Origin of the sequence: Isoptericola sp. F-RaC21 (genome assembly GCF_038593535.1) — a bacterium.
In the GTDB taxonomy this organism is placed as follows: Bacteria; Actinomycetota; Actinomycetes; order Actinomycetales; family Cellulomonadaceae; genus Isoptericola.
On record NZ_JBCFYX010000001.1, the window covers coordinates 904,703 to 961,403 of the forward strand.

The window sequence follows — 56,701 nt, forward strand, 5'->3', positions numbered from 1 at the left end:
GATCGCCTCCGCCGCGAGGTCGACGCCGTCCGGTCGGCCTCCAGCCGGCGCGCCGGTGAAGCCCTCGTTGAAGATGAGGTACAGCACGCGCAGCACCGCCCGCGCGTCGCCGGGCTGCCCGAACCGCTCCCCCGCCACCGTCTTCTTGGCGCGGGAGATGCGCTGCGCCATCGTCGGCTCCGGCACGAGGAACGCCCGGGCGATCTGCGCCGTGGTCAGCCCGCCGACCGCGCGCAGTGTGAGGGCGACCGACGAGCCGGGCGTGAGCGACGGGTGGCAGCACCGGCTCAGCAGCAGGAGCGTGTCGTCGGACTGCTCCGTGGGTCCGGGCGGGGGCTCGAGCGTCACGCGGATCTCCCGCTGCGCCCGGGAGGAGGCCGACCGGCGCATGTCGACGAACTTGCGCCACGCGACGGTGACCAGCCACCCCTTGGGGTCGGACGGCGGCCCGGCGCCCGGGGCGTCCCAGCGGCGCACGGCCTCCAGGAGCGCCTCCTGGACGGCGTCCTCGGCCGTCGCGAAGTCGGCACCCCGGCGGACGAGGACGCCGAGGACCTGGGGGCCCAGGTCCCTCAGCGCCTCGTCCCGCGACCGGTCCGGACGCGGGGGCTCGCTCACCCCGTGACCTCGGAGGAGTCGCTGAGGAACGGGCGCACCTCGATCCACTCGTGCAGCGGGCGCCCGCCCGGGCCCGGGGCCGACGACAGGTACGCCGCCGCCTCGTGCGCCCGCTCCCGGGAGTCGACGTCGATCACGATCCACCCGGCGACGAGGTCCTTGGTCTCGGCGAACGGCCCGTCGGTCACGGGCGGCCGCCCCTCGCCGTCGTACCGGACGAAGTCCCCGCGCGGCGAGAGGGCCTGCGCGTCGACGAACTCGCCGCGCTGCTCGAGGTCGTCGATGACCCGGCCCATGAAGGCCATGTGCGCGGTGACCTCGTCGGGCGTCCACCGGTCCATCGGCACGTCCGTGCCGGGCACCGGCTCCGGGTTCCCGCGGTAGTGCTTCAGCAGCAGGTACTTGGCCATGGTTCCATCCTGTCGTCGCGGGCGGTGCCTGTCACCGCCGACGCTCCTGGGACGGAGCCGGCCGCAGGTTCTCGACATCCGCCGCCGCGGCGTGCGGACCGACCTCAGGCGCCGTCGGGGCCCGACCCGTCCTCGGCGTCCCGCGCCGACAGCGGCGTCGCGACGTCCTCGAGCGACCTGCGCTCGGCGCCGACGCCGAGGAACATCGCCACCACTCCCCCGCCGACCATCAGCGCGGCCCCGATGTAGTAGCCGACGGCGATCCCGGTGATGTCGTGGGACGCGCTCGCCGACTCGATCAGCCGGCCGAACAGCAGCGGCCCGGTGATACCGCCGACGGCCGTCCCGATCGCGTAGAAGAACGCGATGCACAGCGCGCGCGTCTCCATCGGGAAGACCTCGCTCGCGGTGAGGTAGGCGGAGCTGGCCCCCGCGGACGCGATGAAGAAGATCGCCATCCCGAAGAACGTGAGCGTCCACGCCGTCAGCCCGCCGAGGACGAGCCCCGCGACCGCGAGCAGCACGCCCGAGACGATGTAGGTGCCAGAGATCATCCGCACCCGCCCCACCTTGTCGAACAGCGGCCCGAGCGCGAGCGCGCCCAGGAAGTTGCTCACCGCGAAGAGGGCGATGTAGGCCCCGGTCTGGCCCACCCCGAGGAACGTCTGCAGGGTGTCGCCGAACGTGAAGAAGAAGGCGTTGTAGAGGAAGGCCTGCCCGACGAAGAGCGCGAGGCACAGCACCGTGCGCCGCGGGTAGTCGGCGAACACCGTGCGGGCGATCCGGGCGAGGCTCACGGTGCGCCGCTGCTTCACGGTCAGGGTGCCCTCGGGCTCGGGCAGCTCGACGCCGTCCTCCTGCGCCACCCGCCGCTCGATGCCGGCGACGATCCGCTCGCTGTCCTTCTCGCGGCCGTGGATGAACAGCCACCGGGGGCTCTCCGGCACGTTGCGCCGCACGAACAGCACGCACAGGCCGAGCACGGCGCCGAGGGCGAAGCAGAGCCGCCAGCCCAGCCATGCGGGGATCAGCTCCGGGTTGAGCAGCGGGATCGTCAGCAGCGCGCCGCCCGCCGCGCCGACCCAGTACGAGCCGTTGATCGCGATGTCGATCCGGCCGCGGTACCTCGCCGGGATGAGCTCGTCGATGGCGGAGTTCACGGCCGCGTACTCGCCGCCGATCCCGAGGCCCGTGACGAACCGCATCGCGAAGTAGTACAGCGGGTTCATCGAGAACGCCGTCAGCACCGTGCCCGTGAGGTACACCAGCAGCGTGATGATGAAGAGCCGCTTGCGGCCGAACCGGTCCGTGAGCTGCCCGAAGACCAGCGCGCCCAGGCAGGAACCGGTCACGTAGACCGCGCCCGCGAGGCCGATGTCCGCGCTCGTCAGGCCGAGCCCGGTCTCGCCCTTCAGCGCGTCGGACAGGTTGCCGACGATCGTCACCTCGAGGCCGTCGAGGATCCAGACCGTGCCCAGCCCGACGACGATCAGCCAGTGCCAGCGGGCCCAGGGCAGCCGGTCCAGACGGGCGGGGATGTCGGTGGTGATCGTGCGCAGCGACGTCGCCGCGCTCCCGGTGGAGGACATGATCCGGTTCTACCCGGGGTCCCCGATGCGCGCAGCGCGGTGGCAGCACGGTGGCAGCACGGCGTCCTGCGGGCCCCGGCGACGGCTTGTACGTTCGTTCACATGGTTGCTCACGGGAACAGACGACCGACCGCCCACCCGCGAACCCCGCGCGCGGCGCACCTGCTCGGCGTCGCCGCGCTCGCCGCTCCCCTCGCCCTGGCGGCGACCGCGGCGAACGGGGCGGAGACCCGCACCGCCTCGGGCCTCGCGCCCCCGACGCAGCTCGCCGGTGCGTCCGACGACGGCCGGCCCGACGTCGCCGACGGCACCGGCGGCACCGGCGGCATCGACGGCGCGGCGATGCGGGAGCGTCTGCGGCACGAGACCTCGGACAAAGAGGTACCGGGGCTCCGTGCTTCCGAGGACGCCCCCCGCGTGCAGGAGAAGAACGCCGGCGACGCCGGCGACGACGGGGGCGACGGCGCCCAGCGCCTGCCCGCGCCCCGGTCGGTCACCGGCTGGGAGCTGCGGGTGGACGGCGACCTGGACACGGAGCCGGTCGCCACGGAGCCCGTCGACCCGAACGACGAGGACGACGGCGCCATCCCGCTCGCGCGCGACCTCGGCCTCGACGCCGACCGCCGCGGGGTCTCGACCACCGGCGTGGTCGGCGACGGGCCCCACGGCTCGGAGGGGTCCGGCACCGGCGACTACGACTTCTACCGCGTCGACGCCGCGCGGGGCGAGACCCTCACGGTCGACGTCGCTCCCGACGGCGACCTCGCGGCGAACGCGCTCCTGTACGACGCCGACGGCACCCTCGTGGTCGGCGCCCAGGACATGACGGGGGCGGGCGTCGCGCACCTCTCCCAGCGGATCGAGCAGCGCGGCACCTACTACGTCGCGGTGGGCAACCACTACCCGGGCGACCCGTTCGACGCGGCCTCGGGCCCGGGCGTCATCGCCGAGGGACCCTACGACCTGGACGTCACGCTCCACGCGGCCGGCGAGGCCGACACCGACGTGTACGCCGTCCCGCTGCGCCGGGGCGACGTGCTGGGCACCACCGTCTCCGGCTCGGCCCGGCAGGTCGCGGTGCACGAGCTGGACGGCGACCTCGTGCAGTCCTCCGCGGCCGACACGGGGCTCATCTACCCCGACGGCTCGCCCCTGGCCCGCGGCGGCAACGCCACCGCCCACCACGTCGTCGAGCGCACCGGGCTCTACCTCGTGTCGGTCGGCGACGGGGCGGGCGACTACTCCCTCACCGTCGGCGCGCACCGCGCCCCCTCGACGCAGGGCGAGCGCGCGCAGACCGTCCTGCTCGACTTCAGCGGGCCGTCGTTCGACAACCGCGTCTTCGGTGCGTCGGCCCTCGACCCTGGGGTCCGCGACGTCAGCCCGATGCGCGACTTCCTGCCCCGGTGGGGGCTCGAGGCCTCCGACGAGCGCGCCGTCGTCGAGGCCACGACGCGGCACGTCCGGGAGATGCTCCGCGACGAGATCCCCGGCTCGCAGGTGCGGGTCACGAACGACCTGGCGGACCCCGACCTGTTCGGCGAGCCCGGGGTCAGCCGGGTCATCGTCGGCGGCACCGTGGCGGAGGCCGGCCTCATGCCCGCGCTGGGCCTGTCCGAGTCGGTGGACCCGGGGAACTTCGCCCGCGAGGAGACGGCGATCGTCATGCCCGAGCTCATGGCCGGTGACCACCCGATCTCGCTCCTGCCGTTCCTCACCGAGGACAGCGACCGCGTCCGGGCGGTCGGGCAGTCGCTCGGCAACGTGGCGGCCCACGAGGCCGGCCACTTCCTCGGGAGCTTCCACACCGACGACCACGACGACGGCACCAGCGTCATGAACACGGGCAACCTGCTGCACTTCTACGCCACCGGCCCGGACGGCGTCGCCGGGACCGCCGACGACGACCACATCGGGATGCGCACGGCCCGGTACGACCGCCTGCAGGGGCTCTCGGGGGTGGAGGACACGCCGTTCCGGACGTCCGTCGCGTTGGGCTGAGCTGGGCTGAGGACCCGACGTGGCGCCTCCGCACCCGGGGTTCGTCGGCGCCCCCGCGCCCCCGAGCGCGAGGTCCACCCGTACGGTGAGCCCCGGCGCGGGGCCTGGCGGCCCGTGCGCGACGCACGCCCGACGCGGTGTCACGACATCGACACGATCCGGACCGGCGCGTTGACGCTGCGCACCAGCGCCGCATAGCGTGCTGGGGCAGGCTTCTTGAATCGTTTTTAGGCATCGCTCGCGACAACGACGTCGGAGGGAGTGGCCCATGGCGAGCCCACCCGCGGGGCCCGTGCTCGAGCTACGGGGAGTGCGCAAGGCGTTCGGCCCGGTCGCCGCGCTGCGGTCCGGGACGCTGAGCGTCGACGGCGGGTCGATCCACGCCCTCGTGGGCGAGAACGGCGCGGGCAAGTCGACGCTGGTGAAGATCCTGTCCGGTCTGTACCGGCGCGACGCGGGCACGTTCCGCCTGCACGGGCGCGACGTCGACTTCACCACCACCGCCGAGGCGAGGGCCGCGGGCGTCGCGGTGATCTACCAGGAGCCCACCCTGTTCCCGGACCTGAGCGTCATGGAGAACATCTTCATGGGCCGCCACCCGCTGCGGACCGGCCGGCGCGTCGACCGCCGGGCCATGCGCGACCGGACCACCGCCCTGTTCGCCCGGCTCGGCGTCACGCTCGACCCCCTGCGGCCCGCCGAGGGGTTGTCGATCGCGGACCAGCAGATCATCGAGATCGCCAAGGCCATCTCGCTCGACGCGAGCGTGCTCGTGATGGACGAGCCCACCGCGGCGCTGTCCGCGCTCGAGGTGCGCCGGCTGTTCCAGGTCGCCCGGAGCCTGCGCGACGAGGGCCGGGCCCTCGTGTTCATCTCCCACCGGCTCGACGAGGTGTTCGACCTGTGCGACGCCGTCACCGTCCTGCGCGACGGGGAGTACGTCGCCACGGCGGCGGTCGCCGACACCTCCGTCGGCGAGGTCGTCACGCACATGGTGGGGCGCACCGTCGACGACCTGTTCCCCAAGGTCCCCGCCCCGGTCGGCGACGTCCGGCTGGAGGTGCGGGGGCTGCGCCGCGCCGGGGTGTTCCACGACGTGTCGTTCGACGTCCGCGCCGGGGAGATCGTCGCCCTCGCCGGGCTCGTCGGCGCGGGCCGCAGCGAGATCGCGCGGGCCGTCTTCGGCGTCGACCCCTACGACGCGGGCAGCGTGCGTCTCGACGGGCGCCCCGTGCCGCCGCGCAGCCCGCGCGCAGCCGTCCGGGCCGGGATAGCCCTGGTCCCCGAGGACCGTCGCCAGCAGGGCCTCGTCACGGACTCCACGGTCGCGCGGAACGTCACCGCCGTCGTCCGGGCGCGGATCGCCCGGCTCGGGATGCTCACCTCGCGGCGCGAGAGCGACGCCGCCGCGCCCTGGGCGTCGCGGCTCGAGGTGAAGACGAACGCGCTGGACATGCACGGCAGCACGATGAGCGGCGGGAACCAGCAGAAGGTCGTCATCGCCAAGTGGCTGGCGACCACCCCGACCCTGCTCATCATCGACGAGCCCACCCGCGGGATCGACGTCGGCACCAAGGCCGAGGTGCACCGCCTGCTGTCCGAGCTCGCGGGGCAGGGCATGGCGATCCTCATGATCTCCTCCGAGCTGCCGGAGGTGCTCGGCATGGCCGACCGCGTCCTCGTGGTCGCCGAGGGTCGCATCACCGCCGACCTGCCGCGCGCGGACGCCACGCCCGAGTCCGTGATGCACGCCGCCACCGCGACCCTGGAGTACCAGCCGTGACCGGGCAGGTGACCGAGCAGCTCGTCGAGCCCAGCCGCCTCTCCCCCGCCCGCCGCGCCTGGCGCACGGTGCGCCGCTCCCGCGAGCTCGCCATCGGGGTGGTGCTGCTCGCCGTCATCGCCGCTGCGACCGCCGCGAACGACAGCTTCCTGCTCAGCCCGAACAGCTGGCGCGACCTGCTCCTGACGCCGTCGGTGCTGGTGGTGCTCGCGGTCGGCCAGGCGGTCGTGATCATCACCCGCAACGTCGACCTGTCGGTGGGCTCGATCCTGGCGCTCACCGCCTACCTCAGCGGGCGGCTGTTCATCGCGAACCCGGACCTGCCCGTCCCGGTGGTGTTCCTCGTCGCGATGCTGGCGGGCGCGGCCCTCGGGCTCGTCAACGGCCTCCTCGTGGGCCTGGGCCGCGTGCCGGCCCTCGTGATCACCCTCGGCACGCTCTACGTCTACCGGGGCGTCGTGCTCACCTGGGCCGGCAGCGACCGGGTCAACGCGTCCGACCTGCCCGGCACCTTCCTCGCCCTCGGGACGCGCACCGTGCTGACGGTGCCCGTCCTGGCGGTGGTCGCCCTGGTCGTGCTCGCCGCCGTGGGCTACCACCTGCACACGGCCCGCGGCGGTCGCGAGCTGTACGCGATCGGGTCCGAGCCCGACGCGGCCGTCCTGTACGGGCTGCCCGTGCGCCGCCGGGTGATCGGCGCGTTCGTGCTCTCGGGCGGGCTGGCCGGGCTCGCCGGGATCATGTTCGCCGCCCGCTACGGCACGATCAGCTCCGGCGCCGGCCTCGGCACCGAGCTGCAGGCCGTCGCCGCCGCCGTCATCGGCGGGGTCGCCATCTTCGGCGGCAGCGGCACCGTCTGGGGCGCCGCGCTGGGCGCCGTCCTGCTCGTGACGATCAACCGTGCCCTGCCGATCCTCGGCATCCCCGACTTCTGGCAGCAGGCCGTGGTCGGCGTCCTCATCATCGGGGCGATCGTGCTCGACCGGCTGCTCGCGAACCGCACGGCCCGCCGCCTCGTCCGAGCGAGGGATGCCCGATGACGACCACGGAACGCCCGGAGCGGACCGAGCGCGCGTACGCCGCCCACGCGCGCCCCTGGTGGCAGCGTTCCCTGCTCACCCGCGAGACGGGGATCATCGCGCTGCTCCTGGTCGTCGTCGTGCTCTCGCTGCAGTACGTGGACAACTTCCGCAGCCCGCTGACGCTCCCCTACCTCGTGCTCGACACCGCACCGATCCTGCTCATCGCCCTGCCGATGACCCTCGTGATCATCACCGGGGAGATCGACCTGTCGGTCGCGTCGGTCGTGGGGCTCTCCAGCGTGACCGTCGGCCTCCTGGTCGAGGCGGGCTGGGCGGTGCCCGCGGCCGCCGGCGCCGCGCTCCTCGTGGGCGTGGTGTGCGGCGCCCTCAACGGCTTCCTCGTCGCGTACGTCGGGCTGCCGTCCCTCGCCGTGACGATCGGCACCCTCGCCCTGTACCGCGGCGTCGCGGTGGGGCTGCTGGGCACCAAGGCCGTCACGGACTTCCCCGAGCGCTGGACGGACCTCGCGACCGCCCGGCTCGGGGACACCCAGCTCCCGACCGTCCTCCTGCCGATCGTCGTGCTGGCCGCCGTGTTCGTCGTGCTGCTGCACTTCACGCCGTTCGGCCGCGGCGTCTACGACATCGGCCTCAGCGCCGACACCGCACGCTTCAGCGGCGTGGGCGTGGCCCGGACCAAGCTCGTGCTCTTCGTGCTCACCGGCACGGTGGCCGCCTTCGCCGGGGTGTTCTTCACGCTCCGCTACGGCAGCGCCCGCGGCGACAACGCGACGGGCATGGAGCTGCAGGTGATCGCCGCCGTCCTGCTCGGCGGCGTGTCGATCTTCGGCGGCCGCGGCGCGCTGCACGGGGTGCTCGCCGGCGTGCTGCTCATCGGCGTCATCTCGAGCGCCCTGCGGCTGGAGAGCGTCACCGTCAACGTCATCAACATCATCATCGGCGCGCTCCTCGTGCTGTCGGTGATCTCCCCGAGCGTCGTCGGCTGGTTCGCCCGGCGTCGACGCCCGGCCATCGCGCGGCCCGTCGGAAAGGAAGAACGATGAAGTTCACGACCCAGCGGTCGGCCGCCCTCGCGGCCCTCGCGATGACCGCAGCACTGGCCCTCGCGGGTTGCTCGTCCGGCGGCGACGACGGCGGTGGGGGTGAGAGCGGCGGTGGCGGCGGCGACGTCTCGGTCGTCATGCTGCCGAAGAACCTCGGCAACCCCTACTTCGACACCAGCACGAAGGGCGCGAAGGCCGCCACCGAGGAGTTCGGCGGCACGTTCTCCGAGGTCGGGCCGGACACCGCGACGCCCGACGCGCAGGTGCCCTTCATCAACACGGCCGCGCAGCAGGGCACCAAGGCGCTCATCGTGTCGGCCAACGACCCGAAGGCGATCTGCGACGCGCTGGACGAGGCCCGGCAGGCCGGCACGAAGGTCGTGACCTTCGACTCCGACACCGACCCGTCGTGCCGCGACCTGTTCGTCAACCAGGCCTCCGCCGAGGGCATCGCCAAGGTGCAGGTCGACATGATCGCCGAGCAGATCGGCGACTCCGGCGAGATCGCCATCCTGTCGGCGAGCGCCAACGCCACGAACCAGAACGCGTGGATCGAGCTCATGAAGAAGGACCTGGCCGACAACCACCCCGACATCACCCTGGTGGACACCGTCTACGGCAACGACGACGACCAGACCTCGTTCGACAAGACGGCGGCGCTGCTGCAGTCGCACCCGGACCTCAAGGGCATCGTCTCGCCCACCACCGTGGGCATCGCGGCGGCGGCCCGGTACCTCTCGACGTCGGACGCCAAGGGCAAGGTCGCCGTCACGGGCCTCGGCACGCCGAACCAGATGCGCGAGTACGTCAAGGACGGGACCGTCACCGAGTTCGCGCTGTGGAACCCGGAGGACCTCGGCTACCTCGCCGCGTTCGCGGCGGACGCCATGGTCGAGGGCACCATCACCGGGGCGGAGGGCGACTCGTTCACCGCGGGCAAGCTCGGCGACTTCACCATCGGGGCGGACGCGACCGTGCTGCTCGGCGACCCCTACCGCTTCAACAAGGACAACATCGACGACTTCGACTTCTGACCGCCGCCCGAGGGCACTCTGCCCACGCCCGGTAGGTTGGCGGCGTGGGCGAACCGGACGGGGCAGACGACGCGGCGCCGCGGCGCGGCTACGCGAAGGGCGCGGCGCGCCGCGCGCAGATCCTGGACCAGGTGCTCCGGATGGTCGCGGAGCACGGGGTCGACGCGTCCTCGCTCCGGTCCGTCGCCGACGCCGTCGGCGTCTCGCACGCCACGCTGCGGCACTACTTCCCCTCGCGCGACGACCTGCTCGTGGCCGTCTACCACGAGCACGAGGTCCAGCGGGGCGACGCCGGGGGCCCGCCGTCGTCGGCGGTCGGCGGGATGCGCGAGAGCGCGGTCCTCAACCGCGAGGTGCCCGGCCTCGTCCAGCTCTACACGACCCTCGCCGGTGACGCCGCGGGCGAGGGCCACCCGGTGACGCGTGAGTTCTTCCGCGAGCGGTTCGCCCGCCTGCGGACCGACCTGTCCGCACAGGTGCGTGCCGACCAGGAGGCGGGCCGCATCGACCCGGCCGTCGACGCCGGCGACCTCGCCGCGCTGGCGATCGCCGCGTCGGACGGCATCCAGGTGCAGTGGCTGCTCGACCCCGACGCCGTGGACGGCGCGCGGGTGCTCGAGCTGCTCGAGCGGCTGGTGCCTGCGCCCCCGGCTCCCTCGTCTGAGGACCCCGCCGGAGCCTGACCCGCGCCCAGGCCCTCCAGCAGGCGATCCCCCGCGCCATCCGGTCCGACGGCGCGAGGGATCACTTGCTGGAAGGCCGGTCGCGGCGTCAGAAGGTCGACGCCGCCGGGTCGAAGTCCTCCGCCAGCGGCGGCGGCGCGTCGACGGTGGACGCGACGTCGACCGCCGCCCCCGACTCCGCGGCGTCACGGATCGCGAGGAGCACGTCGAGCACGTGCAGGGCCACGGCGCCGGACGCCCGCTCGGGCCGGCCCTCGCGGATCGCGCGAGCCAGCTCGACGACGCCGGCACCACGGCCCCAGGTGGAGCCGGTCGCGGGGATCGTCTCGGGCTCGTCCTGCCCGTAGCGCCACAGGGTGGAGTCGCCGTCGAACACGTTCGGGTCGGGCAGCACGATCGTGCCCGTCGTGCCGTTGATCTCGACGAACCCGGCGCGCGGCAGGGCGTGCTGGAACGAGAACGTCGACTGCGCCGACTGGCCGCCACGGAACTGGATCAGCGCCGCGTGGTGCGTCGGCACCTCGACCGGGAACGTCGCGCCGGCCCGCGGCCCGGACGCGATCGTCCGCTTCTCGAGCGACTTCGACGACACCGCCTGCACGCGGGACGCCGCGCCCAGGGCGTGCACGAGGGTCGTGACGTAGTACGGCCCCATGTCGAACAGCGGCCCGGCCCCCGTCGCGTACAGGAAGTCGGGGTCCGGGTGCCAGGCCTCCGGGCCGGGCACGTGGAACATCGTCGTCGCCGTCAGCGGCTCGCCGATGTCCCCGCGGGCGATGGCGCGCAGCGCGGACTGGATGCCCGCGCCGAGCACGGTGTCCGGGGCGCACGCGACGCGCAGCCCCTTCGCCTCGGCGGCGGCGAGCAGCGCGGCGGCCGACGCGTGGTCGGTCGCGATCGGCTTCTCGCTCCACACGTGCTTGCCGGCCGCCACGATCTGCTGGCCGACCTCGGCGTGCACGGCCGGGATCGTGAGGTTGACGACGATCTCGATGTCGTCGCGCGCCAGCAGCTCCTCGACGGTGCCGGACGACGCGACCCCGTACTTCTCGGCCTGGGCCTGCGCGCGGTCGAGCAGCACGTCGGCGACCATGCGGACCTCGACGTCGGCGAACTGCGTGAGGTTCTCGAGGTACTGCGTGGAGATGTTCCCGGCACCGATGATGCCGACGCCCACGCGGCTCACTTGTCGTTCTCCTGCAGCCAGGCGAGGGACGCCGCGACGCCCTCGAAGACGTCGCCCGCGTAGGAGTCGAACTCCACGACGCGGATGGCCTGCGGCGCGGCGGCGAGGATGGCCGGCACGTCGACGTCCCCCTGGCCGGCGGGCACCTGGTTCTCGTAGGCGGCCTTGAGCGCGGGCGGCACGTCGAGCGCGCTCTCGGACGACGGCAGCACGGTCGCGATGTCGCCGGAGACCGCGCCGTCCTTGACGTGGATGGCGACGACGCGGTCGCCGAGCGTCTTCAGCACCGCGGGCGCGTCGGCGCCGCCGACGGTGGCCCAGAAGGTGTCGACCTCGAGCACCGCCTCGGGGGCGAGGTGCTCGGCGAAGATCTCGAAGACCGGGCGGCCGTCGACCTTGTTCGTGAACTCCCACTGGTGGTTGTGGTACCCGAACCGGAGGCCGTGGCCCGCGGCCTTGACCGTCAGCTCGTTGACGCGGTCGGCGAGCTTCTTCGCGTCGTCCGCGGTCTGCCAGCGCTCGGTCGGGACGAACGGGTCGATGACGATCCCGATGCCGAGGCGGGCGGCGGCGTCGAAGACAACGTCGGGCTCGGCGACGTCGATGACGGCGGCGTGGCCGGACGGCGCGGCAAGGCCGGTGGCGGCGAACGCACGCTCGAAGTCGGCGACGCGCTCGACGAACGCGTAGGGCTCGACGTGCTCGTAGCCGATCTCGCGGACGCGCGCGACGGCGGCGTCCAGGTCGGCGGCGATGGCATCCCGCAGCGAGTACAGCTGCACGGACGTGGTGGGCATCTGGGGCTCCTTCGGCATGTTCTGCGGTCCGACTTCCGTCGATGCCCGCACAGAAGTACGCCGCACTGCGCCGGAAGCCGGGGACGAGCCTACCCCCAAAACCTCACAGTGGAAGGTTTCTGCGTCGATGAGTTCCCGTACCGCCCCGGGTCTCAACGGTGAGCCGGCCGACCGACCCGGGGCTGGACGACCCTCAGGAGGAACCATGGGACTCATCCACCTCGAGCTCTTCGCCACCCTCGACCTGGTCGCCCAGGCGCCGGGCGGCCCCGACGAGGACCCGGAGGGCTTCCCGTTCGGCGGCTGGCAGGCGCCGCTCATCGACGAGGTCGCCGGCGAGCAGATCGACGCCGCCTACGCCGAGGGCACGGACGCTCTCCTGCTGGGCCGGCGGACCTACGACATCTTCGCCGGCTTCTGGCCGCACCAGAGCGGCGAGGGCCCGGACGGCGCCATCGCGAAGCTCTTCAACAGCATCCCGAAGTACGTCGCCTCCCGCGGCACCCCCGACCTCTCGTGGGCGGGATCCACGCAGCTCGGCCCGGACCTGCCCGCCGCCGTGCGGGAGCTCCGCGACCGGCACGAGCACCTCCGCGTCGTCGGCAGCCTGAACCTCGTGCAGACGCTCCTGCACGAGAAGCTCTTCGACCGCATCGACCTCTGGGTGCACCCCATCGTCCTGGGTGTCGGGAAGAAGGTTTTCGACGGCGGGGAGGTCCCCACCAACCTCCGGTTGCTCGAGCCGCCCGCCGCCGGCCCCAGCGGCACGGTGTACCTCCACTACGGCCTCGCCGACGGCGTGCCCGCCACCGGCGACATGGCGGCGCCGGAACGCGGCGCCTGACACGCGCCGAGGTTCAGTCCTGCGGCGGGCGCCGCATCCGCTTGACGCCCGCCCGTCGCTTCTTCGCCTCGATGCGCCGCTGCACCGAACCGCGGGTCCGGCGAGTCGGCCGGCGCCGCGGCCCGGGCGGCGCGAGCGCGTCGGCCACGAGCGCCGCCAGCCGGGCCCGCGCGACCTCCCGGTTGCGCAGCTGGGCGCGATGCTCGGACGCCGCCACGGTCACCGCGCCGTGGGGTGCGCGCCCTCCGAGCCGCTCGAGGATCCGGGCCCGCTGCGTCTCGGTGAGGACCCGCGAAGCCTCGACGTCCCACGACAGCTCGACGCGCGAGTCAGTGGTGTTCACGCCCTGGCCCCCCGGCCCCGAGGAGCGAGAGAACCGCCAGGACAGCTCCGACTCCGGGAGGACGAGACCTGACGTCACGCGCAGGCCGCCGCGGGCGTCGTCGAGCATCCGACCATCATGCCTGATGCCCGTAGCCCATTCCCCGCGAGGCGGCCGCCACCGGGCCGCCGCCTCGCGAGAGCTCTCCGGTCACCGGGCGGCCGCGGTCAGTCCTCCTCCTCGTCCGGGTAGGGGTAGAAGGACGTCCCCAGCTTCGGGGTGTAGCCCACGGTCAGGAAGGTGTCCCTCTGGCCCGGGGCATCGTGCAGTGGGAAGCCGGCGCTGAGCAGGGGCGTGTAGCCCACGGTGAGGAACTGGTCGCTCATGCGATCACGCCCAGGCCTGCTCGGCGACCAGCGGGTCGTTCGAGAGCTCGGGGGCGACCGGCTCGTCCGCCGCCTTGCGCCGCGCGCGCGGCGCGGCGAACGTCGGGTCCGGCGGTGCCGCCTCGTGGTACTCGGGGTAGGCCGCCTGGAAGTCGAGCGCGGCCTGGATCAGCCCCGGCTCGCTGAACCGCCGGCCCCAGAACGCCGCGTTGACGGGCAGGCGCACCGAGGAGCCGTAGCCGATCGGGAAGGTCACCATCGGCCACGTCAACGCGTTCGGGAGCTGGTAGAAGCTGCGGTAGTTCGGCAGCTGCGAGCCGCCGAACCGCGGGCCGACGTGCGCGCCGATGGGCAGCACGAGCATGAAGTCGATGCCCGCGGCGTCCAGCGCGGCCGCGAAGTTCGCCTGCAGGGTCCGACGCCGTCGTTCGCCCTCCGCGCGGACCGCCGCGGTGACGCTCCCCGCGGCTGCGGTCTGGGCGTCGAAGTCGCCGAACTGGCGGCGCAGGGTGGCCTCCTGCTCGGGGTGGTCCGCGGCGAACCGCTTGACGGCCTCCCAGTACCCGATCTCGTATCGGTTCGGCGAGAGCACCGCGGACGCCGGCGAGACCACGGTGCCGTCCGGCAGCGGGAGGCGCTCCGCGGTGCGGAAGTAGGGGTCGTTCTCGGCGACGGTCACGTCCAGGCCGTCGAAGTCGACCACCTGCGCGCCGAGCGCGCGCAGCTGGTTCTTGAACCGCTCGAACGCGGCGCCGTAGTCGGCGTCGTACGTGTCGGCGGGCGCCACGCCCGTCCCGCCCCCGGACATCCAGTCCGTCTGCGGCACCCCGATGCGAAGCCCCGCCAGGGGCCGCCGGCCCCGCCGCGGCGCCACGGGGATCGCGTCGAACGGGACCGGTGCCGCGAGCGTGAGCGGGTCGTTCGCCGGGTCCGGGCCGTGCATGACCGACAGGATGATCGCGGCGTCGCGCACGCTGCGCGCGATCGGCCCGACGACGTCGTACCCCGGGGACAGCGGCATGACGCCCGCGGTGGACGACAGGCCCAGCGACGGCTTGATCCCGGAGGCGCCGTTAGCCGACGACGGCATGATGATCGACCCGCCGGTCTCCTCCCCGATCGCGGCCGCCGCGAGCCGGGCGACGGGCGCGACGCCGGAGCCCTGGCTCGAGCCGCCCGGGACACGCTCGGGGTCCCACGCGTTCCCGGCGAACGTCCCCGCGATGCTGCCGGAGAAGGCGGAGGCGATCGTCTGCCCGAGGATGACCGCGCCCGCCGCGCGCAGCTTCGCGACGATCGTGGAGTCCCTCAGGGCGACGTTCCCGTCGTAGGCGTGGGTGCCGTTCCTCGCCTCCAGCCCCTGCACGCCGATCGAGTCCTTGATGCCGAACGGGATCCCGAGCAAGATCGGCAGCGCGTCCCGGTCGTGCTTGGACCGCGCACGACGGAACCGGTCGTCGGCCTCGGACGCGGCGGCCAGCGCCCCCTCCCGGTCGATGCGGACGAAGGCGTTGTACCCGCCGTTGTCGTCGTACACCTCGAAGGGGCCGTTGAGGGCGTCGATCCGCTCGAGGTACGCCCGCGTGATCTCGGTCGAGGTGAGCCGCCCCGCGCGCAGGAGCACGATCATCTCGGCGAGCTCGTAGTCGACCACCCGGCGACGCCGCGGGATCTTGTTGGCCCGCGGCAGGTCGGCGAGCACGTCCGCTCCGCCCCCGCGGCCGGCGTCGGCGGCCACCTCGGCGGACACGTCGGCGGCGGCGGGTTCGGCCGTGGCCACCGCGGCCGCTCCGGCAAGCGCGACGGCCGTGGCGCCGCCGCCGAGGAAGGAGCGCCGCGAGAACCCGGCCGCCGTCGACGTGCTGGTTGTGGTGTCCGACGCAGTCGTCGGCGGGATGGGTGTCATGACCTGGACGCTAAGCCCCGGCCACAGCCCGACGGCCGCTGGAAATCGAAACGTTACGACCAAGCGCCGATGATTCATCCCGGCGAAACAGACCGACCACGAGATGTCCCCGCACGATGCCCGCGCAACGCTCCATTCGACACCACGGCCCAGCCACCGAAAGGGCGATTCGTCTCATCTTCCGGTCGACGCCGGGCGGCTCGGCGCGGACAGGGAAGACACCCGGTAGCGCTCGTACGCGCCGACGTGGATCGCATGCAGGCCCCCGACGACGACCGCAGGAATCAGATACTGCGTCAGGTCACCGTCGATGACGAAGAAGTCGTCGATCTCGTCCAGGTCGTACGGCCGACGCCCCCGGCTGGTGGTCGACAGGTAGACCTTCCAGGTCTCACCGGCACGGGTCGTCGTCGTCTTCACCTGGACCCGGCGCACTCCGGCGCCTGTCGTCACCAGCAAGTCGTATCTGGCAGGTTCCAGGGGCCAGGCGACGTCGTCACCACAGAGGGTGAACCACGCGGCAGCGAGGAGCGAGCCTGCGCGATCGAGGCGGCTGACATCCGGCCGCCGTGCGTCAGTCGCCGGGTCCCGCCCCGCGGTCGACATCGTCAGATGCGAGGTATCCAGGCCCAGTCGCGCCGCATGACCCTTCACCGTCGCGATACCGGAACCGCCGCGAAGCCCCAGCCGCTCGGCGGCGACCGCCCACGTATCCGCACCGGCCACCGCCGACCGAAGGTCGCTCTCGGTCCAGCCGCGTTGGCCCGTGAAGTGTCCGTAGCCGATACCGAGCAGGTCGGCACGTGCGCGGACCGACCGCATCGCTCCCGCCGACGTTCCCGCCAGTCCGAGGCGACTGAGGGTCCCGCGCCACGAGCGCGCGCTCGCGATCGCGTTCGCGAGCTGCTCATCGGTGTAGCGGCGCTCTCGAGGCATGCGGCGCACCGTAGAACACGCCTCCGACAGGCCTACCGATCGACCATCCGGCCCGACCTCGGGCAAACGAAAGGCCCGGACCTACTTTCGTAGATCCGGGCCCTTCCGATGTCCTGAGACATCACGTGGTCGGGCTGACAGGATTTGAACCTGCGACCCCCTGACCCCCAGTCAGGTGCGCTACCAAGCTGCGCCACAGCCCGTCGACCCCGCACGTGGCACCGTGGTGCCACCCCGCAGGGCCGACCGAAATACTACCCCAGGTCGGACACTGCTCCTGCATCGGCGCGGGCACCGCCGACAGTCGTCGCCCGGACGGCACCGAGCACGCGCGCGGTGGCCAGCGCGGCGGCGGCGGCCTCGTAGCCCTTGTCCTCGTGCGAGCCGTCCAGCCCGGCGCGGTCGAGGGCCTGCTGCTCGTCGTCGCACGTCAGAAGGCCGAAGCCCACGGGGACGGTGTGGTCGAGGGCCACGCGGTTCAGGCCGTCGGTCGCGGCGGCGCACACGTAGTCGAAGTGCGGCGTGCCGCCGCGGATCACGACGCCCAGCGCCACGACGGCGTCATACCCCGCGGCCGCGAGCGCCTGGGCCGCGACGGGCAGCTCGAACGAGCCGGGCACCCGCACGACCCTCGGGTCGGCGACGGCGTGGTCCGCGCAGGCCCGCAGCGCGCCGTCGAGCAGCCCGTCCATGACGATCTTGTGCCAGCTCGCGGCGACGACGGCGACGCGCAGGTCGGAGCAGTCGACGGGCTCGGCGGCAGGCGCGCCGGCGCCGCTCATCGGACGGCTCCTGCGGTCGTGGTCAGCGGGTGGTGCGTCATCGTTCCTCCGTCGTCGTGCGGGTCGGTGGGCTCGTGGCTGTCGGCGACACCGGGATCGGTGCCGGTGAGGTGCGGCAGGTCGTGGCCCATGCGGTCGCGCTTGGTGCGCAGGTAGCCGAGGGTGCGCGGGTGGGCGGGCAGAGCGAGGGGCAGCCGCTCGACGACGTCCGCTCCCCCGGCGGCGAGGCCCTCGACCTTGGCCGGGTTGTTCGTGAGGAGCCGGACGCCCGGAACGCCGAGGTCGCGCAGCACGTGCGCGGCGGCCGTGTAGTCGCGGGCGTCCGCGGGCAGCCCCTGGTCGAGGTTCGCGTCGACCGTGTCGCGCCCGTCGTCCTGCAGCGCGTAGGCGGCGAGCTTGGCGGCCAGGCCGATCCCCCTCCCCTCGTGCCCGCGCAGGTAGACGACCACGCCGCGGCCTGCCTCGGTGACCCGTCGCAGCGACTCGTCGAGCTGCGGCCCGCAGTCGCAGCGCAGGCTGCCGAACGCGTCGCCGGTGAGGCACTCGGAGTGCACGCGCGCGAGCACCGGCCCGCGCTCCGGGTCCGCGAGCGCCTCCAGGTCCCCGGCCACCAGGGCCACGTGCTCGTCGCCGGAACGCGTGTCGCGGTAGGCGACGGCGGTCAGGTCGCCGTGGCGCGTCGGCAGCGTCGTGACGGCGACACGCTCGACCAGGATCTCCGTGGCACGCCGGTAGGCGACGAGGTCGGCCACGCTGATGAGGGTGAGCTCGTGCTCCGCGGCGAACTCGGTCAGCGCGGGCAGCCGCATCATCGTGCCGTCGTCGTGCACCAGCTCCGCGAGCACGCCGGCCTCGCCCCGCCCCGCAAGGCGTGCCAGGTCGACGGCGGCCTCGGTGTGTCCACGCCGCTCCAGGACGCCGCCGGGGCGCGCCCGCAACGGCAGCACGTGCCCGGGCCGGGTGAGGTCCGCCGGCCCGGTCGCAGGGTCGGCGAGCAGGCGCGCGGTGCGGGCCCGGTCGGCGCCGGAGATGCCGGTGGACACCCCCGTGGCGGCGTCGACCGTCACCGTGTAGGCCGTGCGGTAGGCGTCCTGGTTCGCGTCGACCATGAGGGGCAGCCCCAGCCGGTCGAGCTGCTCTCCCGCCACGCCCACGCACACGAGGCCGCTGGTGTGCCGTACCAGGAAGCCCATGAGCTCGGGGGTCGCGGCGTCGGCGGCCAGGATGAGGTCGCCCTCGTTCTCCCGGTCGGCGTCGTCCGCGACGACGACCGGGCGGCCGGCCGCGACGTCCGCGATCACCCGCTCGACCCGTCCCACGGCGCTCACCGCGTCGCCCCTGCCGCCACCTGGCCGTGCACGGTGCCGGACGCCAGGTGCCGCTCCACGTACTTGCTCAGCACGTCGACCTCGAGGTTGACCCGCTCCCCCACGGCACGGGACCCGAGCGTCGTGCGGGTGCGCGTCTCGGGGATGAGGCTCACGGTGAACGACTCCTCACCGGCGCTCACCACGGTGAGGCTCACGCCGTCGACCGCGATCGAGCCCTGCGCCACGACGTACCGTGCCAGCTCAGGCGGCAGCGCGACGTCGACGACCTCCCACTGCGTGCCCGGCGTGCGGGCGAGCACCGTCCCGACACCGTCGACGTGCCCCTGCACGACGTGCCCGCCGAACCGCCCGTCGGCCGCGAGCGCCCGCTCGAGGTTGACCGGGTCGCCGGGGCGCCGCCCGCCGAGGCTGGTGCGTGCCAGCGTCTCCGCCATGAGGTCGGCGGTCCACGTGGGCCTGCCCTCGTACTCGCCCGTCCCCGCGACGGTCAGGCAGCAGCCGTCGACGGCGATCGAGTCGCCGAGCCGGACGCCGTCGAGCACCTGCTCGGCCGCGACGGTGACGCGGGCGCCGTCGGCGTGCTCGCGCACGTCGAGGACGGTGCCGAGCTCCTCCACGATTCCGGTGAACATGGCTCAGTGCTCCTTCCGCGGCCGCAAGGTCAGCCGCACGGTGGGGGTGTCGGTGGTGTCGTCGGGGTCCCGGGGCAGGACGGCGACGTCGAGGAGGTCGAGGCGCGCGGCGTCCGCGATGGTGCCGATCCCGAGGTCGGCGACAGCGGAGGCGCCGACGCCGAGCAGCACCGGGGCGACGTAGGCGACGACGTCGTCGACGAGCCCGGCGCGCCAGAAGGCGGCGGCGAGGGCGGGCCCGCCCTCGAGCAGCACGTGCCGGTGCTCGCGGTACCAGAGCAGGTCCAGCACCTCGTGCGGGTCGTGGGTGCGCAGGTGCAGCACGGCCTCGCCGGCGGCCGCGGCCCGCGCGAGCCGGGACGACGCGGGCAGGTCGCGCAGGCCGACGACGACCCGGTCGGGCTGCGGGCCGGTCAGCGGCGCGTGCCGCACGGTGAGGTCGGGGTCGTCCGCGAGCGCCGTGCCGGTGCCGACCACGACGGCGTCCACCCCGGCGCGCAGGCGGTGCACGTCGTGGCGAGCGGCCCGCCCGCTGATCCACCGCGACGTGCCGTCCGCCGCCGCCGAGCGCCCGTCGAGCGTGCTCGCGAGCTTCCAGGTGACGACGGGACGGCCGAGCTCCAGCGCGCGGGTCCAGGTGGCGTTGAGGGCGCGCGCGTCGTCGGCCAGGACGCCGCCGACCACCTCGACGCCCGCGGCGCGCAGGCGCGCGGCGCCGCCCGACGCGGCGGGGTTGGGGTCGTGCTGGGCGTGCACGACGCGCGCGACGCCGGCGGCCAGCAGGGCGTCGACGCAGGGCCCGGTGCGGCCGTGGTGGTTGCAGGGCTCGAGCGTGACGACGGCGGTGGCCCCGCGCGAGGCACCCGGTCCGCGTGCCTCGACGGCGCGTCGTAGCGCCTCGACCTCGGCGTGGGGCGTGCCGGCGCCGCGATGGAAGCCCTCGGCGACCGTCGTGCCGTCGGCGTCGAGGAGCACGCACCCGACGCGCGGGTTCGGTCCTCTCGCCGGGACCTGCGCGGCCAGCTCGAGCGCGCGCCGCATCGCGGCGCGCTCCGCCGTCGTGGCACTCATCCGTCCTGCCCCTGTCCGTCCGGTCGCGGACCCCGGGGCAGGAAGGCGGGGTCGGACGTGCTCGCGCCGGCCGGCCGTCGACCACCACGGCGGGTGGGCCCGGCCCACGAGGGTCGGGAACGAACCGGACGGGGAGCCGTCGCGTGCGCTTCCCATCCGGACTTTGACCGTCGGTCCAGGAGTTCCACCTGGTCAACCGGTCACAGGCTGTGACCGGGTCGCGGACTTTCACCGCCGGCTCGGAATTTCACCGACCCCAGAGCACGCGAGCTTCTCGCTCGTCACCGCCGACCGTGACACGCGACGCCCGATCCTGGCAAGCCCGAGTGGCGCACGTCTCACCGCACACCTCACCGCATGCCGCGCGACGGCAGGTCAGTCCCAGACGAGGGACAGCACCCGGTGCCCCTCGGGCACCTCGGGGACCTCGCTGAACCAGTCCTCCGGGTAGACGTAGCCCGCGACCACGCCGTCGGCCTGCAGCTCGTCCGCGCCGACGAGGTCCTCGACCTCCTCCGGCACCAGCGTCGTGCAGACGGCGACCGCCTCCGCCGCGATCCAGTCGACTCCGTCCTCGACGGACTCCTCGTGCAGCTCGACCCGCACCCAGGCGACCCCGTCGTGCGCAGCGAGGTGCTCCAGCCGCCTCCGGACGTCCGCGAGCGGCGGCCGGCCCTCGCCCCACTGGTTCGGGGCGAGGGACTCCTCGTCGTCGTTGCCGTCGAAGAACTCGGCCAGGGTGAGGAGCGGGAGGTTCCGGTCGTCGCCACCGCCGGCGGCGCCCGAGCGCCGGTCCAGCTCGTCGCGCGTGATCACGCCACCGACCCTAGGCCCGCCCACGCGCCGTCGCGACGGCGGTCATCGTGCGAGCGAGCGGGCGGTGCGGCGCTCGTCGTCACGGCCGAGCGCCACCCCCAGCGCGGCCAGCACGAGCAGGTCCACGACCAGTCCGGCGACCGCCACCCACTGCACGGCCCGGAACGCGAGCAGCTGCGTCACCAGCAGGCTGACGAGGACGCCGCGGCGCACCCACACGGCCCCGGCGCGGTGATCGCCGCGCCCGACCACGACGCCCGTCACCACGCAGGCCACCGTGACCGCGACGGCCACGACGATGCCCGCCCCGACCCACGTCGGCACGTCCACGCCACCGGTCAGCACACGCACGCCGACGACCAGCGAGCCGGCCGCGGTCCCGAGCACGGCGACCGTCACGACGGCGGCCGCCCAGCGGTGCTCCATCGCGCCGGCGAACCACGCCGAGGCCCGGCGCACGAGGGCGCGCACGGGGTCCGGCACGCTCACGTCGTCCCGCGGGACCGCCTCGACCAGCGCGGCCACCTCACCGGCGGCGGGCTCGCCGCGTCCGCGCTGCGCCAGCGTCCGCGCCTCCTCGCGCTCCGCGTCGGTGAAGCCGCCCGCCACCCCGGCCACCGCGCGGTCCGTCGCGACCGCGAGGTACTCCGCGGGATGGTGCGCCCGTCGGCCGTGCAGGGCCTCGACGAGCAGCACGAGCACCACCACGACGGCGTAGATGAGCGCCGCCGTCGGCGCGTAGAAGTAGTCGTTGTCGGACGTGACGAACTTGCCGATCTCGTCGACGAAGAGCCCGAAGCCCACCCCGCCGAGCACCGCGCCCAGCGACCGCGGGGCGGGGCCGACGAACGACAGCAGCACCACCACCGCGAGCGCCATGCCGAGCCCGCCCCACAGGACGTGCGCCACGTGCAGCCCGCCCCCGCCCACCTGCGGGTACCCGGAGGCGGCGAGGAGGAACCGCGTCACCAGCACCGTCGCCACGGTCACGACGAGGAACGTCACCAGGTGGCGCACGGCGGACGTGTCGCGGGCCGCGCCGAGGCGCAGCAGGCGGCCACGGCGCGCGAGCGGGGCGGTGCTCATCGGCGGCTCCTCATCCGGTCACGGGCCGCTCAGCGCCGCCGCTTCTCCCGCACGCGGACGCTGATCTCGATGGGCGACCCCTCGAAGCCGAACGTCTCGCGCAGGCGGCGCTCGATGAACCGGCGGTACCCGGCCTCGAGGAAGCCGGTCGCGAAGATCACGAACCGGGGCGGCCGGGTCGAGGCCTGCGTGCCGAACAGGATGCGCGGCTGCTTGCCGCCGCGCAGCGGGTGCGGGTGCGCGGCCACCAGCTCGCCGAGGAACGCGTTGAGGCGGCCGGTCGGGATGCGGGTATCCCACGACTCCAGCGACGTCTCGAGCGCGCGCGTCAGCTTGTCGGTGTGCCAGCCGGTGCGGGCCGAGACGTTGACGCGCGGCGCCCACTGCACCTGCACCAGGTCCTTCTCGATCTCGCGCTCGAGGTACGGGCGACGGTCGTCGTCCATGAGGTCCCACTTGTTGTACGCGATGACGAGCGCACGCCCGGCGTCGACGGCCTGCGAGATGACGCGCGTGTCCTGCTCGGTCATCGGCTGCGAGGCGTCGACGAGCACGACGGCGACCTCGGCCTTCTCGATCGCCGCCTGCGTGCGCAGCGAGGCGTAGAAGTCCGCGCCACGCGTCTGGTGCACGCGGCGGCGGATGCCGGCCGTGTCGACGAACCAGTAGGGCACGCCCTTGATCTCGACGAGCTCGTCGACCGGGTCGCGGGTGGTGCCCGCGGTCTCGTCGACGACGACGCGCTGGGCACCCGCGATCTTGTTCAGCAGCGACGACTTGCCGACGTTCGGACGCCCCACGAGGGCCACCCGCCGCGGGCCGGCCGGCCGCAGCTCCCCGTGCTCGGAGACCTCGGGGAGCACCTTCATCGCGGCGTCGAGCAGGTCGCCCGTGCCGCGGCCGTGCAGCGCGGACACGGGGTGCGGCTCGCCCAGGCCGAGCGACCAGAGGTACGCGGCGTCGGCCTCGCCGGACGGGCCGTCCACCTTGTTGGCGCACAGCACGACCGGCTTGCCGGAGCGGCGCAGCAGCTCCACGACGCGCTCGTCGGTCGACGTCGCGCCCACCGTGGAGTCGACGACGAAGATCACGGCGTCGGCGAGCTCGACCGCGACCTCCGCCTGCTCGGCGACCTTCGACTCGATGCCGGCGACGTCGACCTCCCAGCCGCCGGTGTCCACCAGCGTGAACTCCCGTCCGGCCCACTCGCCGGGGTAGCTCACGCGGTCGCGGGTGACGCCCGGCGTGTCCTCGACGACGGCCTCGCGGCGCCCGAGGATACGGTTCACGAGGGTCGACTTGCCGACGTTGGGGCGGCCGACGACGGCGAGCACCGGCAGCGGCGCCTCGCCCGGGCCGAACCCCTCCTCGTCCCACTCGGCGTCCAGCAGGGCCCGGTCGGCCTCGTCGAGCTCGAAGTCCTCCAGCCCGGCCCGCAGCGCGCGCTCGCGCGCCTCGTCGTCGCCGTCGGACCCGAGGACCTCCGCCACGGCGTCCCGCGCGGTCTCGCCCGCACGCTCCTCGGCGGGCTCGGCGCCGGGGGCTGCGGTGGGGTCGTCGGTGGGCTCGGCAGCGGGCACGGAGCCGTCGGCGGGAGAGGTCATGGTGACCATTCTCCCAGCACCGGACGCGTGTCACGAACGAGACCGCCGTCACCCCGCGGTGACGACGGTCTCGTGCGACGGACGCGCCCCGGAGGGCGCCGCCTCCGGGCGTCAGGCCGTGACCTGGGCGACCACCGCGAGGACGGCGTCGACCGTCTGGTCGAAGTCGAGCTCGGAGGAGTCGACGGTGGCGACGCCGTCGGCGGCCACCTGGAACTGGCTCACGGTCGCGTCGTCGCGGTCGCGGCGCAGCACCTGGTCGCGCGTCGCCTCGACGGCCGACTCGTCCGCGGCGCCGTGCACCTCGAGGGAGCGGCGACGCAGGCGAGCCTCCTCGCTCGCGGTGAGCAGCACGCGGGCGTCGGCGTCGGGGGCGACGACGGTCGTGATGTCGCGGCCCTCCGCGACGATGCCCTTGCCGCCTGAGAAGCCGCCGGGGGCGCTCTCGGTCTCGATCACGGCGCGCTGCCGGCGCCGCAGCTCGGCGCGGACCTCGAGGTTGGTCGCCACCTGCGAGACCGCCGTGGAGACCTCGGTGGTGCGGATCGCGGCGGCGACGTCCCGGCCGCCCAGGTGCACGGTCGGGGCGGCGGGGTCGACCCCCATCTCCAGTGGCATGGCGCGCACGGAGTCGGCCACCGCCGCCTGGTCGGCGAGGTCCGTGCCGCCGTCGACGCACCACAGCGTCGCGGCCCGGTACATCGCGCCCGTGTCGAGGTAGGCGAGCCCCAGCCGGGCCGCCACCGCCTTCGAGACGCTGGACTTGCCGGACCCGGAGGGACCGTCGACGGCGATGACGACCACGTGTGAGCTCACCTTCTGTTGTCGCGCGGGGCTGCCGCGCGGGGACTTCGGAACTGCGGACGGAGGGACGGGAGGCGCCGCCGACGTCACATGTCGACGTCGCGCATGAGGGTGCCGAGCTCGGTGCGCCCGAGCACCCGCGAGCGCCCGACGCGCAGGTCGCCCAGGGCGATCGGGCCGATCCGGGTGCGCACCAGGCGCGTCACGGGGAAGCCGACGGCCTCCAGCATGCGGCGCACGATGCGGTTGCGGCCCTCGTGCAGCACCACCTCGAGCATCGTGGCGCCCGGGACGGCGTCGACCACGCGCACCTTGTCCGCGCGGGCGGGGCCGTCCTCGAGCTCGACGCCGTCCGTGAGCTGCTTGCCGTGCCGGGGGTAGAACTCCCCGCCGGCGACCGTGACCAGGTAGGTCTTGCGGATCTCGTACCGCGGGTGCGCGAGCCGGTTGGCCAGCTCGCCGTCGTTGGTGAGCAGCAGCAGCCCCTCGCTGTCGGCGTCCAGCCGGCCGACGTGGAAGAGCCGCTCGGGCCGGTCCTTGACCAGGTCGGCGAGCGTGGGCCGCCCCTCGGGGTCGCTCATCGTGGACACGACGCCGAGCGGCTTGTTCAGCGCGATCGTGATCTTCGACGTGTCGAGCTGCACGCGCATGCCGTCCACGTGCACGACGGCCTTCGCCGGGTCCACGCGCACCCCGAGCTCGGTCACGAGGACGCCGTCGACCTCGACGCGGCCCTCGGCGATCAGCTCCTCGCACTTGCGGCGCGAGCCCAGTCCCGCCTGGGCGAGCACCTTCTGCAGGCGCACGCCGTCGGCGACGTGCACGTCGCGGTCCGGCTCGGCGGAGCGCGGTGCGGGACGACGGGGCGCGGCCCCGCGCGAGCGCTGTGCTCGGGGGGCGGCGGGGCCCTGCGGGCGGTGGGTGCGGCGGCTCCCGCCGCGGCGTTCGGTGCTCATGGTGCCCGATTGTCTCAGGTCGCCCGGGTCCCGCTCGACGGCAGGCGGCAGGGCGCCGCGGTCGTCAGCCCTGGTGCGCGGCCAGGACCGCCGCGAAGCCGGCGGCGAGGCGCGGCGCCACGGCGTCCGCGTCGTCGACGTCCCCGCACACCATCGCCCCGTCGCGCAGCATCATCAGCTCGGCCGCCGCGGCCGCGGGGTCGTCGGCGCCGCCGTCGCGCGCGACGTCGGCGAGGAAGCGGGCGTACCACGCGCGGTGGTCGGCCACCGCGCGGCGCACGGGGTGGGCCGGGTCGGCGAACTCGGCCCCGGCGTTGACGAACGCGCAGCCGCGGAACACGTCGGTGCGCGCCACGTCGCCGAGGGCCGCGGCGAGCGCCGCCAGGGTGGCGCCGGCGTCGCCGGCGTGCTGCTCCCGGATGTCGTCCAGCTGCTCCCGCTCCGCGGCCGCGAGCCCGCTCAGGTAGGCGACGGCCAGGTCGTCCTTCGTCGGGAAGTGCCGGTAGAAGGTGACCTTCGACACGCCGGCCGCCGCGATCACCTTGTCCGCGCTCACGGCGCGCACGCCCTCGGCGTAGAAGAGCCGGCTGCCCGCCTCGAGGATCCGTGCGCGCACCTGCCCGCGCCCGCCCCGCGCGGGGCCGGGCGCCGTCGCCGTCGGCTTGCTGGTCTCCATCTGCCCAACCTCTCACGCCCGGCGCGCCGCCGGGCCCCGTGCTTGCGGCGACGGTCGCCGCGTGGTCTAGTAGACGAACTAGTAACCCTACCGAAGGGAACCACCATGGGTGCGATCTACACGGCCGTCGCCACCGCGACCGGCGACGGACGGGACGGGCGGTCCCGGACCGACGACGGGCTCCTCGACGTCGACCTCGCGATCCCGAAGGAGATGGGCGGCGCCGGCGGGGCCACCAACCCCGAGCAGCTGTTCGCCGCGGGGTACGCCGCCTGCTTCCACTCCGCGCTCAAGCTCGTCGCGCGGCGCGAGAAGGCTCCGCTGAGCGACTCCGCCGTCGTGGCGGAGGTCTCGCTGCACCCGACGCCCGAGGGCGGCTTCGGCCTCGCCGTGGCGCTGCACGCCGAGCTCGGCGGCGTCGACCAGGCGACGGCCGACGGCCTCGTCGCCGCCGCGCACCAGGTCTGCCCGTACTCCAACGCCACGCGCGGGAACGTCGACGTCACGGTCGACGCGACCGTGGCCTGAGGTTCTCGGGGAGAGCGGCTGGGGCGAGGCCTCAGGCCCTGGGCCCGTCCTCCGTCAGCCCGCTGCGGAGGGCCGAGGACGGGTCCAGGGCGATCGCCTCCCCCACGTCCGGGAGGTGCGGCGCCAGCGGCGGCAGCGCCTCGAGCGACGACCAGCCCATCCGGTCCAAGAACTCGCCGGTCGTGCCGAAGAGCACCGCGCCGGTCATCGGGTCCTGGCCCGTCTCGGCGATCAGCCCGCGGGCGAGCAGGGTGCGCACGACGCCGTCCACGCTGACGCCGCGCACCGCCGAGACCTGCCCGCGCGTCACGGGCTGCCGGTACGCGATCACCGCGAGCGTCTCGAGCGCGGCCTGGCTGAGCCGGGAGGACTGCCCCTCGAGCACGAACGCCCCCACGACGTCGGCCTGCGCCCGCGCCGAGTAGACGCGCCACCCCTCGGCGCCCTCGCGCAGCTCGAACCCGCGCGGGCGGCCGCCCGTCTCGCCCCGGTACTCCGCGGCCAGCTCCTCGAGCACGCCGGCGACCTCCGGGACGGGACGGGCGACGCCCGCCGCGAGCCGCTCGACCGGCACCGGCGACTCCGCGACCATGAGCACCGCCTCGAGCGCCGCCGCCAGCCCGCCCGGCAGGTCGTCGACGTCCACCTCGATCTCGACCGTCGGCTCGACCGGCGGCTCGACCGGCGGCTCGGCCGCCTCCGCGCGCCCGTCCGTCTGCTGCGTCATGCCACGACCTCCGTCACGTCGGGGCCGCCCAGCGCGGGCGCCCCCGACCCCTCGTCCTGCCCGGGCGTGCCGTCGAACTCCTCGAAGCCGCCCGCGAGCGCGTCGTCGTCCTGATCGTCGCCGTCGCCGCCCGCCGTCCATCGCACGGTGAGCTCCCCCAGCGCCGTCGCCTGCTCGAATGCGACACGGCCCAACCGGAAGAGCTCCAGGAGGGCGAGGAAGCGCGCCACCGCCACCAGCCGCTCCTCCCCCGCCACCAGCGCGCGGAACGTCGCGACGTGCTCGCGCCGCAGCCTGCGCGCCACCACGCCGGCCTGCTCGCGCACGCTCACGGCGGAGGCGTGCAGGTGGTCGAGCCCGACGACGGGCGGCGCCTTCGGTTCCAGGGCCTTCGCGGCGAGCTCCGCGAGCCGCGCCCCGTCGAGGGTCCACACCAGCTCGGGCAGCAGCGCGGTGAGGTGCGGCTCCAGCGGCACGGACCGCGGTACACGACGTCCCTCGGTCTCGAGCCGCTCGGCGAGGATCCCCGAGACTTCCTTGTACGCGCGGTACTGCAGCAGCCGGGCGAAGAGCAGGTCGCGCGCCTCGAGGAGCTCCAGGTCCTCGGCGTCCTCCTCGACGACGCCCGGCAGCAGCCGCGCCGCCTTGAGGTCCAGCAGGGTCGCCGCGACCACGAGGAACTCGCTCGCCGTGCCGAGGTCCCACGACGGGTGCTCCTCGCCGCGCGACTCCGCCGCGCGCGCCTCGGCCTCGGCCTCGCGGATGTGCGCGACGAACTCGTCCGTCACCTCCGCGAGCGCCACCTCGGTGACGTCCAGCTCGTGCTTGGCGATCAGCGACAGCAGCAGGTCGAACGGGCCGGTGAAGTTGTCGAGGTGCACCTCGAACCCCGGCCGGGCGCCGGCGGCATCGACGTCGTCCGCCGCGCCGACGGCCGTCCCCTGCTCCGGGGCGACGTCAGGCAGCGTCACCACGGGCGACGAGCTCGCGCGCGAGCTGCCGGTACGCGGCGGCGCCGGCGTGGGTGGGGGCGTAGTTGGTGATCGGCTCGGCCGCGACGGACGCGTCCGGGAACTTCACCGTGCGCCCGATGACGGTGTGCAGCAGCGTGTCGCCGAACGCCTCGTGCACGCGCGCCACGACCTCGCGCGAGTGGAGGGTGCGCGAGTCGTACATGGTCGGCAGGATGCCGTCGATCTCGAGCGCCGGGTTGAGCCGGTCGCGCACCTTCTCGATCGTCTCGACGAGCAGGGCCACGCCGCGCAGGGCGAAGAACTCGCACTCCAGCGGGATGAGCACGCCGTGCGCAGCGGTGAGGGCGTTGACGGTGAGGAGGCCGAGCGACGGCTGGCAGTCCACGAGGATGACGTCGTAGTCGTCCAGCGCCGGCCGCAGCGCGCGGGCGAGCACCGACTCGCGGGCCACCTCGCCGACGAGCTGGACCTCCGCCGCCGACAGGTCGATGTTGGCCGGCAGCACGTCCAGCCCCTCGATGTTGGTGGGCTGCAGGACGTCGGTGAAGCTGACGTCGCGCTCCATCAGGAGGTTGTAGACGCTCAGGTCGAGGTCGTGCGGGCTGACGCCCACGCCGACCGACGCGGCGCCCTGGGGGTCGAAGTCGACGAGCAGGACACGGCGGCCGTACTCGGCCAGCGCGGCGCCCAGGTTGATCGTCGTGGTGGTCTTGCCGACGCCGCCCTTCTGGTTGCACATCGCGACGATGCGCGCCGGCCCGTGGGACGCCAGCGGCGCCGGGTCGCGGAAGTCGGGCAGCGGCCGCCCGACGACGTCGGTGCGCGGCTCCTCGGGCCCGCCCGCCGGACTGCCCGGGGCGGGACTGGTCGCGGTGGCCGCGGCCGGTGAGGCGTCGCTCGTGGTCGTCTGCGTCATGGTGTCGCTCCCGAGTCCCTCGCTCACCTGCGTCACGCTACCCCAGGGCCTCACGGGGTCCGGGCGGCACGCCGGGCGCGCCGCCCATCACGCGCCGGCGGCGTCCGGCCGCGCGTCAGCCCAGCGCCCGGGGGTGGGCCGCGGCGTACACCTCGCGCAGCGCGTCGCGCGTGATCATCGTGTAGATCTGCGTGGTCGTCACCGAGGCGTGGCCGAGCAGCTCCTGCACCACGCGCACGTCGGCGCCGCCGGCGAGCAGGTGGGTGGCGAACGAGTGCCGCAGCGTGTGCGGCGACACGTGCTGCGTCAGGCCCGCCCGCTCGGCCGCCGACTGCAGCACCGACCACGCGCTCTGCCTCGACAGCCGCGCGCCGCGCGTGTTGAGGAACAGCGCCGGGGTGCCGCGGCCCGCCGCGGCGAGCGGTGCCCGCGCGCGGACCAGGTACGCCTCCAGCGCCGTCCGCGCGTACGAGCCCACCGGCACCACGCGCTCCTTGTCGCCCTTGCCGCGCAGGCGGACGGACCCCGCGCGGGGCGCCCCGCCGCTCGCACCGTCGTCGTCGGCAGCGTCGCCGGCGGTGTCGTCCAGCAGCCCGTCGACGTCGTCGACGTCGAGGCCCACCACCTCGCTGATGCGCCCGCCGGTCGAGTAGAGCACCTCCAGGAGGGCCCGGTCGCGCAGCGGCACCGCGCCCTCCCCGGCGCCCGCGGCCTCGAGCAGGCGGGCGACGTCGTCGATCGACAGGGCGTGCGGCAGGCGGCGCAGCGCGCTGGGGGCGTGCACCTGGGAGGCCGGGTCCGCGCTGGTGGTGCCCTCGGCGTGCGCGAACCGGTGCCAGCCGCGCACGGCGGCCAGCGCGCGGGCGGTCGACGAGGGCGACAGCGGTGCTCCGCCGTCCGACCCCTGCCGCAGCACGAGCACGTAGTCCTCGACGTCGCGCTCCCCCACGTCGGCGAGCCCGGACCGCCCGGTGGCGGCCAGGTGGCGGGCGTACCGACCCAGGTCGCGACGGTAGGCGGCGACGGTGTTGGCCGACAGCCCGCGCTCGACGCCGAGGTGCGCCAGGTAGTCCTGCAGCGCGGCCGTCAGCGGGGGCGGGAGGGGCGGGGCGGACGACGAGTCGGGCACCGGGACATCATGCCCCGCGCCGGCGACCCGCCGGGCTCAGAACGGCAGGAAGACGTCCACGGCGACCGCGATGAACAGCACCGTGAGGTACGTGATCGAGCCGTGGAAGACCTTCATCGCGCCGAGCTTGCCGCGCTCGGGGTGCCCGGCGCGGCGCAGCATCGCGATGACGAGGTAGAGGAACCAGCCGCCCGACGCGACCGCCGCGGCCGTGTAGAACCACGACATCCCGGCGAGCGGCACGAGGGCGAGCGAGCACGCGATCATGGCGACCGTGTGCGCGACCATCTCGACCGCCACGCGGCGGTCGGTGGCGACCACCGGCAGCATCGGCACGCCGGCGTTGGCGTAGTCCTTCTTGAACTTCACCGACAGCGGCCAGTAGTGCGGGGGCGTCCAGAAGAAGATGACCCCGAAGAGCGCGACCGCGGCCCAGCTCAGCGACCCCGTGACCGCGGCCCAGCCGATGAAGACGGGCATGCACCCGGCGATGCCGCCCCACACGATGTTCTGCGGCGTGCGGCGCTTGAGGATCATCGTGTAGCCGACGACGTAGATCGCGATCGCGGCGAAGGTCAGCCACGCCGAGGCGGGGTTGACCAGCAGCGCGAACCACAGCAGCGACACGGCCCCCAGCACGGTGGCGAAGACGAGCGCGGCGCGCGGCGTGATCTCCCCCGTCGCCAGCGGGCGCCGCTTGGTGCGGTTCATCACCTGGTCGATGTCGCGGTCGAGGTAGCAGTTGAAGACGTTCGCCGACGCCGCGGCCAGGGTGCCGCCCACGAGGGTGAGCACGACGAGCCACAGGCTGGGCAGCCCGTCCTGCGCGAGGATCATCGTCGGCAGCGTCGTGACGAGCAGCAGCTCGATGATGCGCGGCTTGGTCAGCGCGACGTACGCGCCGAGGCGGTCGCGCCAGCTCTTGCCCGGCGTGCCCGTCCCCCCGCCCTGGTCCGCGTTCGCTCCGCGGCGGTCCGCCCGGTCCGCATCGGCACGCTCCCGCTCGGCCCGCACGGCCGCGCGGGTCGGCGACTGGGGGTGGGACGTCGTGGTGCTCGTGGTGCTCACGCGCGTGCTTGTCCGTTCTCGGCTGGGGGTCCGGGGAGCTCGGGCGACGGTGGTTCGGCCGCCGCCTCATCGTACGCCGAGGTCAGCGACCCGGCGGCCCGGGCGGTGGCGGCGTGGCTGTGAGAAATGCCCGCGCAGGCGTCATCTCCCCGGACATCCTCCGGCCGGCGTGACGCCCCGCTCACCTGATGGGACGAACGGTGTCGGGACGGGCGTGGTGGGAATGCTCGGCGCTAGGGTGGTGCTGCACAACGGTGAACAGCGGGCCGTCCGTCCCGGTCGGCCCCACGCCACCGTGCCCCGCCGTCGACCCAGGACCCCGTGCGGCGTCCGACACGACGGCGCCCCGTACCGGCAGAGCAGCAGCAATCACCCGGGGCCTCGCTCCGGGCAGGAAAGAGGCACATCTGTGAACGCGTTCGACCCCGTCGTCGCCCCGCTCGAGTGGAGCGCGCTCGACGACCGCGCGGTGAAGACCATCAAGGCGCTGGCGGCCGACGCCGTCGAGAAGGTCGGCAACGGCCACCCCGGCACGGCGATCTCGCTCGCCCCCGCCGCGTACCTCCTGTTCCAGAAGACGCTGCGGCACGACCCCTCCGATCCGCACTGGGTCGGGCGCGACCGGTTCGTCCTGTCCGCGGGTCACTCCTCCCTCACGCTGTACCTCCAGCTGTTCCTCGCCGGCTACGGCATGGAGATCTCCGACCTCGAGGCGCTGCGCACCTGGGGCTCGCAGACCCCGGGCCACCCCGAGTACCGGCACACCCCGGGCGTCGAGATCACCACGGGCCCGCTCGGCCAGGGCCTCGCGTCCGCCGTCGGCATGGCGTTCGCCGCCCGCCGCGAGCGGGGCCTGCTCGACCCCGACGCCGCGCCCGGCGAGTCGCCGTTCGACCACCACGTGTACGTGATCGCCTCCGACGGCGACCTGCAGGAGGGCGTCACCTCCGAGGCCTCGTCGCTGGCCGGCACGCAGAAGCTCGGCAACCTCGTGGTGATCTGGGACGACAACAAGATCTCCATCGAGGACGACACCGACATCGCGTTCACCGAGGACACGCTCGCGCGCTACGCCGCGTACGGCTGGCACACGCAGCGCGTGGACTGGACGCAGGGCGGCACGGGCTACGCGGAGGACGTCGACGCGCTCGCCGCGGCCATCGATGCCGCGAAGGCCGAGACCGACCGCCCGTCGTTCATCGCGCTGCGCACGATCATCGGCTGGCCCTCGCCCACCAAGCAGAACACCGGCGGGATCCACGGCTCCGCCATGGGCGCCGACGAGGTCGCGGGCCTCAAGGTCGCGCTCGGCCTGGACCCCGAGGCGAGCTTCGCCGTCGACGACGAGGTGCTCTCCTACACGCGCTCCGTCGCCGAGCGCCAGGCCGACCAGCGCGCCGCCTGGGAGAAGTCGTACGCCGCGTGGCGCACCGCCGCCCCGGAGCGCGCCGCCCTCCTCGACCGGCTCGCCGCGCACGAGCTGCCCGCCGGCTGGACCGACGAGCTCCCCGTCTTCGAGGCCTCCGAGAAGGGCGTCGCCACCCGCGCGGCGTCCGGCAAGGTCCTCACCGCGCTCAAGGACGTGCTGCCCGAGCTGTGGGGCGGCTCCGCCGACCTCGCCGGCTCGAACAACACCACGATGGACGGCGAGCCGTCGTTCATCCCCGTCGAGCACGCGACCAAGAAGTTCCCGGGCAACCCCTTCGGGCGCACCCTGCACTTCGGCATCCGCGAGCACGGCATGGGCGCGATCCTCAACGGCATCGTGCTGCACGGCCTCACCCGCCCCTACGGCGGCACGTTCCTCCAGTTCGCCGACTACATGCGGGCCTCGGTCCGCCTCGCGGCGCTCATGGAGATCCCGACGACGTTCGTGTGGACGCACGACTCCATCGGCCTCGGCGAGGACGGCCCCACGCACCAGCCCGTCGAGCACCTCGCGGCGCTGCGCGCCATCCCCGGCCTCGACGTCGTCCGCCCCGCGGACGCGAACGAGACCGCGTGGGCCTGGCGCGGCATCCTCGAGAACACCGCCAACCCGGCCGGCATCGTCCTGACCCGCCAGAACGTCCCGACGTTCCCGCGCGGCACCGACGGCTTCGCCGGCGCCGAGGGCACGCTCAAGGGCGGCTACACCCTGATCGACGCCACGAACGACGAGACGGGTGCGCCCGACGTCGTGCTGGTCGGTACCGGCTCCGAGGTGCAGCTCGCCGTGCAGGCGCGCGAGCAGCTCGCCGCCGAGGGGATCGCCGCCCGCGTCGTGTCGATGCCGAGCCGCGAGTGGTTCGACAAGCAGGACGCCGCGTACCGCGAGTCGGTGCTGCCGTCCGCGGTCAAGGCGCGCGTGTCCGTCGAGGCGGGCGTCGCGCAGGGCTGGCGCGACGTGGTCGGCGACGCCGGCCGCAGCGTCTCGCTCGAGCACTACGGCGCCTCGGCCGACTACCAGACGCTGTACCGGGAGTTCGGCATCACGGCGGAGGCCGTCGCGGCCGCCGCCAAGGAGTCGCTCGCCGCCGTGCGCGGCGCTGGCGACGCCGCCTGAGCGCTCGTAGATTCCCAGGGTGGGGCGTCGCCCCCGCGGCGCCCCACCCGACCCCTGTCGAGACCTCCCGCGCAGGGGCTTCCGACCTGGAAGGACGTCCGATGACGCAGAGCACCGTCCCCGCACCGATCACCGACCTGACCGGCGCCGGGGTGTCCATCTGGCTCGACGACCTGTCGCGGGAGCGCCTGCGCAGCGGCAACCTGGCGGCCCTCGTGGCCGAGCGGGGCGTCGTCGGCGTGACGACCAACCCGACGATCTTCGCCAAGGCCCTGTCCAGCGGTGACGCCTACGACGTGCAGCTGACCGAGCTCGCCGGCTCCGACGTCGACGCCGCCGTCGAGACGATCACCACCGACGACGTGCGTGCCGCCGCGGACCTGCTGCGCCCGGTCTACGACGCCACCGACGGGGTGGACGGGCGCGTGTCCATCGAGGTCGACCCGCGGCTCGCGTACGACGCCGACAAGACGGTGGTCGTGGCGGAGCGCCTGTGGCGCATCGTCGACCGCCCGAACGTCTTCATCAAGATCCCCGCGACGGTGCCGGGCCTGGACGCGATCTCGCGGACCCTCGCCCAGGGCATCAGTGTCAACGTCACCCTGATCTTCTCGATCGAGCGCTACCGCTCGGTCATGGAGGCCTTCGCGATCGGCCTCGAGCAGGCCCGCGCCGACGGCATCGACCTCGCCCCCATCGGGTCCGTCGCGTCGTTCTTCGTCTCCCGGGTCGACTCGTCCGTGGACGCCGCCCTCGAGAAGATCGGCACCCCCGAGGCCCTCGACCTGCGCGGGCAGGCCGCCGTCGCCAACGCCCGCCTCGCGTTCGAGGCCTACGAGCAGTTCCTCGGCACGGACCAGTGGCGTTCCCTCGCGGCGTCGGGCGCGCACCCGCAGCGGCCGCTGTGGGCGTCGACCGGCGTGAAGAACCCGGAGTACCCCGACACCCTGTACGTCTCCGAGCTGGTGACGGACGGCGTCGTGAACACGATGCCCGAGCCGACCCTGCAGGCGTTCGCCGACCACGGCGTCGTCACCGGAGACACCGTCCGCGGGACCGCGGGCGCGGCGCGCCGCACGATCGAGACCATCGAGTCCCTCGGCGTCTCGCTCTCCGAGGTCACCGACCACCTCGAGACCGACGGCGTCCGCAAGTTCGAGGACTCCTGGACCGAGCTCCTGGACACCGCGTCCGCCGGGCTGAAGGCCCAGGGCTCCTGACCCTTCCCCCGGGGGCGCCCTGGCGCCCCCGGGCCCGCACCACCTCCCGCCCGCACGACGAAGAACGGTGCCCACCTCGTGAGACCGGCCAAGATCACCGCCGAGCACAACCCGCTGCGCGACCCCCTCGACCTGCGGCTCCCCCGCATCGCCGGCCCCAGCGGCCTGGTGATCTTCGGGGTCACGGGCGACCTGTCGCGCAAGAAGCTCATGCCCGCCGTCTACGACCTGGCGAACCGCGGCCTGCTGCCGCCCGGGTTCGCGCTGACGGGCTTCGCCCGCCGCGACTGGGAGGACGAGGACTTCGCCCAGGTCGTGCACGACGCCGTCAAGGAGCACGCGCGCACGCCGTTCCGCGAGGCCACCTGGCGCCAGCTCGCCGAGGGCATCCGGTTCGTGCAGGGGTCGTTCGACGACGACGCCGCGTTCGAGCGGCTGCGCCAGACTGTGGAGCAGCTCGACGCCGAGCGCGGCACCGGCGGCAACCACGCGTTCTACCTGTCCGTCCCGCCGAGCGCGTTCCCGCTGGTCTGCCGGCAGCTGTCGGAGTCGGGGCTGTCGAAGTCGTCCCCGGAGGCGTGGCGCCGCGTCGTCATCGAGAAGCCGTTCGGCCACGACCTGAAGAGCGCCCAGGAGCTGGACGCCGTCGTCTCCCAGGTCTTCGACCCCGAGTCCGTGTTCCGCATCGACCACTACCTCGGCAAGGAGACGGTCCAGAACCTCCTCGCGCTGCGGTTCGCGAACCAGATGTTCGAGCCGCTGTGGAACAGCAACTACGTCGACCACGTGCAGATCACCATGGCCGAGGACATCGGCATCGGCGGGCGCGCGAGCTACTACGACGGCATCGGCGCCGCCCGCGACGTCATCCAGAACCACCTGCTCCAGCTGCTGGCCCTCGTCGCGATGGAGGAGCCCGTCAACTTCGACGCCGAGGCCCTGCGCACCGAGAAGATCAAGGCGCTGTCCTCGGTGCGGCTCCCCCGCGACCTCGGGCGCCACACCGCCCGCGGGCAGTACGCCTCCGGCTGGCAGGGCGGCGAGAAGGTCGTCGGCTTCCTCGAGGAGGAGGGCTTCAACCCCGACTCCACGACGGAGACGTTCGCCGCCGTCAAGCTCGAGATCGACAACCGCCGCTGGGCGGGCGTGCCGTTCTACCTGCGCACCGGCAAGCGCCTGGGCCGGCGCGTCACCGAGGTCGCCGTCGTCTTCAAGAAGGCGCCGCACCTGCCGTTCGAGTCGTCGCTCACCTCCGACCTGGGCAACAACGCGCTGGTCATCCGGGTGCAGCCCGACGAGGGCGTCACCCTTCGGTTCGGCGCCAAGGTGCCCGGCACCGCGATGGAGGTCCGCGACGTCACGATGGACTTCGGGTACGGCCACTCCTTCACCGAGTCGTCGCCCGAGGCCTACGAGCGCCTCATCCTCGACGTGCTGCTCGGCGACCCGCCCCTCTTCCCGACCCGCGAGGAGGTCGAGCTCTCCTGGAAGATCCTCGACCCGATCACCTCGTACTGGGCCGGCCGCGGCAAGCCGGAGCAGTACGCCTCGGGCACCTGGGGCCCGGAGGCCGCCGACAAGATGATGGCCCGCGACGGCCGCTCGTGGCGGCGCCCGTGAGACGCGCCGCCATCCCTGACGACGCCCCACGCGCCGCGGCGAGCCGCCGCCACCTGTGCCGGATCCACCGAGGAGAGCCCCGATGATCATCGACATGCCGGACACGACCACGAACGCGGTCGGCAAGCGGCTGGCGCACCTGCGCGACGAGGGCGGTGCCGTGGCGCTGGGCCGGGTGCTCACGCTCGTCGTCGTCGCCGAGGAGGCCGACATCGAGGGCTCCGTGCGCGCCGCCAACCAGGCGAGCCACGAGCACCCGTGCCGGGTCGTCGTGGTCGCCCCGCTCGCCCAGCGTGACGGCTCCGTGCCGCGGCTCGACGCCGAGATCCGCGTCGGCGGCGACGCGGGCGCCTCGGAGGTCGTCGTCCTGCGCGCGGGCGGCCCGATGCTCGACCACCCGGACACGCTCGTCATGCCCCTGCTGCTGCCGGACGCGCCGATCGTGGTGTGGTGGCCCACGGGCGGGCCCGACGACCCGTCGGCGGACCCCATGGGCGCCATGGCCCAGCGTCGCATCACGGACTCGACCACGGCGGCCGACCCGGTCGCGATGCTGCACCGCCTGGCGGGCACGTTCAGCCCGGGCGACACCGACCTGGCGTGGGCGCGCGTCACCCTCTGGCGCGGCCTCATCGCCGCGGCGGTGGAGCAGCCGCCCTTCGAGCCCGTCACCGCCGTGAGCGTGGAGGGGCAGGAGCAGCACACCTCCCTCGACCTCCTCGCGGCGTGGCTCGGCCAGCGGCTGCGTTGCCCCGCCACGGTGGTGCGCACCGACAGCGACGACGCCATCACCCGCGTCACGCTGGAGCGCAAGAGCGGCCCGATCGTCCTCGACCGTCCGGACGGCCGCGTCGTGTCGATCACGCAGCCCGAGAAGCCGGAGCGCCGCATGGCGCTGCCCATCCGCGCGCTGAGCGAGGCGCTCATCGAGGAGCTGCGCCGCCTCGACCCCGACGAGCTCTACGGCGAGGTCCTGACCAAGGGCCTGACGAGGGTGGAGACCGTGAAGGCGGGCAAGTGAGCGCCGGCGCGCCCGGCGCCGCGCCGCTCGCCGTCGTCCACCCGGACGCGACGGTCCTCGCCGAGGCCGCCGCGGCCCGCCTGCTCACCCGCCTCCTCGACGCCCAGTCGGTCCGCACGCCGGTGCACGCCGTGCTCACGGGCGGCACCGTCGGCATCAAGACGCTCGAGGCGGTCGCGGCGAGCCCGCTGCGCGGCGCCGTGGACTGGTCCGGCGTGCACCTGTGGTGGGGCGACGAGCGTTTCCTGCCCGACGGCGACCCGGACCGCAACGAGAGCCAGGCCCGCGCCGCTCTCGTGGACGCGCTCATCGCGGACTCCGGCCTGCCCGAGGACCACGTGCACGCGATGCCGGCGCGCGGCGCCGTGGTCGGCGGCGTCACCGTCGAGACCCCGGAGCAGTCCGCCGCGGCCTACGCCGCCGAGCTGGCGGCCTTCGCCGAGGCCGGCGGACCCTCCGGCGACTCCCCGGCGGCGGTGCCGGCGTTCGACGTCCTGCTGCTGGGGATGGGCCCGGACGGCCACGTCGCGTCGCTCTTCCCCGGGCACGACGGGCTCACCGCGCGCGGCGCGACCGTCGGGGTGCACGGCTCCCCGAAGCCGCCGCCGGAGCGCGTCTCGTTGACGTTCGACGCCCTGCGCCGCGCCCGCGAGGTGTGGGTCGTCGCGGCCGGCGCCGAGAAGGCGGCCCAGGCCGCCGCGGCCCTCGCCGGCGGCCCCGTCGTGGACGTCCCGGCCGCGGGGGCGCGCGGCACCGAGCGCACGCTGTGGCTGCTGGACGCGGCCGCGGCCGGTTGATCCTGCCGGCGCCTCGCTGGTCGAGCTCGTCGAGACCACACCCGCTGGTTGAGCCTGTCGAAACCCGGTCCCTGGATCTCGACAGGCTCGATCAGCGAAGCGCCCGCCGCCGGTCGGCGAGCAGGCGGGCGGGCGTCTCGTCGTCGAACTCGGCGAAGAACTCCCCCACGCGCTCGGTGAGCTCGCTCATCCCGTCGCACGCGAACAGCGTGGGCTGGTAGTGCGAGATGTCGTACTCGACGGTGCCCATCGAGTAGAAGTCGAGCGGGAGGATCGTCGCCCCGCGGAACTCCTCGATCTCGCCGTACGAGGACAGCAGGCCCGCGCCGTACGCGCGCAGCTCCCCGTCCTCGTACATCACGCCGAACTCGATGGTGAACCAGAAGACGTCCGCCACGAACTGCAGGCCCTCGGCGGTCTCGCACCGCCGCGCCGCCTCGCCCGCGCGTCGCTTCACCTCGGCGATCGCAGGGTTCGCGAGGAGGTTCCCGTGCCCGACCACCTCGTGGATGATGTCCGGCTCCGGGGTGTACAGCGGCTGCGAACCGTGCCGCAGGTACTGCGTGGAGTGGAAGACGCCGTCGGCGAGCGACCCGTAGAACTGGTCCAGCGGCACCAGGCCGGCAGCCGGGTGCAGCCGGAAGCCGCTGAGCGGCTCCAGGCCCGCGCTCACCTCGTCGAGCTGCGGCACCCGGTCGGTGGGCAGGCCCAGGGCCTCCTTGCCCTCCAGGTACCCGCGGATCGCGAGCCGCTCGTGCTTCGGGGCGAGCTCGGCGCACACCGTGCGCCAGATGGCGTTCTCCGCGTCCGTGTACTCGACGCGCGGCACCGGGTCACCCGGCGACCAGCGCAGCGCGGGGCCGGCGATGACCTCGCGCCGGCGCCGGTACTCCGGGTCGTTCGCGCCGGGATGGTCGTCCGTGAGGTGCACCGTGACGCCGTGCTCGTCCTCGGTGACGGGGGCGTAGAGCTGGCCTTCCTCGAACATGCGGCCAGACTACGCCCGGCACCACCGTCTCGACAGGTGGACGGCGGCCCGCCCTGCGACTCCCTCCGGCGGCGTCAGCTCGCCCGGCGCAACCCGGTCCGGCGCGCCCGCAGCGTCGCGAGCGCCTCCTCGAGCAGGGCCGCACCGTCTTCCTCGGACCGGCGCTCCTTCACGTACGCCAGGTGCGTCTTGTACGGCTCGTTCCGCGCCGGCTCCGGCGGGTTGGCCGCGTCGAGCCCGGCGGGGAAGCCGCAACGCGGACAGTCCCAGAACTCCGGAGGCTCGACGTCCTCGTTCGCCGAGAAGCTCGGCGTCGTCTCGTGCCCGTTCGCGCACCAGTACGAGACCCGCACCCGGGGTGCCGCCTCGCCGCGCTCGGACTCTCCCAGCGGACCCGCGCCCACGCGCGAGCCCCGGATCGCATGACCGGCTGTAGCCACGTGCTGTCGTCCTCACCTTCGACTCAGTGGGCGTACGCCCACGGACGATCTTCGTGAACCGTCGGGCCGGGCTCGTGCCCGGCCCTGGTGCCCCCGCGCCGGTCGGGTCCGAGCCCGGCCGGCGACTGTCGCGCTCGTGCCGGCTCAGCTCACCTTGGTGATGAGGCCCAGCAGCACGATCACGACGAACCAGACGAGCGCGAAGCTCACCGTGATCCGGTTGAGGTTGCGCTCGGCGACGCCGGAGCTGCCGGCGGCGCTCGAGATGCCCCCGCCGAACATGTCGGACAGACCGCCGCCCTTGCCCTTGTGCATCAGGATGAGCAGGGTCAGGAAGGCGCTGGTGATCACCAGGAGAACCTGAAGGATGATCTGCAAAACGTCCACGGTGTCCTCGGCTGTCCTCGTTCGTCGCCCGCCCCGCGGGGCGGGCTGGTGTGCGTCCCGGGCCAGGACGTCGTCCCGGCCGGGTCAAGAGTAAGTGACGGACGCCTCTCGAAGCGAACACCGATGTTTCCATCGGGTGACGATCCGGGAGGCGTCCGTCGTGCGGGCCCGGGGCCCGCGGTGCGCGCGTCGCGTCAGGCGACGTGCGACTGGTAGCGCGCGATCTTCGCGAACTCGACCGGGTCGAGGCTCGCGCCGCCGACCAGGGCGCCGTCGACGTCGGGCTGCGCCATGATCTGCGCGACGTTGCCCGACTTCACCGAGCCGCCGTACAGCACGCGCACGCCCGCGGCGAGCTCCTCGCCGTACAGCTCGGCGAGGCGGCCGCGGATCGCGCCGCAGACCTCCTGCGCGTCCTCCGGCGTCGCGACCTCGCCCGTGCCGATCGCCCAGACGGGCTCGTAGGCGATGACGACCTGCGCGGCCTGCTCCGCGGGCACCTCGGCCAGCGCCGCGTCGACCTGCGCGAGGGTGTACGAGACCTGCTCGCCCGCCTTGCGGACGTCCAGGCCCTCCCCGACGCACAGGATCGGCACCAGGCCGTGCTCGAAGGCGGCGCGCACCTTGGCGTTGACCAGCGCGTCGTCCTCGGCGTGGTACTCGCGGCGCTCGGAGTGCCCGACCGCCACGTAGGTGCAGCCCAGGCGGGACAGCATCGGGCCCGAGACCTCGCCGGTGTAGGCGCCCGACGCGTGCGTCGACAGGTCCTGGGCGCCGTAGCGCACGTCGAGCTTGTCGCCGTCGACGAGCGTCTGCACCGACCGCAGGTCGGTGAACGGCGCCAGGACGGCGACCTCCACGGCCTCGTAGTCGTGCTTCGCGTCCTTGAGCGTCCACGCGAGCTTCTGGACCGCGGCGATCGCCTCGGTGTGGTCCAGGTTCATCTTCCAGTTGCCCGCCATCAGGGGCGTGCGGGTGGTGGCCACGATGGGCTCCTCGTTCTCTCGTGCTGGGGTGGGAAGGATCGGTCGGCTGTCAGTCCGCGAGGACGGCGAGGCCCGGGAGGTCCTTGCCCTCGAGCAGCTCCAGGCTCGCGCCGCCGCCCGTGGAGATGTGGCTGAAGCCCGCCTCGTCGAAGCCGAGCGCACGCACGGCCGCGGCCGAGTCGCCCCCGCCCACGATCGAGAACGCGCCGGCCGCGGTGGCGTCGACGATGCCCTGCGCGACGGCGCGGGTGCCCGCGGCGAACGCGTCGAACTCGAACACGCCCATCGGGCCGTTCCACACGACGGTCTTGGCGTCCGCGAGCCGCGCCGCGAACAGCGCGCCGGCCTCCGGGCCGATGTCGAGCCCCATCGTCCCGTCGGGGATCTGGTCGGCCGGCACGGTGCGGTGCGGCGCGTCGGCGGCGAACGAGTCGGCGGCGACGACGTCCGTGGGCAGGACGATCTCGACGCCCGACTCGGCGGCCTGCGCGAGGTAGCCCTTCACCGTGTCGACCTGGTCCGACTCGAGCAGCGACGAGCCCACGGAGTGGCCCTGCGCGGCCAGGAAGGTGAAGACCATGCCGCCGCCGATGAGGAGGCGGTCGGCCTTCGTCAGGAGGTTCTCGATGACCCCGAGCTTGTCAGAGACCTTCGAGCCGCCCAGCACGACGGCGTACGGCCGCTGCGGGTCGGTGGTGGCACGCGAGAGGGCCTCGACCTCCTTGAGGACGAGGTCGCCGGCCGCGGCCGGGAGCAGCTTCGCGACGTCGTAGACCGACGCCTGCTTGCGGTGCACGACGCCGAAGCCGTCGGAGGCGAACGCGTCGGCCAGGGCGGCCAGCTCGCCGGCCAGCTCCTCGCGCTCGGCGTCGACCTTCGAGGTCTCGCGGGCGTCGAACCGGACGTTCTCCAGCAGGGCCAGCTGCCCGTCGCCCAGGCCGGCGACGGTCTGCTGCGCCGACGGGCCCGTCACGTCGGCGGCGAGCGCGACGTCCTGGCCGATCAGCTCGCCGAGGCGCGCGGCCACGGGCGCCAGGGAGTAGGCGGGGTTCGGCTCGCCCTTGGGACGGCCGAGGTGAGCCGTCACGACCACGCGCGCGCCGGCCTCGAGAAGGCGCTGCAGCGTGGGCAGCGCGGCCTTGATCCGGCCGTCGTCCGTGATGGTGGTGCCGTCGAGCGGCACGTTGAAGTCCGAGCGGACGAGGACGCGCTTGCCGCGCAGCTCGCCCAGGGTGTCGATGGTCTTCATGGGGCACACCTGTCCGTCAGGGCCCGGTGCGTGCGGCGCGCCCTTCAGGGGTCCGCACGCCCTGGGCCGGGGTGATCTGGTCCGTACATGACGACGTCCGCGTGCGCAGCCGAAGTTCGGCGCGCACGCGGACGTCGTGACTCACGCTCGAGCGGTGTCGGGCGCCGGAGTCGTCAGAGCTTCTCGCCGACGTGGACGGTCAGCGCGACGAGGGAGTTGGAGTAGCCCCACTCGTTGTCGTACCACGAGACGACCTTGACCTGGTTGCCGATCACCTTGGTCAGCTTCGAGTCGAAGATGCTCGTGTGCGGGTTGGTGACGATGTCCGACGACACGATCTCGTCGTCCACGTACTCCAGCGTGCCCTTGAGCGGGCCCTCGGCGGCGGCCTTGACCGCGGCGTTGACCTCCTCGACCGTGACCTCCTTCGGGGCCTCGAAGGTGAGGTCCGTGGCCGAGCCGGTGATGACCGGCACGCGCAGGGCGTAGCCGTCCAGCTTGCCCTTCAGCTCCGGCAGCACCAGGGCGACGGCCTTGGCGGCGCCGGTCGTGGTCGGCACGATGTTCTGCGCGGCGGCGCGGGCGCGGCGGAGGTCCTTGTGCGGGCCGTCCTGCAGGTTCTGGTCACCCGTGTACGCGTGGATCGTCGTCATGAGGCCGCGCTCGATGCCGATCGAGTCGTTGAGGGCCTTGGCGAGCGGCGCGAGGCAGTTCGTCGTGCAGGACGCGTTCGAGATGATGTGGTGCGCGGCCGGGTCGTACTGGTCGTTGTTCACGCCCATGACGAACGTCGCGTCCTCGTTCTTCGCCGGGGCGGAGATGATGACCTTCTTGGCGCCGGCGTCGATGTGCGCCTTGGCCTTCGTCGCGTCGGTGAAGAAGCCGGTGGACTCGATGACGATGTCCGCGCCCAGCTCGCCCCAGGGGAGGTTCGCGGGGTCGCGCTCGGCGAGCGCCCGGATCTTCTGGCCGTCGACGATGATGTTCTCGTCGTCGAACTCCACGGACTTGGGGAAGCGGCCCAGCACCGTGTCGTACTTGAGCAGGTGGGCCAGAGTCTTGTTGTCGGTCAGGTCGTTGACGCCGACGACCTCGATGTCCGCACCCGACTCCACGAGAGCGCGGTAGAAGTTCCGTCCGATCCGACCGAAGCCGTTGATCCCGACGCGGATGGTCACGATTGCCCTCCTCAGGGCGCGCCGGTGAGATCCCGACGCACACGGTTGATGCCGACTTCCGCGCGCCACGCAGGGCGCGCTGATGATTCACGTCGCGACCCCGGGACCACCCGACGTCTTCCACCGGGCGGTCAGCCTTGGGTCACGTCGTCGTCACCTGACGGAATGAGCCTATACCCGAAACGACCGTGCCGCTGACCTGGGGCGGCCCCGTGAGACGTGTGGTCCGACCATATGGACGGAGGGAGGTCAGAGGTCGAGGAGCTCCGGGCTCAGGCCCGACTCGGTGTCGGGGAGGCCGACCTCGAGGGCCCGCTTGTCGGCCGTCGACAGCAGCCGCCGGATCCGGCCGGCGACGGCGTCCTTCGACAGCGGCGGGTCGGCCAGCTGCCCGAGCTCCTCCAGCGACGCCTGCTTGTGCGCCAGCCGCAGCTCCCCCGCCTGGCGCAGGTGCTCCGGCACGTCCTCCCCGAGGATCTCGAAGGCGCGCTGCACGCGGGCGCCGGCCGCCACGGCGGCCCGCGCCGACCGCCGCAGGTTCGCGTCGTCGAAGTTCGCGAGCCGGTTGGCCGTGCCGCGTACCTCGCGCCGGGCGCGCCGCTCCTCCCACACCTCGCGGGTGCGCACCGCGCCCATCCGCCGCAGGATCTCGCCGATGGCCTCCCCGTCACGGACCACGACGCGGTCGACGCCACGCACCTCCCGCGACTTCGCCTGCACGCCCAGGCGCCGCGCGGCACCGACCAGCGCGAGCGCCGCCTCGGGCCCGGGGCACGTGACCTCCAGCGCCATCGAGCGCCCCGGCTCCGTGAGCGACCCGTGCGCGAGGAACGCCCCGCGCCACACCGCCTCCGCCTCCGCGACGCCCGCCGACACGACCTCCGGGGCGAGGCCGCGCACCGGCCTCCCGCGCGAGTCCAGCAGGCCGGTCTGGCGGGCGAGCGACTCGCCGTCGCGCACCACGCGCACCACGTACCGGTTGTTCTTGCGCAGGCCCCCGGCCTGCACCACGATCAGGTCGCTGGTGTGCCCGTAGAGCTCCGTGATCGCCTGCCGCAGCCGCGCCGCGGCCGCCTCGTCGTCCAGCTCCGCCTCGATCACCACGCGGCCCGAGATGATGTGCAGCCCGCCGGAGAACCGCAGCGTCGCCGAGACCTCCGCCTTGCGGCACGACGTCCGGGTCACCTTGATCCGCGCGAGCTCGTCCTTCACGTCTGCCGTCAGCGCCATGGCGTCATCCTGCCACGCGGGGCAAGCACCCTCGCGCCCCGCCGGAGGCGTCCCCGCCTGCCGGCAGAGCGCCGGCAGAGTGCCGGCAGGGTCCCCTCACACGTCGCCGTAGACGCCCTCGAACACGTCGCGGTAGGCGGCCGCCAGGCGCAGCGGGTCGTGCCGGGCCGTCCCGTCGCCGCGCCGGACCTGCCGCATCAGCAGGCGCGCGCCCACCGCCTCGGCCGCGGCGGCGAGCTCGTCCACGTCCTCGACGGCGGACGGGTCGGCCAGGACCGCGTCCACGCGCAGCCCGGGCGCGTGCCGGGACAGCGCCTCGAGATGATCGGTGGCCGTGAGGCCCTGCGTCTCGCCGCGCTCCGCCGCCAGGTTGAGCGTCACGCACACCCGCGCATCGGTCTCGTGCAGCGCCCTGGCCAGCTCCGGGACCAGCAGGTGCACCAGCACCGACGAGTACCAGGAGCCCGGCCCGAGCACGACCCAGTCGGCGGCGCGGACGGCCTCCACGGCCTCGGGGCACGCCGGCGGGTCCGCGGGCACCAGCCGCAGCTGCTCGATGCGACCGCCGGTGACCGCGACCCGGCTCTGCCCGACGACCGTGTCGAGCGCCGCGGCGCCGTCACGGCGCACGTCCGCCTCGACCACCAGCGGCACCGACGCCATGGGGAGCACCCGCCCGCGCGCGCCCAGCAGCCGGCCGACCCAGTCGAGCCCCGTCACCGTGTCGCCGAGCAGCTCCCACAGCGCGACGATCAGGAGGTTGCCCATCGCGTGCTTGTCCAGGCTGCCGCCGGAGACGAACCGGTGCTGCAGGAGGTCGCTCCACGTGCGCCCCCACTCCGAGTCGTCGCACAGCGCCGCGAGCGCCATGCGCAGGTCGCCGGGGGGCAGGACGTCGAGCTCGTCGCGCAGGCGCCCGGACGACCCGCCGTCGTCCGCCACCGTCACGACGGCGGTGAGCCGGTCGGACATCAGCCGCAGCGCCGACAGGCTCGCGAACAGCCCGTGCCCGCCGCCGAGCGCCGTCACCGCCGGCGCCCCCGGGCTCGCGACCGGCGTCGTCACTCCTTCCCCAGGTCGCGCGCCGTGAGGGAGACCCGCTGGCCCGCGTCGCGCAGCCGCTGGGCGATCTCCCCCGCGATGGCGACCGAGCGGTGCTTGCCCCCGGTGCACCCGACGGCGATCGTCACGTACCGCTTCTCCTCGGCCAGGTAGCCCGCGAGGACGGGCTCGAGCGCCGCGACGTACCGGTCCACGAACTCCAGCGCGCCGGGCCGGGCCAGGACGTACTCCCGCACCGGGGCGTCGCGTCCGGTGAGGTGGCGCAGCTCGGTGATCCAGTACGGGTTCGCGAGGAAGCGCACGTCCACCACGTGGTCGGCGTCGAGCGGGATGCCGTACTTGAAGCCGAAGGCGAGCACGTTCACGCGCAGGGCGTCGGGGGCGCCGTCCGCGACGGCCGCCCGCACCTCGCGCGCCAGGTCGTGCACCGACAGCTCCGACGTGTCGATGACGACGTCCGCCCGCTCCGCGATCGACGCCAGCGCGCGGCGCTCCTCGCCGATGCCGTCGAGGATCCTGCCCTCGCCCTGCAGCGGGTGCGGGCGCCGGACGCTCTCGTAGCGCCGCACCAGCGTCTCGTCGCGCGCGTCGAGGAACAGGATCCGGTAGTTCACGCCGGCGTCGCGCAGATGCTGCAGCACCCGGGTGAGCTCGGCGAAGTACTCCCGCCCGCGCACGTCGACGACGACCGCGAGCCGCTCCACCGACGAGCCCGCGCGCGTCATGAGGTCGACCAGCGGCACGATCATCATCGGCGGCAGGTTGTCGACCACGAACCAGTCGAGGTCCTCCAGCACGCCAGCGGCCCGCGACCGGCCCGCTCCCGACATGCCGGTGATGATGAGCACCTCCGGCTCCGACTGCTCCGGCGCGGGCGTCGTCGCCTCGATCTCGGGGATGCCCTGCGGGACGGTGATGGGGTCCGGCTCGCTCATGCGCCCAGCATGCCAGGGCCGACGGCGTCCCGGTCGGTCGCCGCGCTGCCCGCGTCGGACGTCCCGGACCCGGGCGCGCCGTCAGGGCCCGCGCCCGCCGTGCCGTCCGCGACCTCGCCGTCCGGGGCCGCACCGGCAGCGCCGGCAGTACCGCCCAGCGCCGCCACGACCGCCTCGGCGGTGCGGCGGCCCATGCCGCGCACCTGAGCGATCTCGTCCACGCTCGCCGCGCGCAGCCGCTTGACCGACCCGAAGGTGCTCAGCAGCGCCTTGCGGCGCGTCGGCCCGAGGCCCGGCACGTCGTCCAGGGCGGACGCCGTCATGCCCTTGCTCCGGCGCCGCCGGTGCTGCGTGATGGCGAACCGGTGCGCCTCGTCGCGCACCCGCTGCAGCAGGTACAGGCCCTCCGAGGAGCGCTGCAGGATCACCGGGTAGTCCTCGCCCGGCAGCCACACCTCCTCCAGCCGCTTCGCCAGCCCGCACAGCGCGACGTCGGTGACGCCGAGCTCGTCGAGGGCCCGCTGCGCCGCCGCCACCTGGGGCGGGCCGCCGTCGACCACCACGAGGTTCGGCGGGTACGCGAACCGCTTGCGCTCCCCCGGCTCCTCGGCCGGCACCTCGCCGGACCGTGGCCGGGCGGTGCCCGCGCCCGCGCGGTCGTCGTCGCTGTCGTCCAGCTCGACGTCCCCGGCCGCCAGCCGGTCCGCGAGGTACCGCCGGAAACGGCGGGTGATCACCTCGTGCATGGCCGCGGTGTCGTCGCGCGCCCCGTCGCCCTCGGGCCCGCGCACCGAGAAGGTGCGGTACTCGCTCTTGCGCGGCAGCCCGTCCTCGAACACGACCATCGACGCGGACTGGTAGGTCCCCTGCGTGTGCGAGATGTCGTAGCACTCGATCCGCAGCGGCGCCGACTCCAGCCCCAGGGCCTCCTGGATCTCGCGCAGCGCCTGGCTGCGTGTCGTGAGGTCGCCCGCCCGGCGGGTGCGGTGCAGGTTGAGGGCGTGCTCGGCGTTCGCCTTCACGGTGGCGGCGAGCTCTCGCTTGTCGCCGCGCTGCGGCACGCGCAGCTCGACCCGGGCGCCGCGCAGGCCGGTCAGCCAGGCGGACATCTGCTCCGGGTCCGGCGGCAGCACGGGGACCAGCACCTCGCGCGGCACGGCGCCCCGCGCCTCCCGCCGCGCCGCCGTGCGGCCCTCGGCGTCGAGCCCGGCGTCCTCTGCCGCGGTCCGGGCGTCCTCGACCGCGCCGTACACCTGCTGCAGCAGGTGCTCCACGAGCTCGGCGTCGGTGACGTCCTCGACCTTCTCCACGACCCAGCCGCGCTGGCCGCGGATGCGGCCGCCGCGCACGTGGAAGACCTGGACGGCGGCCTCGAGCTCGTCGCCCGCCAGGGCGAAGACGTCGGCGTCGGTGGCATCCGGGAGCACCACGGCGTTCTTCTCGGTGGCCCGGCGCAGCGCCTGGATGTCGTCGCGCAGGCGCGCGGCCTGCTCGTACTCCATGGACGCGGCCGCCTCGTTCATCCGCGCCGTCAGCCGCCGCTCGAAGCGCTGCGTGTCGCCCGCCATGAAGTCGCAGAAGTCCTGCGCCAGCTGCTTGTGCTCGTCGACGCCGATGCGCCCGACGCAGGGCGCGGAGCACTTGTCGATGTACCCCAGCAGGCACGGGCGGCCGGTCTGGTGCGCCCGGCGGTACACGCCCGCGGAGCAGGTACGGATCGGGAAGACGCGCAGCAGGAGGTCGAGGGTCTCGCGGATCGCCCAGGCGTGACCGTACGGCCCGAAGTACCGGGTGCCGGGCCGCTTGGCGCCGCGCATCACCTGGGCGCGCGGCACCTCCTCCGCCATCGTCACCGCGAGGTACGGGTACGACTTGTCGTCGCGGTACTTCACGTTGAACCGCGGGTCGTACTCCTTGATCCACGAGTACTCGAGCGCCAGCGCCTCGACCTCGGTGCCGACCACCGTCCACTCCACGGACGCCGCCGTGGTGACCATGCTCTGCGTGCGGTGGTGCAGGTGGGCGACGTCCTGGAAGTAGTTCGACAGCCGCGCCCGCAGGTTCTTCGCCTTGCCCACGTAGATCACGCGGCCGTGCGCGTCGCGGAACCGGTAGACGCCGGGCGACGTGGGGATCTCCCCCGGCTTCGGACGGTAGGTCGCTGGGTCGGCCATGCCGTCAGCCTAGGTCAGGCCACCGACGCCGCCGGCGCCTACTTCATGGTGCCCGCCGTGACCGACCCCTGGAGCTGGCGCTGGAAGATCACGTAGGCGATCAGCACGGGCACGATCGTCACGACGACGGCCGCGAACATCGCCCCGAAGTCCACCGCGTACCCGGCCGACGACACGAACGCGGCCAGCCGCTGGGACAGCACGTAGTTCTGCTGATCCGGGTTCAGCGCGATCGGCAGGATGAACTGGTTCCACAGGCCCAGGAAGTTGAAGATCGCCACCGACGCCAGGCCGGGCCGCGCCATCGGCATCATCACCTGGAAGAACGTCCGCCAGTTGCCGGCGCCGTCGATCGCCGCCGCCTCGGCGATGTCGTCCGGCAGCCCCTGGAAGAACGCGTACAGGAAGAACACCGTGAACGGGAGCGCGAACGCCACGTAGACGACGATCAGGCCCGGGAGGGTGCCCAGGAGCCCGGCGTTCTGGAGCACGAAGAACAACGGCACGATCGCCAGGAAGACCGGGAACGTCAGCCCGGCCAGCATGAGGTAGTAGATCGCCCGCCGCCCGGGGAACTCGAAGCGCGCGAGCACGTAGGCGCACATCGCCCCCAGGAGCATGACGAGCACCAGCGCGCTGCCCACCACGATGATCGTGTTCAGGAAGGCCTGGCCGATCTGGGCGTCGACCCACGCGTTCACGTAGTTCGTGAACGACCAGTGCTCCGGCAGGGAGAAGGGTGAGGCGAAGATCTCGGAGCTCGTCTTGAAGGACCCGATGAGCACCCAGATCATCGGACCGATGACGAGGATGCACCAGATCACGAGGACGGTGTGGGAGACTCCCGCGGCGAGACGGTCGCCACGGCCGGCCGCGCGGGCGGTCCGGTCGCGCGACGCGGCGCGGGACGCGCGAGGCATCGCCTGGGCGTGGGCGGTCATCCCCGTCCCCTCTCGCTGCGGCCGCCGGCCAGGCGGTTCACGGTGAACACCAGGGCGGCGAACACCAGGGTGACGATCGCCATCGCCACGCCCATGGCGCTGGCGTAGCCGAACTTGCCCTCCGTGAACGCCGTGCGGAACAGCTGCTGCGACATCACGAGCGTCGAGTTGTCCGGGCCGCCCTGGGGGTTGAGCGCCTGGACGTACACGAACAGGTCGAGCGCGATGATCCCGAGGTAGATGTAGGCGGTCTGCACGTTGTCCCGGATGAGCGGGAGGGTGATGGACCACGACGTCCGCCAGCGGCCGGCGCCGTCGATCCGCGAGGCCTCGTAGATCTCCGACGGGACGCCCTTGATCGCCGCGATGAACAGCAGCATGTAGAACCCGACGAAGCCCCACACGACGACGAACATGGTGACCGGCATCGCGGTGCCCACGTTCCCGAGCCAGGCGAACGACTGGAAGCGGTCGAGGCCCAGACCGGTGAGGATGCCGTTGACGAGGCCGTTGCTCGGGTCGAGGATCAGGCGCCACATGATGCCGACCGCGATCGCCGGGATCACGTACGGGAACAGGGAGACCACCCGGTAGAAGCCGGCGCCGCGCACGCCGCGCACCTGCCCCTTGCCCGACCCGCCGACCGTGATGAGGATCGCGAAGGTCAGGGCGATAGCGATCGTGATCAGCGGGATGAACAGGCCGAACATCACGCTGTTGCCGACAGCGTTGAGGAACCGCGGGTCCTGCACCAGCGCCGTGAAGTTGGCCAGCCCGACGACGTCGAACTCCGCGGAGAAGCCCGACCAGTTGGTGAGCGCGTAGAACACCGCCTGCACGAACGGCCAGATCACGAAGACCAGGAACAGCGCGAGCGGCAGGCCGAGGAAGACGACGAAGAAGCTCACGGTGTCGAACGACCACCCGCCCAGCCTCCTGCGGGGCCCGCGCCCGGGCCCCGCAGGAGCTCCCTCGCCGGTGGGCAGGACCTGCCCCGCGCCGGGGATCGCGGTCATGACACCTCGATCTTGTCGATCGTGTCGTCGTTCGCGATGCGGTCGGTGATCGCCTGCAGCTCCTTGGTCAGGTCGGCCACCGACTTCTTCCCGTCGAGGAAGGAGTTCCAGATCGGCAACTGCTCCGGGTTCATGCCGTACGTGTTGACGAAGTTGAACGTGAAGATGTCCGTCCCGGCCGCGCTGAGCATCTCGGTCTGGGACACCAGCGCCGTCGACCCGAACCCGTCCGCGGGCACGATGTCCTTGACGATCGTCGGGGCGAGCTTCGTCTTGGAGAAATTCGTCGCCGACTCCTTCGAGAGCATGACCCGCAGGAGCTCCTTGCCGCCGGCGACGCTCTTCGCCTGCGACGGCACGATGAACGGCTCGCCCGCGGTCGAGTGGAGCGCCGTGGCCGGCATCGCGGGGCTCGCCGTCACCGAGAAGCTCGGCACGCCCTTCATCTGGAAGTCGGGCGCCGTCTGGTCCTTCATCTCGTTCTCGATCCACGACCCGGACGGGTAGAGCAGCGCCTCCTCCTTGTTGCTCCACTGCGCCTGCGCGGCGGTGAACTGGGTGCCCGACCCGCCGGGCTTGAAGTACCCGAGGTCGATGATCTCCTTCATGATCGCGAAGGTGGCCTGGAGCGACTCGTTGGACCAGCAGTCCGGCTCGAGGTTCTCGAGCGCCAGCCGGACCTCGTCGCCGCCCTGCTTGATGGCCGACTCGATAGCAAGGGTCTGGTAGTAGGTCGCGGCCTCGGTGCCCCACAGGAACAGGTACTTCCCGGCCTTCTTCGCCTCCGCGCCGAGGGCCTTGGCCTCCTCCCACGTCGCCGGGGGCGTCCAGCCGTTCTTCTCGAACAGGCTGCCCGAGTACCAGACGCCGTAGACGGTGAGCACGTAGTTGAGGGCCGCGAACTTGTCGCCGTAGGTCCCCGGGGCGAGCACCCCCTCGTAGAGGGTGTCCCGGATGATCGTGCCCTCGACGTTGGGCGCGTCGATGATGTCGGTGAGGTCCTCGAGCTGCTCGAGGATCGTGTTGAACCCCATCGACTGCGCGCCGGAGTTGTCCACGAGGTCCGGCGGGTTGCCTCCGACGAACCGCGGCTGCAGCTCCGTGGCGATCTGCGTCGAGGGCGAGACCTTGACGGACGAGCCGGCGTGCAGCCCGGCGAGGACCTTGCCGGCGAACTCGACGTAGTCGACGCCGTAGCCGCCGTCGAAGATCACCGCGTCGACGGTCGTGTTCTCGGCCATGCCGAACGGGTTCTTCGCGTCGACGGTGCCGCCCGGCGACGCGCTGGCGGTCTCCTCGCCCCCGCCCCCGCCCGTGGCGCACGCCGCGAGCGGGAGGCCGAACGGCACGGCGGCGGCCGTGTACATCACGGCGCGGAGGACCGATCGGCGGGAGGGCTCGGAGGGGATCTTGCTCTGGTCAGTGGTGAAGTTGCTGGTCATCGTCGTTGATGCCCTTCGTGTCAGGGTGCGTCGGTGGACGCCCCGTCAACCCTGCTGCTCTGCCCGCTCGGGGCCGTGCGCCGACCTCCTCGTCTCGCGCCGCGGTGAGCCGTTGCGGCGGGTTCCGCATCGCTCACGGAAATATCTCCCATCCACCAAGGGGATGGAGTGGAAAATATTCACACGGGGTCGCCACGTCAACAGTCGACACGACAGTGTGACCGGACTGGAACAGTTCACCCGCTCGCGTGCGGGTGGCCCCTTACGAGGCGGACGCCGCGAGCCGCACCGGCGCGGGCTCCACGAGGATCGAGAAGTTGACCGACCGGGCGATGAAGCACAGGGCGTGGGCACGGTGGTGGAGCTCCGCCACGGCCGCGTCCGTCGCCTGCGGGCCGGCGTCGACCGTCACCCTCGGCCGGAGGGTGACGTCGGTGAACTGCCCCTCGCCGCGGGACTCCACGCGCATCGTGCCGGTCGTGTCGTCCACGTACTCGCGGACCACGAGCCCGCTCTCGGCGGCCAGGTGGAGGAACCACAGCATGTGGCACTGCGCGATGCTCGCGACGAACAGCTCCTCCGGGTTGTGCCGGGCCGGGTCGCCCCGGAACGCCGGGTCTGCGCTGCCGGCCAGCGGCGCCTTGCCCGCCACGAGCACCGTGTGGTCCCGGGAGTACGCCGTGTACGACGTGGTCCCCTGCCCGCCGCCGGTCTCAGCGGCGTCCGGCCAGGCGACGGTGACGGCGTAGTTGTGGTGCGCTCCCATGGCCCACACGCTAGGACGTCAGGCGGCGCTGCGCTTTCCGGAGCGCTTGGGCTTGGCGTCGCCCTTCCCCTTCGCCGCCGTGCCGCCGCCCTTCGTCGAGCCCTTCGCAGAGCTTCGTGCACGCGGCGCCGACGAGGTCGACGTCGCGGCCGCGGAGCGGGCCCGGCCTGCCGGGGCGGCCGTCGGCACGGGCGGGTGCTCTCGGAGGATCGGCGCGAGGAAGCGACCGGTGTGGCTCGCCTCGACCTGCGCCACCTCCTCGGGGGTGCCCTCCGCCACGACCGTGCCGCCGCCGGAACCGCCCTCGGGCCCCATGTCGACGATCCAGTCCGCGCTCTTGATGACGTCGAGGTTGTGCTCGATCACCAGCACGGTGTTGCCCTTCTCGACGAGCGACTGCAGCACCCCGAGCAGCTTACGGATGTCCTCGAAGTGCAGGCCCGTGGTCGGCTCGTCCAGGACGTAGATGGTGCGGCCCGTCGAGCGCTTCTGCAGCTCGCTCGCGAGCTTCACCCGCTGCGCCTCGCCGCCGGAGAGGGTCGGCGCCGGCTGCCCCAGGCGCACGTAGCCGAGCCCGACCTCGACCAGCGTGGTGAGGTAGCGGGAGATCGCCGGGAACGCGGCGAAGAACTCCGCGGCCTCCTCGATCGGCATGTCCAGGACGTCCGCGACGGTCTTGCCCTTGAAGTGCACCTCGAGGGTCTCGCGGTTGTACCGCGCGCCGTGGCACACCTCGCACGGCACGTAGACGTCGGGAAGGAAGTTCATCTCGATCTTCAGCGTGCCGTCGCCCGCGCACGCCTCGCAGCGCCCGCCCTTGACGTTGAAGGAGAACCGACCCGGGCCGTAGCCGCGGACCTTCGCCTCCTCCGTCTCCGCGAAGATCTTGCGGATCCGGTCCCAGACGCCCGTGTAGGTGGCGGGGTTCGAGCGCGGCGTGCGCCCGATCGGCCCCTGGTCGACGTGCACCACCTTGTCGAGCAGGTCCATGCCGGTGACCCGGGTGTGCCGGCCCGCCACCTGACGCGCGCCGTTGAGCTCGTTCGCGAGCACGGTGTGCAGGATCGAGTTGACGAGCGTCGACTTGCCCGAGCCGGAGACCCCGGTGACCGCCGTGAGCACGCCCAGCGGGAAGGACACGTCGATGCCGCGCAGGTTGTTCTCGCGCGCGCCCACGACCGTCACCCTGCGCTCCGGGTCGGTCGCGCGACGCTCGGCGGGCAGCGCGACGCTCCGCCGCCCGGAGAGATATGCGCCCGTCATCGATCCCTCGGCCTCGAGCAGCCCGGCGTAGTCGCCGGAGTGCACGACGCGGCCGCCGTGCTCGCCCGCCCCCGGGCCGACGTCGACGATCCAGTCGGCCGCGCGGATCGTGTCCTCGTCGTGCTCGACGACGATCAGCGTGTTGCCGAGGTCGCGCAGTCGCGTGAGGGTCTCGATCAGGCGACGGTTGTCGCGCTGGTGCAGGCCGATCGACGGCTCGTCGAGCACGTACAGCACGCCGACCAGGCCGGAGCCGATCTGCGTCGCCAGCCGGATGCGCTGCGCCTCACCGCCGGACAGGGTGCCGGCCGGGCGCTCCAGCGACAGGTAGTGCAGACCGACGTCGACGAGGAAGCCGAGCCGGGCGTGGATCTCCTTGAGCACCTCGGCCGCGATGGCGCGCTCGCGCTCGCCCAGCTCGAGCCCGTCGAGGAACTGCTTGGCCTGGTCGATCGGCAGCCGGCACACGTCCCAGATCGACTTGCCGCCGACGGTGACCGCGAGGACCTCGGGCTTGAGCCGCGCCCCCGAGCACACCGGGCACGGGACCTCGCGCATGTAGGCCTCGTACTTCTCCTTCGACCAGTCGGACTCGGTCTCCCGGTGCCGGCGCTCGAGGAATGTCACCGCGCCCTCGAAGCCCGTGGAGTACTGCCGCTCGCGGCCCCACCGGTTCTTGTAGCGCACGTGCACCTGGTGGTTGCGCCCGTACAGGATCGCGTCGCGGGCGCGCTGCGGCAGCGCGCGCCACGGCACGTCCATGGAGAAGCTCATCTCGTCGGCCAGGGCCGTGAGCACCCGCTCGAAGTACTCCGACGACGTCTGCGCCCACGGCACCACCGCGCCGTCGCGCAGGGTCTTCTCCTCGTCGGGCACGACGAGGTCCGCGTCGACCTCGAGGCGGAAGCCGATGCCGGTGCACTCCGGGCACGCGCCGTACGGGGCGTTGAAGGAGAACGTGCGCGGCTCGATCTCGTCGAGCGCGAGCGGGTGGTCGTTGGGGCACGCCCGCTTCTCCGAGAACTTGCGCACCCGCTCCAGGTCGTCGATGTCGGCGTCGACGAGCTCGACCATGACGAGCCCGCCGGCGAGGCGCAGCGCGGTCTCCACCGAGTCGGTGAGCCGTCGCTGCACGCCGTCGCGCGAGACGAGCCGGTCGACGACGACCTCGATGTCGTGCTTGAGCTTCTTCTCGAGGGCGGGCGGGCTGGTCAGCTGCACCACCTCGCCGTCCACCCGCGCGCGGGCGAAGCCCTGCGTCTGCAGCTCGGCGAACAGGTCGGCGTACTCCCCCTTGCGGCCGCGCACCACGGGCGCGAGGACCTGGTAGCGGGTGCCCTCCGGCAGCTCGAGCAGCTTGTCCACGATCTGCTGGGGCGTCTGCGAGCGCACCGGCTCCCCGCACACCGGGCAGTGCTGCGTGCCCGCGCGCGCGAACAGCAGCCGCAGGTAGTCGTAGACCTCGGTGATCGTGCCCACGGTGGAGCGCGGGTTGCGGTTGGTGGACTTCTGGTCGATCGACACGGCGGGCGACAGGCCCTCGATGAAGTCGACGTCGGGCTTGTCCATCTGCCCCAGGAACTGGCGCGCATACGCGGACAGCGACTCCACGTAGCGGCGCTGCCCCTCGGCGAAGATCGTGTCGAACGCCAGCGAGGACTTGCCGGAGCCCGACAGACCGGTGAAGACGATGAGCTCGTCACGCGGGAGGTCGAGCTCGACGTTGCGGAGGTTGTGCTCGCGGGCGCCGGAGATGACGA

The 56,701-nt window shown here is 73.4% G+C and carries 52 protein-coding genes, 1 tRNA gene and 1 riboswitch (2 of these 54 cut by a window edge); of the genes, 13 read left to right on the forward strand and 40 right to left on the reverse strand.

The annotated features are described in order from the left end of the window. The 3 genes from AAG589_RS04235 to AAG589_RS04245 form a co-directional block, all read right to left on the reverse strand. Positions 1–618, reverse strand: partial view of an RNA polymerase sigma factor gene (locus AAG589_RS04235; RefSeq protein WP_430565985.1) — the 5' portion only. Its footprint begins 591 nt before the window's first position; 618 of the gene's 1,209 nt are visible here — the first part of the coding sequence; its start codon is at positions 616–618; the stop codon falls past the left edge of the window. After that, a complete protein-coding gene (locus AAG589_RS04240; protein WP_430565986.1) occupies positions 615–1,028 on the reverse strand; it encodes a YciI family protein in 414 nt (137 codons plus the stop codon). The genes AAG589_RS04235 and AAG589_RS04240 overlap by 4 nt, the downstream gene beginning before the upstream one ends. A 104-nt stretch (positions 1,029–1,132) precedes the next feature. After that, positions 1,133–2,617, reverse strand: coding sequence for an MFS transporter (locus AAG589_RS04245; protein WP_430565987.1), 1,485 nt, complete (start codon positions 2,615–2,617; stop codon positions 1,133–1,135). A gap of 102 nt (positions 2,618–2,719) precedes the next feature. Between AAG589_RS04245 and AAG589_RS04250 the strand changes: the two genes are divergently transcribed. From AAG589_RS04250 to AAG589_RS04275, 6 genes are all read left to right on the forward strand, one after another. Next, positions 2,720–4,618 (forward strand): hypothetical protein, encoded by a 1,899-nt coding sequence (locus AAG589_RS04250; protein ID WP_430565988.1) that lies wholly within the window; start codon positions 2,720–2,722, stop codon positions 4,616–4,618. A 268-nt stretch (positions 4,619–4,886) separates the two neighbouring features. Further along, positions 4,887–6,401, forward strand: coding sequence for a sugar ABC transporter ATP-binding protein (locus AAG589_RS04255; protein WP_430565989.1), 1,515 nt, complete (start codon positions 4,887–4,889; stop codon positions 6,399–6,401). Beyond that, positions 6,398–7,441, forward strand: coding sequence for an ABC transporter permease (locus AAG589_RS04260; RefSeq protein ID WP_446719669.1), 1,044 nt, complete (start codon positions 6,398–6,400; stop codon positions 7,439–7,441). Before AAG589_RS04255 ends, AAG589_RS04260 begins: the two co-directional genes overlap by 4 nt. Further along, complete coding sequence (locus tag AAG589_RS04265; RefSeq protein WP_430565990.1) at positions 7,438–8,487, forward strand: ABC transporter permease; 1,050 nt, start codon at positions 7,438–7,440, stop codon at positions 8,485–8,487. Before AAG589_RS04260 ends, AAG589_RS04265 begins: the two co-directional genes overlap by 4 nt. Further along, positions 8,484–9,521: a rhamnose ABC transporter substrate-binding protein gene (rhaS, locus tag AAG589_RS04270; RefSeq protein ID WP_430565991.1), complete on the forward strand. Its 1,038-nt coding sequence runs from the start codon at positions 8,484–8,486 to the stop codon at positions 9,519–9,521. Before AAG589_RS04265 ends, rhaS begins: the two co-directional genes overlap by 4 nt. 44 nt (positions 9,522–9,565) lie before the next feature. Beyond that, the gene (locus AAG589_RS04275) at positions 9,566–10,204 is read left to right on the forward strand and encodes a TetR/AcrR family transcriptional regulator (protein ID WP_430565992.1); all 639 of its coding nucleotides are present in this window, start codon (positions 9,566–9,568) and stop codon (positions 10,202–10,204) included. An 88-nt stretch (positions 10,205–10,292) separates the two neighbouring features. Here AAG589_RS04275 and AAG589_RS04280 read toward each other — a convergent pair whose 3' ends face one another. Then, entirely contained in the window at positions 10,293–11,390 is a 1,098-nt protein-coding gene (locus AAG589_RS04280; RefSeq protein WP_430565993.1) for a Gfo/Idh/MocA family protein, read from the reverse strand. Further along, positions 11,387–12,187, reverse strand: coding sequence for a sugar phosphate isomerase/epimerase family protein (locus AAG589_RS04285; RefSeq protein ID WP_430565994.1), 801 nt, complete (start codon positions 12,185–12,187; stop codon positions 11,387–11,389). Before AAG589_RS04285 ends, AAG589_RS04280 begins: the two co-directional genes overlap by 4 nt. A 205-nt stretch (positions 12,188–12,392) precedes the next feature. On the opposite strand from AAG589_RS04285, the gene AAG589_RS04290 reads away from it, so the two are divergent. Next, positions 12,393–13,031, forward strand: coding sequence for a dihydrofolate reductase family protein (locus tag AAG589_RS04290; protein ID WP_430565995.1), 639 nt, complete (start codon positions 12,393–12,395; stop codon positions 13,029–13,031). A gap of 13 nt (positions 13,032–13,044) precedes the next feature. Here the strand turns inward: AAG589_RS04290 and arfB are convergent, their stop codons facing one another. The 15 genes from arfB to AAG589_RS04365 all read right to left on the reverse strand — a co-directional run bounded on the left by arfB (position 13,045) and on the right by AAG589_RS04365 (position 26,339). Next, a complete protein-coding gene (arfB, locus tag AAG589_RS04295; protein WP_430565996.1) occupies positions 13,045–13,482 on the reverse strand; it encodes an alternative ribosome rescue aminoacyl-tRNA hydrolase ArfB in 438 nt (145 codons plus the stop codon). A 98-nt stretch (positions 13,483–13,580) separates the two neighbouring features. Further along, positions 13,581–13,739, reverse strand: a complete 159-nt coding sequence (locus AAG589_RS04300) for a hypothetical protein (RefSeq protein WP_430565997.1) — start codon at positions 13,737–13,739, stop codon at positions 13,581–13,583. Between the two features lie 4 nt (positions 13,740–13,743). After that, positions 13,744–15,645: an amidase gene (locus AAG589_RS04305; RefSeq protein WP_430565998.1), complete on the reverse strand. Its 1,902-nt coding sequence runs from the start codon at positions 15,643–15,645 to the stop codon at positions 13,744–13,746. A 174-nt stretch (positions 15,646–15,819) separates the two neighbouring features. Then, entirely contained in the window at positions 15,820–16,581 is a 762-nt protein-coding gene (locus tag AAG589_RS04310) for a hypothetical protein (RefSeq protein ID WP_430565999.1), read from the reverse strand. A gap of 126 nt (positions 16,582–16,707) precedes the next feature. After that, a tRNA-Pro gene (locus tag AAG589_RS04315) sits at positions 16,708–16,784 on the reverse strand. 51 nt (positions 16,785–16,835) lie between these two features. After that, positions 16,836–17,363: a 6,7-dimethyl-8-ribityllumazine synthase gene (ribH, locus tag AAG589_RS04320; protein WP_430566000.1), complete on the reverse strand. Its 528-nt coding sequence runs from the start codon at positions 17,361–17,363 to the stop codon at positions 16,836–16,838. After that, positions 17,360–18,691 (reverse strand): bifunctional 3,4-dihydroxy-2-butanone-4-phosphate synthase/GTP cyclohydrolase II, encoded by a 1,332-nt coding sequence (locus tag AAG589_RS04325; protein ID WP_430566001.1) that lies wholly within the window; start codon positions 18,689–18,691, stop codon positions 17,360–17,362. Before AAG589_RS04325 ends, ribH begins: the two co-directional genes overlap by 4 nt. Continuing rightward, a complete protein-coding gene (locus AAG589_RS04330) occupies positions 18,688–19,326 on the reverse strand; it encodes a riboflavin synthase (RefSeq protein ID WP_430566002.1) in 639 nt (212 codons plus the stop codon). The genes AAG589_RS04325 and AAG589_RS04330 overlap by 4 nt, the downstream gene beginning before the upstream one ends. A 3-nt stretch (positions 19,327–19,329) precedes the next feature. Beyond that, positions 19,330–20,397: a bifunctional diaminohydroxyphosphoribosylaminopyrimidine deaminase/5-amino-6-(5-phosphoribosylamino)uracil reductase RibD gene (ribD, locus tag AAG589_RS04335; protein ID WP_430566003.1), complete on the reverse strand. Its 1,068-nt coding sequence runs from the start codon at positions 20,395–20,397 to the stop codon at positions 19,330–19,332. A 139-nt stretch (positions 20,398–20,536) separates the two neighbouring features. After that, a riboswitch (FMN riboswitch) is annotated at positions 20,537–20,666 on the reverse strand. A gap of 106 nt (positions 20,667–20,772) precedes the next feature. Then, positions 20,773–21,213 (reverse strand): hypothetical protein, encoded by a 441-nt coding sequence (locus AAG589_RS04340; RefSeq protein ID WP_430566004.1) that lies wholly within the window; start codon positions 21,211–21,213, stop codon positions 20,773–20,775. Between the two features lie 42 nt (positions 21,214–21,255). Next, positions 21,256–22,299: a hypothetical protein gene (locus AAG589_RS04345; protein WP_430566005.1), complete on the reverse strand. Its 1,044-nt coding sequence runs from the start codon at positions 22,297–22,299 to the stop codon at positions 21,256–21,258. Between the two features lie 29 nt (positions 22,300–22,328). Then, complete coding sequence (gene der / locus AAG589_RS04350; RefSeq protein ID WP_430566006.1) at positions 22,329–23,903, reverse strand: ribosome biogenesis GTPase Der; 1,575 nt, start codon at positions 23,901–23,903, stop codon at positions 22,329–22,331. A gap of 111 nt (positions 23,904–24,014) precedes the next feature. After that, positions 24,015–24,719, reverse strand: a complete 705-nt coding sequence (cmk, locus tag AAG589_RS04355; protein WP_430566007.1) for a (d)CMP kinase — start codon at positions 24,717–24,719, stop codon at positions 24,015–24,017. Positions 24,720–24,793: 74 nt separating this feature from the next. Then, a complete protein-coding gene (locus AAG589_RS04360) occupies positions 24,794–25,663 on the reverse strand; it encodes a pseudouridine synthase (RefSeq protein WP_430566008.1) in 870 nt (289 codons plus the stop codon). Between the two features lie 64 nt (positions 25,664–25,727). Then, positions 25,728–26,339: a TetR/AcrR family transcriptional regulator gene (locus AAG589_RS04365; protein ID WP_430566009.1), complete on the reverse strand. Its 612-nt coding sequence runs from the start codon at positions 26,337–26,339 to the stop codon at positions 25,728–25,730. A gap of 105 nt (positions 26,340–26,444) precedes the next feature. On the opposite strand from AAG589_RS04365, the gene AAG589_RS04370 reads away from it, so the two are divergent. Continuing rightward, on the forward strand, positions 26,445–26,867 hold the full coding sequence (locus AAG589_RS04370) for an organic hydroperoxide resistance protein (RefSeq protein WP_430566010.1): 423 nt from the start codon (positions 26,445–26,447) through the stop codon (positions 26,865–26,867). A 31-nt stretch (positions 26,868–26,898) separates the two neighbouring features. Here AAG589_RS04370 and scpB read toward each other — a convergent pair whose 3' ends face one another. The 5 genes from scpB to AAG589_RS04395 all read right to left on the reverse strand — a co-directional run bounded on the left by scpB (position 26,899) and on the right by AAG589_RS04395 (position 31,681). Further along, positions 26,899–27,594, reverse strand: a complete 696-nt coding sequence (gene scpB / locus AAG589_RS04375) for an SMC-Scp complex subunit ScpB (RefSeq protein ID WP_430566011.1) — start codon at positions 27,592–27,594, stop codon at positions 26,899–26,901. Then, on the reverse strand, positions 27,591–28,559 hold the full coding sequence (locus tag AAG589_RS04380) for a segregation and condensation protein A (protein ID WP_446719681.1): 969 nt from the start codon (positions 28,557–28,559) through the stop codon (positions 27,591–27,593). The genes scpB and AAG589_RS04380 overlap by 4 nt, the downstream gene beginning before the upstream one ends. Beyond that, on the reverse strand, positions 28,552–29,484 hold the full coding sequence (locus AAG589_RS04385) for a ParA family protein (RefSeq protein WP_430566012.1): 933 nt from the start codon (positions 29,482–29,484) through the stop codon (positions 28,552–28,554). Before AAG589_RS04385 ends, AAG589_RS04380 begins: the two co-directional genes overlap by 8 nt. Before the next feature lie 115 nt (positions 29,485–29,599). Beyond that, positions 29,600–30,613 (reverse strand): site-specific tyrosine recombinase XerD, encoded by a 1,014-nt coding sequence (locus tag AAG589_RS04390; RefSeq protein ID WP_430566013.1) that lies wholly within the window; start codon positions 30,611–30,613, stop codon positions 29,600–29,602. Positions 30,614–30,649: 36 nt separating this feature from the next. Beyond that, positions 30,650–31,681, reverse strand: coding sequence for a heme o synthase (locus AAG589_RS04395; protein WP_430566014.1), 1,032 nt, complete (start codon positions 31,679–31,681; stop codon positions 30,650–30,652). Positions 31,682–32,090: 409 nt separating this feature from the next. Between AAG589_RS04395 and tkt the strand changes: the two genes are divergently transcribed. The 5 genes from tkt (at position 32,091) to pgl (ending at position 38,884) form a co-directional block, all read left to right on the forward strand. After that, positions 32,091–34,226 carry a transketolase gene (tkt, locus tag AAG589_RS04400; protein WP_430566015.1) on the forward strand — a complete coding sequence of 712 codons (2,136 nt, stop codon included), beginning with the start codon at positions 32,091–32,093 and terminating at the stop codon, positions 34,224–34,226. Between the two features lie 101 nt (positions 34,227–34,327). After that, complete coding sequence (gene tal / locus AAG589_RS04405) at positions 34,328–35,446, forward strand: transaldolase (protein WP_430566016.1); 1,119 nt, start codon at positions 34,328–34,330, stop codon at positions 35,444–35,446. 78 nt (positions 35,447–35,524) lie between these two features. Next, positions 35,525–37,066 carry a glucose-6-phosphate dehydrogenase gene (gene zwf, locus AAG589_RS04410; RefSeq protein WP_430566017.1) on the forward strand — a complete coding sequence of 514 codons (1,542 nt, stop codon included), beginning with the start codon at positions 35,525–35,527 and terminating at the stop codon, positions 37,064–37,066. A gap of 82 nt (positions 37,067–37,148) precedes the next feature. After that, on the forward strand, positions 37,149–38,087 hold the full coding sequence (locus AAG589_RS04415) for a glucose-6-phosphate dehydrogenase assembly protein OpcA (protein ID WP_430566018.1): 939 nt from the start codon (positions 37,149–37,151) through the stop codon (positions 38,085–38,087). Further along, positions 38,084–38,884: a 6-phosphogluconolactonase gene (gene pgl / locus AAG589_RS04420; RefSeq protein ID WP_430566019.1), complete on the forward strand. Its 801-nt coding sequence runs from the start codon at positions 38,084–38,086 to the stop codon at positions 38,882–38,884. Before AAG589_RS04415 ends, pgl begins: the two co-directional genes overlap by 4 nt. Before the next feature lie 91 nt (positions 38,885–38,975). On the opposite strand, the gene AAG589_RS04425 is transcribed toward pgl, so the two are convergent. The 15 genes from AAG589_RS04425 to uvrA all read right to left on the reverse strand — a co-directional run. After that, a complete protein-coding gene (locus tag AAG589_RS04425) occupies positions 38,976–39,872 on the reverse strand; it encodes a phenylalanine 4-monooxygenase (protein ID WP_430566020.1) in 897 nt (298 codons plus the stop codon). A gap of 74 nt (positions 39,873–39,946) precedes the next feature. Further along, positions 39,947–40,312, reverse strand: coding sequence for an RNA polymerase-binding protein RbpA (locus AAG589_RS04430; protein WP_430566021.1), 366 nt, complete (start codon positions 40,310–40,312; stop codon positions 39,947–39,949). Positions 40,313–40,456: 144 nt separating this feature from the next. Beyond that, complete coding sequence (secG, locus tag AAG589_RS04435; RefSeq protein ID WP_380326827.1) at positions 40,457–40,699, reverse strand: preprotein translocase subunit SecG; 243 nt, start codon at positions 40,697–40,699, stop codon at positions 40,457–40,459. 194 nt (positions 40,700–40,893) lie between these two features. Then, entirely contained in the window at positions 40,894–41,661 is a 768-nt protein-coding gene (gene tpiA, locus AAG589_RS04440; protein WP_430566228.1) for a triose-phosphate isomerase, read from the reverse strand. Positions 41,662–41,734: 73 nt separating this feature from the next. Continuing rightward, entirely contained in the window at positions 41,735–42,934 is a 1,200-nt protein-coding gene (locus tag AAG589_RS04445; protein WP_430566022.1) for a phosphoglycerate kinase, read from the reverse strand. Between the two features lie 173 nt (positions 42,935–43,107). After that, complete coding sequence (gene gap / locus AAG589_RS04450; protein ID WP_430566023.1) at positions 43,108–44,112, reverse strand: type I glyceraldehyde-3-phosphate dehydrogenase; 1,005 nt, start codon at positions 44,110–44,112, stop codon at positions 43,108–43,110. A gap of 249 nt (positions 44,113–44,361) precedes the next feature. Further along, positions 44,362–45,342 carry a DNA-binding protein WhiA gene (gene whiA, locus AAG589_RS04455; RefSeq protein WP_430566024.1) on the reverse strand — a complete coding sequence of 327 codons (981 nt, stop codon included), beginning with the start codon at positions 45,340–45,342 and terminating at the stop codon, positions 44,362–44,364. 96 nt (positions 45,343–45,438) lie between these two features. Then, on the reverse strand, positions 45,439–46,407 hold the full coding sequence (locus AAG589_RS04460; RefSeq protein ID WP_430566025.1) for a gluconeogenesis factor YvcK family protein: 969 nt from the start codon (positions 46,405–46,407) through the stop codon (positions 45,439–45,441). After that, on the reverse strand, positions 46,404–47,339 hold the full coding sequence (gene rapZ / locus AAG589_RS04465) for an RNase adapter RapZ (protein ID WP_430566026.1): 936 nt from the start codon (positions 47,337–47,339) through the stop codon (positions 46,404–46,406). The genes AAG589_RS04460 and rapZ overlap by 4 nt, the downstream gene beginning before the upstream one ends. Further along, positions 47,336–49,513, reverse strand: coding sequence for an excinuclease ABC subunit UvrC (gene uvrC, locus AAG589_RS04470; protein WP_430566027.1), 2,178 nt, complete (start codon positions 49,511–49,513; stop codon positions 47,336–47,338). Before uvrC ends, rapZ begins: the two co-directional genes overlap by 4 nt. A 38-nt stretch (positions 49,514–49,551) precedes the next feature. Next, positions 49,552–50,433, reverse strand: coding sequence for a carbohydrate ABC transporter permease (locus AAG589_RS04475; protein ID WP_430566229.1), 882 nt, complete (start codon positions 50,431–50,433; stop codon positions 49,552–49,554). A 17-nt stretch (positions 50,434–50,450) separates the two neighbouring features. Next, positions 50,451–51,470 (reverse strand): carbohydrate ABC transporter permease, encoded by a 1,020-nt coding sequence (locus AAG589_RS04480; protein WP_430566028.1) that lies wholly within the window; start codon positions 51,468–51,470, stop codon positions 50,451–50,453. Beyond that, entirely contained in the window at positions 51,467–52,912 is a 1,446-nt protein-coding gene (ngcE, locus tag AAG589_RS04485; protein WP_446719670.1) for an N-acetylglucosamine/diacetylchitobiose ABC transporter substrate-binding protein, read from the reverse strand. The genes AAG589_RS04480 and ngcE overlap by 4 nt, the downstream gene beginning before the upstream one ends. Before the next feature lie 262 nt (positions 52,913–53,174). Further along, the gene (locus AAG589_RS04490; RefSeq protein WP_430566029.1) at positions 53,175–53,678 is read right to left on the reverse strand and encodes an OsmC family protein; all 504 of its coding nucleotides are present in this window, start codon (positions 53,676–53,678) and stop codon (positions 53,175–53,177) included. Positions 53,679–53,696: 18 nt separating this feature from the next. Then, on the reverse strand, positions 53,697–56,701 hold the 3' portion of the coding sequence (gene uvrA, locus AAG589_RS04495; protein ID WP_430566030.1) for an excinuclease ABC subunit UvrA. It continues 13 nt past the right edge of the window; the window shows 3,005 of its 3,018 coding nt (coding positions 14–3,018); the start codon falls outside the window, past its right edge; the stop codon is at positions 53,697–53,699.

Bases quoted from the DNA above. Each gene is read 5' to 3' on its own strand.
- AAG589_RS04240 (WP_430565986.1), bottom strand. From the start codon at position 1,028: ATGGCCAAGTACCTGCTGCTGAAGCACTACCGCGGGAACCCGGAGCCG.
- AAG589_RS04245 (WP_430565987.1), bottom strand. From the start codon at position 2,617: ATGTCCTCCACCGGGAGCGCGGCGACGTCGCTGCGCACGATCACCACC.
- AAG589_RS04250 (WP_430565988.1), top strand. From the start codon at position 2,720: ATGGTTGCTCACGGGAACAGACGACCGACCGCCCACCCGCGAACCCCG.
- AAG589_RS04255 (WP_430565989.1), top strand. From the start codon at position 4,887: ATGGCGAGCCCACCCGCGGGGCCCGTGCTCGAGCTACGGGGAGTGCGC.
- AAG589_RS04265 (WP_430565990.1), top strand. From the start codon at position 7,438: ATGACGACCACGGAACGCCCGGAGCGGACCGAGCGCGCGTACGCCGCC.
- rhaS (WP_430565991.1), top strand. From the start codon at position 8,484: ATGAAGTTCACGACCCAGCGGTCGGCCGCCCTCGCGGCCCTCGCGATG.
- AAG589_RS04285 (WP_430565994.1), bottom strand. From the start codon at position 12,187: ATGCCCACCACGTCCGTGCAGCTGTACTCGCTGCGGGATGCCATCGCC.
- AAG589_RS04290 (WP_430565995.1), top strand. From the start codon at position 12,393: ATGGGACTCATCCACCTCGAGCTCTTCGCCACCCTCGACCTGGTCGCC.
- arfB (WP_430565996.1), bottom strand. From the start codon at position 13,482: ATGCTCGACGACGCCCGCGGCGGCCTGCGCGTGACGTCAGGTCTCGTC.
- AAG589_RS04300 (WP_430565997.1), bottom strand. From the start codon at position 13,739: ATGAGCGACCAGTTCCTCACCGTGGGCTACACGCCCCTGCTCAGCGCC.
- AAG589_RS04305 (WP_430565998.1), bottom strand. From the start codon at position 15,645: ATGACACCCATCCCGCCGACGACTGCGTCGGACACCACAACCAGCACG.
- AAG589_RS04310 (WP_430565999.1), bottom strand. From the start codon at position 16,581: ATGCCTCGAGAGCGCCGCTACACCGATGAGCAGCTCGCGAACGCGATC.
- ribH (WP_430566000.1), bottom strand. From the start codon at position 17,363: ATGAGCGGCGCCGGCGCGCCTGCCGCCGAGCCCGTCGACTGCTCCGAC.
- AAG589_RS04330 (WP_430566002.1), bottom strand. From the start codon at position 19,326: ATGTTCACCGGAATCGTGGAGGAGCTCGGCACCGTCCTCGACGTGCGC.
- ribD (WP_430566003.1), bottom strand. From the start codon at position 20,397: ATGAGTGCCACGACGGCGGAGCGCGCCGCGATGCGGCGCGCGCTCGAG.
- AAG589_RS04345 (WP_430566005.1), bottom strand. From the start codon at position 22,299: ATGAGCACCGCCCCGCTCGCGCGCCGTGGCCGCCTGCTGCGCCTCGGC.
- der (WP_430566006.1), bottom strand. From the start codon at position 23,903: ATGACCTCTCCCGCCGACGGCTCCGTGCCCGCTGCCGAGCCCACCGAC.
- AAG589_RS04360 (WP_430566008.1), bottom strand. From the start codon at position 25,663: ATGAGCACCGAACGCCGCGGCGGGAGCCGCCGCACCCACCGCCCGCAG.
- AAG589_RS04365 (WP_430566009.1), bottom strand. From the start codon at position 26,339: ATGGAGACCAGCAAGCCGACGGCGACGGCGCCCGGCCCCGCGCGGGGC.
- AAG589_RS04370 (WP_430566010.1), top strand. From the start codon at position 26,445: ATGGGTGCGATCTACACGGCCGTCGCCACCGCGACCGGCGACGGACGG.
- scpB (WP_430566011.1), bottom strand. From the start codon at position 27,594: ATGACGCAGCAGACGGACGGGCGCGCGGAGGCGGCCGAGCCGCCGGTC.
- AAG589_RS04385 (WP_430566012.1), bottom strand. From the start codon at position 29,484: ATGACGCAGACGACCACGAGCGACGCCTCACCGGCCGCGGCCACCGCG.
- tal (WP_430566016.1), top strand. From the start codon at position 34,328: ATGACGCAGAGCACCGTCCCCGCACCGATCACCGACCTGACCGGCGCC.
- AAG589_RS04415 (WP_430566018.1), top strand. From the start codon at position 37,149: ATGATCATCGACATGCCGGACACGACCACGAACGCGGTCGGCAAGCGG.
- AAG589_RS04425 (WP_430566020.1), bottom strand. From the start codon at position 39,872: ATGTTCGAGGAAGGCCAGCTCTACGCCCCCGTCACCGAGGACGAGCAC.
- tpiA (WP_430566228.1), bottom strand. From the start codon at position 41,661: ATGGCGGGCAACTGGAAGATGAACCTGGACCACACCGAGGCGATCGCC.
- AAG589_RS04445 (WP_430566022.1), bottom strand. From the start codon at position 42,934: ATGAAGACCATCGACACCCTGGGCGAGCTGCGCGGCAAGCGCGTCCTC.
- whiA (WP_430566024.1), bottom strand. From the start codon at position 45,342: ATGGCGCTGACGGCAGACGTGAAGGACGAGCTCGCGCGGATCAAGGTG.
- rapZ (WP_430566026.1), bottom strand. From the start codon at position 47,339: ATGAGCGAGCCGGACCCCATCACCGTCCCGCAGGGCATCCCCGAGATC.
- uvrC (WP_430566027.1), bottom strand. From the start codon at position 49,513: ATGGCCGACCCAGCGACCTACCGTCCGAAGCCGGGGGAGATCCCCACG.
- AAG589_RS04475 (WP_430566229.1), bottom strand. From the start codon at position 50,433: ATGCCTCGCGCGTCCCGCGCCGCGTCGCGCGACCGGACCGCCCGCGCG.
- AAG589_RS04480 (WP_430566028.1), bottom strand. From the start codon at position 51,470: ATGACCGCGATCCCCGGCGCGGGGCAGGTCCTGCCCACCGGCGAGGGA.
- ngcE (WP_446719670.1), bottom strand. From the start codon at position 52,912: ATGACCAGCAACTTCACCACTGACCAGAGCAAGATCCCCTCCGAGCCC.
- AAG589_RS04490 (WP_430566029.1), bottom strand. From the start codon at position 53,678: ATGGGAGCGCACCACAACTACGCCGTCACCGTCGCCTGGCCGGACGCC.